This is a genomic window from Cupriavidus sp. GW822-FHT03E04, from assembly GCF_058801495.1.
Map to the genome: position 1 here is coordinate 1 of NZ_JBXANI010000047.1, position 47,260 is coordinate 47,260.

Here is a 47,260-nt window from a genome sequence, read left to right on the forward strand (position 1 = left end):
TCCACGTCCTGGAACACCAGCTCGCCCGTGTGCGAGCCGCGCATGCCGAGCTTGTCCAGCTTCTGCGCCACCGAGAAACCCTTCATGCCCTTCTCGACGATAAAGGCGGTCATGCCGCGCGCGCCAAGGTCCGGCTCGGTCTTGGCGTAGACCACCAGCACATCGCAATCCGGGCCGTTGGTGATCCACATCTTGGTGCCGTTGAGCACGTAGTGGTCGCCCTTGAAGTCCGCGCGCAGCTTCATGCTCACCACGTCGGAGCCGGCGTTGGGCTCGCTCATGGCCAGCGCGCCGATCCAGTCGCCGCAGACCAGCTTGGGCAGGTACTTGGCCTTTTGCGCGGCGGTGCCGTTGCGGTGGATCTGGTTGACGCACAGGTTGGAGTGCGCGCCGTACGACAAGCCGACCGATGCCGAGGCGCGGCTGATTTCTTCCATGGCGATCATGTGGGCCAGGTAGCCCATGTTGGCGCCGCCGTATTCCTCCGCCACCGTGATGCCGAGCACGCCGAGGTCGCCCATCTTCTTCCAGGCGTCCATCGGGAACTGGTCGGTACGGTCGATCTCGGCCGCGCGCGGCGCCAGTTCGGCCTGCGCCCAGTTGCGCACGGTTTCGCGCAACATGTCGATATCTTCGCCAAGGTGGAAATTGAGGCCGGGGAGTTCGTTCATGGTTGAGTGCTCGTTATCTAGTGGAATACGGCCGCGGCAGACGGCGGCCCGATGTCAGATGGGATTCGGTTGGGTCGTCACGTGGTCTTGTCGCCAAGCCCGAGCTCCAGCGTCATGCGCTCGCGCATCACGAACTTCTGCACCTTGCCGGTAATGGTCATGGGCATTTCGTCGACAAAGCGGATGTAGCGCGGAATCTTGTAGTGCGCGATCTGGTCGCGGCAGAAGGCACGGATATCGTCCTCGGTGGCCGTATCGCCCGGCTTGAGCACGATCCACGCGCAGACTTCCTCGCCGTACTTGGGGTCGGGCACGCCAAACACCTGCACTGCCTGCACCTTCGGGTGGCGGAACAGGAATTCCTCGATTTCGCGGGGGTAGACGTTCTCGCCGCCGCGGATCAGCATGTCCTTCACGCGGCCGACGATGTTGCAGTAACCCTCGGCGTCGATGGTGGCGAGGTCGCCCGTGTGCATCCAGCCATCGCGGATCGCTTCGCGGGTGCGAGGCTCGTCGTCCCAATAGCCTTGCATCACCGAGTAGCCGCGCGTGCACAGCTCGCCCTTTTCGCCAACGGGCACGATCTCGCCGGTGCCGTCCACCAGCTTGACCTCAAGATGCGGCTGGATCAGCCCCACGGTGGTCACGCGCTTGTCGAGCGGATCGGTGGTGGAACTCTGGAAGGAAACCGGGCTGGTCTCGGTCATGCCATAGGCGATCGTCACTTCCGCCATGTGCATCTGCGAGATCACACGTTTCATCGTCTCGATGGGGCAGGGCGAGCCCGCCATGATCCCGGTGCGCAGCGTGGAGAAGTCGTACTTGGCAAAATCCGGATGATCCAGCTGGGCGATAAACATGGTCGGCACGCCGTGCAAGGCCGTGCAGCGCTCCTCGCTGACCGCCGCCATGGTTGCCGCCGGCTCGAACGCCTCGCCGGGGAACACCATGCAGGCGCCGGTGGATACGCAGGCCAGCACGGCCAGCACCATGCCGAAGCAGTGATAGAACGGCACCGGGATGCACAGCTTGTCCTGCTCGGAGAAGCGCATCGCCATGGCGATGAAGCGCGCGTTATTGACGATGTTCCGGTGCGTCAGCGTGGCGCCCTTGGGCGCACCGGTGGTGCCGCTGGTGAACTGGATATTGATTGGGTCGTAGCGATCGAGCTGAGCGGAAATCGCGTCCAACTCCCCGGTCAGGGCATGCGTGCCATGCGCGAGCAGCGCGTCGTAGTTCAGCATGCCCGGCGTGCGCTCGCCGCCCATGCGGATCACCCAGCGCAGCGCGGGAAGGCGCGCTGCCTGCAGCGCGCCCGGCTCGCAGCTTTGCAACTCCGGCGCCAGCGTCTGCAGCATTTCCAGGTAGCGCGACGTCTTGAACGACTCCGCCGCCACGATCGCCTTGCAGCCCACCTTGTTCAGCGCATATTCCAGCTCCGCCAGGCGGTAAGCCGGATTGATGTTCACCAGCACCAGCCCAAGGCGTGCGGTGGCGAACTGCGTCACCAGCCACTCCACCCGGTTCGGCGACCAGATGCCGATGCGGTCCCCGCGCTCCAGGCCCAGCAGGCGCAAGCCCCCGGCCATGGCGTCCACCACCTGTGCAAATTCCCGCCAGCTCCAGCGGATGCCCTGCTCGCGAAACACCACCGCCTCGCGATCCGGGAAACGCGCTACGGTTTCGGCTAGCAGCGCCGGCACCGTCAGCTCGGACAAGGGAATGTCGGTACTGCCCCTGACGTGGGAGAGCCCGCCAATGGGCAAGATCGTTGGGCTAGCCGCACCCTGCATCGTCATAACTCGTCTCCAAAGCGCTGTCGCAATATTGTCCGTATCCCGGTTTCTTGAGGGTTATTCAACTTTGTTGAGTGTGGCTCAAGTCGGGGAGTGCGCATATATTCTGGCCCTTGTCCCATCCTACGTAGCATCGGGGCAGTGGCGTTGACTGGAAAAGTACACGCAGACCCGAAAAATTGCAACCATGAGTTGAGTAAAGATCAATTACAATCCCGTGACGGGGGCGAGTTGCGCCCCAAGGCGTGCCCGGGCATCTGTTTTATGTTGCGCCGCACTATAATCGCCGGCTTCCGGCAAGCGAGGTAACACGTCGATGGACGACATCATGGTGCGGCGCCGCGTCCCCGCGAGCGCCAAGGCGGAGCAACGCATCCGCGACATCCTGCGCGTGGCCCGCGAAGTCTTTGCCGAGATGGGCTACGAGCGCACCACCACCACCGAGATCGCCCAGCGTCTGGGCATCTCCGAAGCCACGGTGTTCACCTATTTCCACGGCAAGCGCGAGCTTTGCGTGCGGGTGATCGAGGACTGGTACGACGAGATCATCGCTGCGGTGGAAGAAGGCATGCCGCGCGGCCAGAGCACCAAGGCGCAGCTCGAGTTCTTCGTGCGCACGCATCTTCGGCTGTTCCTGATCCAGGGCACCGGGCTATGCGCGCTGGTGCTCTCCGAAGGCCGCGCCAGGGGGCCGGGGCTGGGCGAGGTGTTCGTGCCGCTGCAACGGCGCTACACCGCGCCGCTGATGGATATGCTGGCGCGCGCGCGGGAGAGTGGGGAGATCCGGGCCGACCTGCCGTTGAGCTTGCTGCGCTCGGCGATCTTCGGGCCGATGGAGCACATTCTCTGGGACGCAATCGCCAGGCAGCGGCCGGTGGATATCGAGCGGACCGCCAAGGATATCGTGGCGCTGCTCTGGCCAGCACTACTGCCGCCGGACCTGGAGGTGGCGGCGCTGCGGGAGTTTTATGGGGAAGTGGGGGCGGCGTTGCGGCGAGTGGACGGGCGCGCGGAATAGGGCGCGCGAAGTGGGGAACGCGAAGTAGAGCGCTCCGGTAATAGTTCGGGCAGCGCCAACCCCGGTGTGTGGCACAGCCCAACAGCGCTAGCGGCGCGGCTTCCTTCCGAAGCACAATCGGGCGCTTTTCTGCCGTGCTGGCACGGGCATGGGAAATGCGTAATGGTGAACAACGGGTGCATCAGCGCCGCCTTTGCGACTGGCTCCCCGGTTTTCCCCATGCGTCGGCTCATCGTGTCGGCGTCCGCTGCTTCTCTGAGGGAAGGGTTTGCCATGCAAAAGCTGTCCATTCTGGCAATTTGCCTGCTTGTTCTCCTGGCCTGCATGACCGCGTTCATCTGCCTGTCCGGTGCATTCACGCTGCGCGACACCGAGTACGGGAGCGGCACGGCGGCGTTCTGCTATATCGAGGGGTACGTTTGTTGAGGCCAACTTTGCCACTGTCCCACTGTCGGCCGGGTTAGTGGAAACCAGTGGAATAATCCCGCTGCCCGAAGCGTTTACCGTAAGGGCCGGGTGCGCGGCGTGCGCGCACGCTTGCACTATGCTGGAAGGGTTCCTGGCCCGAGAACACCACCCGCGCCAACGATGGAGAATGGTCATGCAATATCGCTTCGCCAGATGGATGGGGGCTACCGCCGCTGCGCTCGCGCTGTGTGCCTGCGCGTTCCTGCAGCCGGTCGAGACCGCGCAAAAAATGATCGGTGGCCCGGAGAGCGCCGTGCGCGACACCTTCGGCAAGCCCACGGAGACCTACCAGCTCGCCGGCGGCACCAGCCGCTGGATCTACTCGAAGCAGCCGCTCGGGTTCGAAGTCTACGCGGCGGATTTCGACGCCAGCGGAAACCTCACCAGTTTCCGCCAGATGCTGACCGAGAAGGAGATCTATGAGGCGCGCCCGGGTACCTGGACCAAGCAGGACGTGGCCCAACGCTTCGGCCTGCCGCGCGAGCCGGTCCAGTACTACCCGCTGATGAAGCGTGAGGCATGGTCGTACCGGCTCTACATCGGCGCTTACCAGCCGGCCCACTTCAGCGCTTACTTTGACGATCGCGGGGTGCTGGACCGCACCATGATCATTGTCGATCCGCTTGGGGGCGACGACCATTCCAGCAGCAAGTGATTGCGGCCTTAAAAAACGCTGTGCGGTGCGTGGCTCAGGCGCGAGTCGCGTCCATGGCCCGTCGCGCGGTGGGGGCAAAGGCGCGCAATGGCCTAGGGGTTCGCCCCGCAGATGCGGAAGGCTTCCTTCGCCATTAACGTTCCAGCCGCGCCTCGATCCCTCCAATCAACCGCTCAACCCAGATCCGCAGCAAGCCATTGGACGGTGCCATCAACGCCGAATATCCCACAATCCGATACACCTCGCTCCGCCGTATCTTGGGCACCTTCGCCGGATCCAGCCAATCGTCATTGCTGGCAAGCAGCAGCAGCGTCTCCAGCCCGATAAGCACTGGCCACAAACACGCCAGGCGCAATCGAACAGAGAACGCCGGAATAGCAAACGTGTAATCCACCGCCTCACGGAAATGACCCAGCGTCGTGCGGATCAGCGCGAGCAGAAGTGGTTTCGCACGCGCCGAATTGCCTGGCAACAGCAAATCTTGCGGCGTCAGTCCATACTGGTCCAGCATCGCCCCCGGCAGGTAGCAACGCCCGATCCGCAGGTCCTTGGCGCAGTCCCGCAGCACATTGGTCATCTGAAGCGCCTTGCCAAAGCGCACGCCTCGCAGCAGCATCGCCTCGGATTCTCCCTTGAGCGTCCCGGGCATATGGGCGTAGGTCATCTTGGTCCAGAATTCCCCCACGCATCCCGCGACCAGGTAGGTGTACCGGTCCAGCTCTTCCCATTCGCGCAGCACGCCGATCTGCCCGGACCTTTCGTCGGGGAAGGTCCGCAGATCAAACTCCATGCCGGAAGCCAGGGTCGACACGATCTCGCGAACCGCCGTCCGATCGGCCGCGCTCAGCTGGGACAGCGCCGTCAGCGCCGGGCCGAGCGATTCGAGCAGAACCTTCTCGTCCGATAGCGCTTGTTGCCCGGCGACCTCTGCCGCCAGCCGCCGCATGAGCGTGCCATCGTCCGTGGCGCCGTTGACCTGATCACGCAGCGACAGCAGCAGTTCCAGCCGTTGCTGCGGTGGAATCAGCGAGGTGTCCGCGATGGTGTCGGCGGCGCGCGCCAGCAGATAAGCCAGGCCGATCGGATCGCGCATCCCTGCAGGCAGCACCCGCAGGGTGAGATAGAAAGAGCGTGAAACGCCTTTGAGCAGCGGGCCAAGAAGGAAGGCCCGGGTAGGGTTAGGCATGGATGGGGTCGGGTCGTGATGGACAAGTCGGCGCTGCCGGATTGTATCCTCATCCGGCACCATGATCGCCTGCCCGGGCGCTGCCTTGCGAGACTGAACCAACCAGCGCTGGCCGAGGCGCTTGCAAAGACCATGACAAGCTGGTTGGGCAGCAGAGGCCGCAACGCAAGTGATGGCCGCCATGCAGCCGTGCCAGCCTCAAGGCACCCGGCGCAGCCGAATCGCGCCATTCTCATACAGGACGACGCCTGCGACGCGCCCGGTCGCATCGCGCTCGAACTGGAGCTGGCTGCTGCCGTTTTCGTAGGCGAACCGATCCGGTTTGTCGGCGACGGGGAACACAGGGCGGCGAAACCAGTTTCCGGCGCGCACGCCAAGTTGCCCGTTCTCCGCGCGAACATCAAGGTCCAGATCTGTGCGAATGATGCGGCGGGCGCGGTAGCGGCCGGCGTAGTCCAGTTGCCTGTCGAGCGGCACGACGGCAACCGGCGGCGCGGCTTTGTTCGTGCGTAGCCCCGCAAAGCCGCTAAAGCCGCCAAAGCCGCCATCACCCAGGTAGTAGTCGACCCGAACGATCTCGCCGGCCTCGCGCCTGAACACGTACCGCGTGCCGGCATCGGCGTCGACAAAGGTGTCTGGCCCGCCGGGCGAGAGCGCGCGAAACCCTGTGCCCGTCGAGCGGCGATAGAGCTTGCCATCCTGCGGCACGAAGGTGAAGCGGGTGTCCTTGTCTGCCTGGTAGATGCCGCCATATTCGGCCAAATCCGCAGCTGCCGGAGCCATTTGGGTAGCCGGGGCGATCGGGTAGCGGCTAGCCGCAATGCCTGTCAGAACCTTAACCGGGTTGGCGTGCGAGTTACTGGCCAGTATCGCCACGGCTTCCTGGGTATCCGGCGCAAACGCCAGCAGTGTCCGGTAGCCCGCGGTAAGCCCGTCGTGGTGATACGTTCGATGCCCGGCCGGCCCGCGGATCAAGATGGCGTAGCCGATCTCTTCTCCACGGAAGTGGCCCAGGGGGGTGAGCGCCCGTTCTGCCGCCGGGCCAAGCGGGCCGGCCCGGCCAGCCATGAGGGCGCGCGCCAGCAGGAGCAGGTCGGGGGCCGTCGAGCGCAGTGCGCCGGCGCCTGACAGCGCCTCGAAATCCCATGGTGCCTGGAACGCCTCGTGCTGATAGCCGGTGGCCAGGCGGCTGGCCTGCCGGCCGAGGTATTGCATCGTGTCGCGCATGCCCAGCGGCCCGGTGATGTTCTCGCGCACCAGCACATCCCATGGCTTTGCGTAGCGGTCGGAGAGCAGTTGGCCGAGGAGGCCCATGCCCAGGTTGCTGTACGCCGCGCCGCAGGGTGGCGCATGTTCCAGCGTCATGCCGGAAAGACCGGCGTAGATTTTCCAGCGGTCGTGCCGGGAGAAGGGATTTGGTGTGCCGTAGCCGGGAAAGTCCTGCGGCTCGCGGGGCAGGCAGGCGCTGTGCGTCACCAACTGGCGCAGGGTGATGGCGGCGGTTTCGGGCTTCAAGGTGGCCTTTGCCTCGAGCAGCTTGCCTAGCGTGTCGTCCAGCGACAGGTCGCCGCGCTCCACGGCCTGCGCGAGCAGCAAGCCGGTGAATACCTTGCTGATGGAGCCGATCTCGAAGAACGGCTGCGCGTCCGCGCTGCCGCCCTCCACAACCTCGCCGACGCTACCCACTGGATTGCGTTGCAGCGCGAAGCGGCCTTGCTGGTTCCGCCAGATGCCCACGGCCACGGTGCCGGGTTCATCGTCGAGCACGGCTTTGGCGATTTCGGCGGGAGGCGATGCGAAGGTGAGGGGCGCGGCGGCAGCGGGCGGGAGATAAGAAACGCCGGCTAGCGCCGCGCAGGCAGCGCAGGCAGTGGATAGGGCATTGCGCCATGCCGCAAGGAAAGCTGTCGCATGTCGCGCCGCCAACGCGGTAGCCAGTTCACCGAACCGCTTTGTCTTTCCCGCCATGAGAATCCTTGAATGGTCTCAGGCGTCGATTCTATTTTGTTTTCTGCGCTTCGGTGTCGTGGTTTGGTGTGGTAGAGCGCCCAGATCGCACTATGGCGACCACGGTGTCGATGCGGAGGATGTCTTGCGCCAGCTTAGAGCGCGCCCGTCAGCCTGCGCCGCACAAAGACGATATGCTCGCGCAGCACATAGAACTGGTCGGCATAGGCAAGCGGCATCTTCATCTTGTTGACCGCGTCTTCGATGTGGTCGAGGCGCTGGGCCAGGGCGGCTTTTTCTTCCTCGGAGGGGTTCACCAGTGCCACGCGCTCGATGTCGATCAGGGTGCCGTACCAGCGATAGATACGGGACTTGACCCGCCACCTGTAGAGCGAAGGCACCAGCCGGAAGGCCGGAATCAGGATCACGATCACCGGCACAAGCACCAGTGCACGGGAGAGCAGGCTCGCCAGCCAGAAGGGCAGGTGGCGGTACAGGAAGCCCTTGCCCGACGCGTAATAGCGTGTGGCGTCGTCGCTCAGCGGGAACTCATGCGCGGTGGCCGAGGGAAACTGCCCGGCGCTTTGCAGCAGGCCGGCCTTGCCGTGGACCTCGCGCGCGGCCTCGATCAGCAGGTCGGACAGCGCGGGATGCAGCGAATCGCGCGCCACCAGTTCCACCGTCGGGCCGATCAGGCGGATGGGATGCGCCGGGAGATTCTTGCCCAGGTCGAATACGCCGGCGGGCAACACCAGCTCCTGCAGATAGAGAAAGCGCCGCGTATAAGCATTGGCCTGCGCGAAATCCAGCAGGCGGATGCCCGGCATGCGAAACAGCTTGCGCATGATCGGGCCAGTGGCGGAATCGCCGGTCAGCATGGCCACGTCGATCTTGCCGTCGACCAGCGCCTGGGCGGCGTCGTCGCCATCGAACGCGATGAGCTCGGCACTGCCGCCCGGCTCGATGCCGTTCGCCTTGAGCAGCGTCAGCGCCAGCGCGCGGGCACCGCTGCCTTCGCGTCCGATGGCGATGCGCGACTTGTGGAAGTCGGACAATTTGTGCTGTTCCTTGCCGCGGTACAGCACCGTGATGGGCGCGTAGAACACGCTGCCCAGTGAGACCAGCCCTTCGGTATCCACATCGCTGGAGACGCCACCCTGGACCAGCGCCAGGTCAACGTCCTGCTTGCGATCGGCCAGCCTCTGCACGTTCTGGCGGGAGCCTTCGGAGGCCAGCACATTCAACGTGATGCCATTGCGTGCGAGGACCTTTGCGTACTTCTCGGCGGCGTTGTAGAAGGAACTGCCCTTGGGGCCCGCGCTGATGGAGATGGTGCTCGGCGGCGCCGGCTGCACCAGCCAAACGGCGAGCCAGATGGCGGCCAGGGCAAGGGCCAGCACGGGGCCGAAGGATACGGCCAGGTCGCGCCAGGAAATGGCGACAAAGCGGGCGCGCAGGCGGTGGATATCAGGGAGCGCGTTGGCGGTAGTGGGCTTGTCTGGTGCGGGGTCCGGCGGCATCGGCGCGATTGGGGGAGGCTAGAGCCGTTGGATGATAGCACCCGCGCTGTGCCGCATTTTTGCGCGCGTGCTATCCGGCAACGTCATTGCGTCCAGCCGCCTCTTGGCGAATAGTCGTGCTCCCGGTTGTCGCCGTTGCGCTCCGTGCCGTACGGCTGTCCGCGATCGCCGGAGCGATGATCGTTGTTCCACTCGTTGCCTGGATGGCCGTCATGCCGGTCCGCACCGCGATAGCCGCCATCGCCACCGGTGCGGCCTTCGCCGCCGGGTACCCACAAGCACCCCGTTTGGGTGAGCGCGAGCGCAGCAGCGCAAATAATAAGACGAGTTCGCATGACATGCTCCTATCGATACCACGCCGCAGGCGTGATGCGCTGCAGCGGTCATCCGCAATGCGTCACGCCCACCGGAAACCTGGCATGACGTCACTGTGCTCCTCGACGCTCACGCCGCCCAGTTCATGGATCATGCGTTTGACGGAATCCTTCGCGTCCCCGGCGCAACTCGCGACCAGCAGCATTTCGCCTTGCGCGAGCTGCGCGCGTTCCCGGGCAACCTTGCCGCGCAGGATGCGCGCGCCAAGCTGGCCCGCGAGCCAGGCGCCGCACAAGCCGCCGAGCGCCCCGCTCGCCACGCAGGCCAGGATGCTGGCAAAGGTGCCGGCCGAGGTGCCAAGATGCAGCGTCGCGGCAATGGCCAATATGGCGCCGGCCACAGTGCCCGCTATCGCCCATTCCTGGCGATACGTTGTTTGCTTGGACGCGGCTCGGGGCAACCCTTCCAAGGGCTGGTCGTCGCGCTGGATGAACCAGGGCCCGCCGATATGGACAGGGGCAACAGGTAACGCCTGCAACGACGATTGCATGCTTCTCGCGGCGGCGATGCCGCTAAGCCGGAAATAAAGGACGCTGCGCATGATGTCACCTCGAGATCCATCGCATCGCGCTCGCTACATGGCGAAGGCCCGCAATGCGGCGCCGCGACAGGCTGAGACTGACATGGATCGGCTGCGAAGTCGGTACGATGGCGGACACGGAATCCGATGCGGCGCGCCATGCAAAAAAAAGCCCTCGGCCCGAAGGCCGAGGGCATAAAAGGAATAGCGTTCAGCGTTGGCTTGCGTTTGCCGCCATCGCCGGTCGGCTGCACGACCCCTGCCCGGTTGCAGCCGCGTCTACTGCCTGGCAGTTCCCTGCTCTTCTGTGACTTGTGATACCCGTTCCCCATTGCCCAGGATCATCAGGGCGCTGTCATCCATTTCTGGCGACGGTTCTACCAACTCAAGCACTGGAATCTCCGGGAACAACACCACGACCAGCTCCCTGACGAGCTTGTGCGACTCGAATGGCCCGAAGCGGTAGACAGCTTTCCTGTCGATTTCCGCGAAGTACCATCCACCGACCATGTCGGGATAGACGATCACACTGTGACCATTAGCTTGGGCTTGCATGCGCCCTCCAAAACGTTTCCCCTGCCAAGTGGATCGAGCGCCACTAGTTACCGTATGCCCCAAGGGGAGGGAGAGGCATGCCTTGGCTGTGATGCGGCCTGCAGCCCTATGGCATCTGGCCGATCGACATCTGGGGCATCTTAGGCGGGGGCCTATGGCAAGTCGGTACGCTAGCGTGCAAGTCGGGTTCTCTTTTTATGGCGCCAGTGTCTGGCGGCTTCGGCAAGCGCGCCATGCGGCTGGTTTACACTGGGGCTCAGATGGCGGTCCTGACCCCGATTTGCCATGGCAGATGCCGGCAAGAGGCAGGTCCTGAACCTACGGGGCATACCCATGCAGACACAGGAATACGCCAGAGCCAATCATCTGTTGGCGGTGTTGCCGGAAGAAGAATGGGCGCGCCTGGCGCCGCAGCTGGTGCTGGTGGATTTGCCGCTGGGGCAGGTGATCTATGAGCCTGGGGACCGGCTCAATCATGTGTATTTTCCAACCACGTCGATCATATCTTTGCTCTACGTGATGGAAAACGGCGCATCGGCGGAGATCGCCATCGTTGGCAACGAGGGCATGGTCGGGATTGCGCTGTTCATGGGGGGCGAGACCACGCCAAGCCGTGCCATCGTCCAGAGCGCCGGCACGGCCTATCGGCTTGACAGCGCCACGGTGAAGGCGGAATTCAATCGCGCCGGCCCCATGCAGCGGCTGCTGCTGCGCTATACGCAAGCGCTGATCACGCAAATGGCGCAGACGGCCGTGTGCAACCGGCATCACTCCATCGAACAGCAGCTGTGCCGCTGGCTGCTGCTCAGCATGGACCGCTTGCCAACCAACAAATTGAAGATGACGCAGGAGCTGATCGCCAACATGCTTGGCGTGCGGCGTTCCGGCGTGACGGAGGCAGCGCTGAAACTGCAGAATGCCGGCCTGATTCGCTATCACCACGGGCATATCGAAGTGCTCGATCGGCCAGGGCTGGAGCAGCGCGTGTGCGAGTGCTATGCCGTGGTCAAGCGCGAGTGCGATCGCCTGCTGCCCGACCTGCGGGCGATCTGAGCGAGGATCAGGCCGCCTTGCCTGCCTCGTCCGCCAGGATCGAAATCAGCTCCGGCACCGTCGGCTGCGGCCGGGCGGTGTGGCTGGCGCGCTCGTAGGTATCCCGCACCGCCTCCGCCGTGGCACGCGCGGCGCCAAGCTCCTGCGCCATCGTGGTGTAGTAGCCCATGTCCTTGAGCGCGTTGGCAATCGAGAAGCGGAAGCCGGACTTGTCCTGCGACTCGATGTAGGGGCGCATGCGGTTGAGGATCACGCCGTCTGCGCCGCCCTTGGCCAGCACTTCCACCAGCACGCCCGGGTCTACGTCTGAGCGCTCAGCGCAGGCAGCGGCCTCGGCCAGCACGGCGGAGAAGCCCAGCGAGACAAAGTTGTGCAGCAGCTTGAGCCGGTGGCCCGAGCCGGCGGGCCCGGCGTGCACGATGTTCTCCGCGAAGCACGACAGCAGTGGCCGGCATTGCTCGAACAAGGCGCGGTCGCCGCCGACGATCAGGTTGAGGCGGCCTTCCTCGGCTTCCTTGGGCGTGCGCGTCATGGGCGCGTCAAGAAAGCGTGCGCCGGCCTTGGCCACCGCTGCGGCAATGCGCTCCGTGGACGAGGGAATGGCGGTGGAGCAGTCGATCACCACGGCGCCCTGGCGCAGGCCGGCAAGCACACCGTCCGGGCGGAACAGCACGTCCTCCACCTCCGGGGTGCCCGTGACGCACAGGATCACGATATCGACCGCGCGCGCTAGCTCGGCCGGGGTGGCGGCCGTGGTGGCGCCGGCCGCCAGCAGGTCGTCCACCGGCTGGTTGCCGGGATGGTCGAGCAGCACCAGCGGGTGGCCGTGCCTGGCGATGTTGGTGGCGATGCCATGGCCCATCATGCCGATGCCGATCATGCCGATTGTTTTCATGTTGTCTCCGTTCTTGTGTTTTCTGCCAGGTGCGAATATCCGAGTCCGGCAGCGCCTGGCCGCGCTTGCCGCCAGGCGCTGCCGGCTCCGATTTAATTGATTCCAGGTAATCCTCGATCCCGTATTTTGGGCTCTCGGAGCCAACGCCGGGCGTCTTCTCGCGGCGCAAACGGCGCAAACGGCGCCACTGCGGTGGAGATGATGCCTGCATTCAGGCGATGATGGCGCAATCCAGCGCATCGGTCACGCGCCAGGAGCGGGCGTGGCTGCCGGTATGGAAGTGCGCGGGCAGGCCGAATGGCGTGTTGTTTGCCATGGCGACGGCATGGGGGATACGCGGTCCGGCGGCCGCGCGGATGGCGCGTCAGGCTTTTGGCGGCGGTGCGAAGGCTGCGGCCTGCCCCGGCTTGCGCAGCATCTTGTCGACCTCGCCGGCATGCAGCTCCTCGATCTGGATCATCTGGCGCGCGAATTCCTCCAGCGCCACGGAGCGATCCTCCACCAGCGTCAGCAGCTCGCGATACAGCTTGAGGGCAGCGTTTTCCGCTTCCAGCGATTCACGCAGCATGGCGGCGGTATCGAAGGTGTGGCTGTCGAGCAGCTTGCCGATGGCCAGCGACGGATACGCGCCCAGCGTGGTAATCCATTCCCCCGCCTGCTGGGCATGCAGCAGCGATTCGTTGGCCTGCTCGCGCAGCCAGGAAACGATCGGGATGCGGCCGAAGCCGAACACAAGCAGCGAGTAATGGGTATAGCGCACCACCCCCGCAAGCTCGGCTTCGAGGATCCGGTTCAGCACGCTGACCACTTGTTCCTTTTCCATCTCAGCCATGGCACGTCCTCTCCGATGGGTTGGCGCTGCTACGTCATTGGCGGGTCGCAATCATCATGGAGTCAGGCCCGGTGAGCGGTTCCACCCGCGCTTGCGCAAAGCCCACTTGCCTGGCCCAGGCGCAGCACTGCGCCCCGGTGTAATCGAAGCCGCCCGGAGTTTCGATCAGCATGTTCAGGCTCATCAGCAAGCCAAACACGTTCTGTTTGCGCGCGTCGTCGATCATGGCGTCATAGACGATCAGGCGGCCGCCGGCGGGCAGCGCGGCGTGGCATTTTTCCAGCAGGTATAGCTTCTGCTCGAGATCCCAGTCGTGCAGGATATGCCCCATGACAAGCACGTCTGCTTGCGGGCAGGGGTCGTTGAAGAAGTCGCCGGGATAAAAACGCAGCCGATCCTGCAAGCCATGCAAGGCGACATATTCCTCGAAGACCGGGCCAACCGCGGGCAGGTCGAAGCCGCCGCCGCGCAGGTGCGGGTGAGCCAGCGCGATCTGTACCGGCAGGGCGCCCTGCGCCGTGCCGATATCGATAAAGGTCTGGCACTGCGCCCAGGGGAATTTGCGCGCCATCGCCTGGGCGGCGGCCAGGCTGACGCCGGTCATGGCTTGCAGGAATCCGCGCAAGCCTTGTTCGTCCCGATAGATTGCGGCGAAGAGGTCGCCATGCTCGTCGGCCTGGGTCTGCGGCAGGCCGGAGCGCAGTGAATCGGTCAGCGACGCCCAACTGGGGTACAGCCGCGCATTGGCCATCTCCAGCAGGCCGCCTACATAGCTGGGCTTGGCCTTGTCCAGGAAGAGGTCCGTGTCGGGCGTGTTGCTGTACCGGCTGGGCGCCTCGGCGTCTTCGCGCTCGAGCAGGTGCAGGGCCACCAGCGCGTCGAGGAAATCCACCGCGCCGCGTGGATGCAGGCCAAGGGCGGCGGCCAGGGGGCCGGCCGGCTGCGGCGCCTTCGCCAGTTGCGTGAACACGCCAAGCTCCACCGCGCTGAGCAAGGTCTTGGAGGCCCAGAAGCCCATCCCGAGCTGCAACACCCGCTCCGGTGTCAGGTCCGGCACCTGCCATGGGCTGGCGGGCGTGGGGCCGCGGGCGACGTCTTTTCCGTTCTGCATAGGTCACCTCGTCGCCGCCGCCGGCACGTACCCGGATACCCGGGCGCCGGGGCGTAGGGAAGGATGCTGGTAACTCTAGATGCCGGAAGAGGCGAAATCCAGCCGATTCTGGCGCGGCAGCCTTGGCACCCCCCAATCCTGCCGGGGGATGCCACCGAATGCCCCTTCGGCCTGCGGGACTTGCGGGGTCTACAGGGCCGCGGCCAGCCGCCGCCCGCGACAAAGATGGGTGACAAGCAGCGCAAGGCCGAGCAGGCATCCCAGGCACCAGGCAAAGGCGCTGCCGTAGCCATGCGCCGTGCCGGCGCTTTCCAGCCGCGCATAGAACAGGTTCCCGAGCAGCGCCACGCCAACTGAGTTGCCCACCTGCTGCACCGTGGCCAGCACACCGGCGGCCACGCCGGCATGGTGTTGCGCCGTTCCCGCCAGCACGGCGCAGGCCAGCGGCGCCATCACCATGCCAATGCCCGCGCCCTCTACCACCAGCAGGATCAGCATCACGGTCATCAAGCCGGTGCCTTGCGCCTGCCATGGCAGCAGCGTGTTCGCCAGTTGCAGCCAGTGGCCCGCCGCCAGCAGCATGGCGCCATAGGCGATGGACGAGCGCCCCAGGCGGGCGGCGATGCGCGGCGCGGCCAGTGAGGTGGCGAAGAAGCCCAGCGCCAGCATCGTGAACGCGCCGCCGCCTTGCAGCGGGCTCAGGCCAAGGCCGTCTTGCAGGTAGAGCGCCAGCACGAAGTAGAACGAGGCATTGCCGGCGTAGAAGGCGACCGTCACGGCCAGGCCGCGCGCAAAGCCTGGCGCGGCGAATAGCGCCGGGCTCACCAGCGGCTGCCCGCCGCGCGCATGCAGCCAGCGCTGATGCCAGGCGAACACGGCGAGCAACACGGGCGCCATGGCCAGCGTAAGCAGGGCGGCGGGCGGCCAGCCTTGCTGCCTGCCTTCTACCAGAGGCCACACCAGCGCACCCAGCGCCGCCGCCAACAGCGCCATGCCAGGCAAGTCCGGCTTGCTGCCGCTGGTGGGCGGCGATGCGCGCAGCACGCGTGGCGCCAGCAGCAGCGCAATGATTGCCACGGGCACGTTGATCAGGAAGCAAGTGCGCCAGCCCAGCCCGCCCAGGTCGGCCCGGATCAACGCGCCGCCCACCAGTTGGCCGAGCAGCGCCGCCAGGCCTAGCGTGAGACCGTACGCGGCGAATGCCCGCGCCCGCGCGGGGCCGGTGTAGGTGAGCGAGAGCATGGCCAGCACCTGCGGCTGGAGCAGCGCGCCCGCCAGGCCCTGCGCCACGCGTGCCGCGACCAGAACGGGAGCGGACGGGGCAAGCCCGCAAGCGGCGGAGGCGAGCGCGAACAGCAACAGGCCCAGCATGAACATGCGGCGCCGCCCGAGCATGTCGCCCAGCCGCCCGCCGGTGATCAGCCCGGTGGCATTGGCCAGGCCATAGCCCGCCACCACGAACTGCAGCGCGCCGGCGCTGGCGTGCAATTCGTGCTGGATGGCCGGCAGCGCCACATTCACGATAAAGAAATCCATCACCACCATGAAGGTGCCGCTTAGCATCACCAACAGGGCCAGGTGGTCCATGGGGGTCGGGGACGATGCGGCGGCGTGGTGCGGGACGGGCGCGCTCTCGGCGCGGTTCAGGCTCGAGGAGGTCATGGCTGGAGTCCTTGGCAAGGGGCCTTAGCCGAGTTCGCGCACGAACGCCAGGATGTCCGCGCCCAGCCGCTGCGCATGCGTGAACGGCAGGCCGTGCGGCGCGCCAGCGTAGACGGCGAGGCGGGCGTCGGGCAGCAGGGCCGCTGTGCGCTCGGCGGTCAGCGCAAGCGGGCAGGAGGCATCGTTGTCGCCGTGGACCAGCAGGGCGGGCACCTTGATGGCCGGCAGTTCCGCGCGGAAATCCGCATGGGTGCTGGCGTGGTTGCAGCCCAGCAGCGCCTGCAGCGAAGTCTGCAGGGGCATGGCGCGCACCCACGCAAGCCGCGGCGCCGAGCACAGGCCGCCGCCGAACGCAGCGAGATTGTCCTCCACCCAGAGCGGAAAGTCGTCCGCCAGCTCGGCCGCCGCTTGCGCCAGCAGCGCGGGATCGATGCCGTCCGGGTTGTCCTCGCTGCGCGGCACGCACGGCGTGGTGCAGCCCACCAGCACGATGCCGGCGACGCGGCCCGCGCCGTGGCGCGACAGGTAGCGCACGATTTCTCCCGCAGCCATCGAATGGCCGACCAGCGTCACGCGCCGCAGGCCGTGCGCGTCGATGACGTCCGCGAGATCGTCGGCCAGCGTATCGAAGTCATAGCCATGCCCGGGATCGCTGGAGCGGCCATGCCCCCGGCGGTCGTAGGCGATGCAGCGCACGCCTGCAGCATGCAGCGCCTGCATCTGCCCGCCCCAGACGTCCGATGGCAGCGCCCAACTGGCCGCGAACAGCACCACGTCCGCCGCCGGATTGCCGTCGTGCCAGTCGCGCACGAACAGCGACACGCCGTCACGGGTCAGCACATGGCCGGGCTGTGTGGAATGGAGCCGAGCGGGGATTGATGCGCCGGGATGGCGCAGGGACGGGGCGGAATGTGAAATGGCGGCGGCAGGCATGAGACAGCTCCGGTGGCGGTTACCTGGCGAGTCCAGGCAAGCTCAGTGTGGGAGCTGGGGGGCTGCGCGCCAATTACGCGGCAGGTAATCAAGGTGCCGATGACGACCGCGGCAGGGGCCAGGAGGATCACGGTGCCGGCTATGACCGGTGCGCCAGTCGCGCCGGTCCTGGACGCCGGCGAGCGGGAGAATGGGCGAAAGGGAGAACGGGCGGAAGGGAGAACGGGCGGAAGGGAGAAAGTTACCGCCTGCGATGGCTGCGCAGCGCCCGCGGCGTCCCGCTCCGAATCGCCTCCTCGAGCAAATCCGCGAGGGCTCGCGTCCGGCGTTCCGCGATCTGCTGCACCGTGGCCAGAGCGCCAGGGATCCCCATATCCGTGAGCGCACCGGCGCCCAACTCCTTCACGGTTTCGCCGCGGCGGGCCGTATCGATCTGTGGTTTCGCGTCGTTTAGCATGGGATTCGAGGCCTGCGGTTGCTGTTTCAGGCCGGATTGTGCACCCATCTTGCGTGGGGACGATCCCCCCTTGTTGGGGTAATCGTGAAGGACTATTGACGGCGGAAAAGCGCCCGTGCCGACGCCCGGCGATCCACCATCGGGATGATGCGGATGAGCGCCATAGGCCATTGCAGCGAGGACGTTTCGCGCAGGGCCCGGTGTTTCGGGTGTACACGCGCGAATCACGCAACTCAGCCTGCAAGAAGCGCCGCGAAACGGTCAATGTCCACGTTCCCGCCGCTAACGATGATGCCCACGCGCTTGCCCATCAGTTCGGCCTTCATGCCGCGTGCGGCGGCGAGGCCCAGGCAGCCGGTTGGCTCCACGACCAGCTTCATGCGTGACGCAAAGAAGCGCATGCCATCGACCAGCTCCTCGTCACTGGCGGTAAGGATATCGTCGACATCACGGCGAATGATCTCGAACGTGTGACGGCCTAGGTGCTGCGCCTGCGCGCCGTCGGCGATGGTCTTCGGCGTATCGATATGCACGATCGCGCCGGAGCGCAACGATTGCTGGCCATCGTTGCCGGTGGCGGGCTCTACGCCGTAGATCTTGCACCGCGGCGCCAGTGCGCGCGCGGACAGTGCGGAGCCGGAGAGCAGGCCGCCGCCGCCCAGGCAGACGAACAGGGCATCGAGCTCGCCCGTTTCCTCGAACAATTCCTTGGCGGCGGTTCCCTGGCCGGCAATCACGTCCGGCTGGTCATAGGACCCAATCAGCGTCAGGCCCTGTTCCTCCGCCAGCTTGTGGCAGATTGCCTCGCGGTCGTCGGTGTACCGATCATAGAGCACCACCTTGCCCCCGTAGCCCTTGGTCGCCGCCACCTTGGCAGCCGGCGCATCGTGCGGCATGAGGATCGTCGACGGTATCCCCAGTAATGCCGCCGACAGTGCGATGCCCTGCGCGTGGTTGCCACCGGAGAAGGCGAGAGCGCCCCGGCGGCGTTGCGCGGCATCGAAGCGCGCCAGCGCATTGAATGCACCACGAAACTTGAAGGCGCCAGTGCGCTGCAGGTTCTCGCACTTGAAGAATAAAGCGGCGCCCAGTTCCTTGTCGGCGGTCTGGGAGCGCATCACGGGAGTCCGGTGGGCAAAGCCTTCAATCCGGCGCGCGGCCGCTAACACGTCATCGAAGGTTGGAAGATTCAGGATCATCGTTAAGTCTTGTTAGATTGATGGCGCTGTCAGGGCCGATGGATTCTGGGGCCCCTGAGTATCGATAGCACGCCGCTGGGCAGGCGTGCCATCGTCATGGCCTGCGGCGCCATGTCGGTCAGATTGCAACTGGTGCGAAAGTCTCAATCAAACCGTGGTCCGCTTTCCCTTCCCTGTTCCTGCTCGAGCAGCTCTTGCTGCTTGCGGGTACTCAGAGGTGCGATCAATCTGTACATATTATCTATATCTGGACAATTTGTAAATTCATGGCCGTAAATTCATGGCCAAAGGACATGGAACATCCCCCGGTCCTGTATCCATAGGAGTCGGGTGAATCGAGCCTGCCGGCCTAAGCAGGCGGTTCAACATTGAGCGAACAAGGTTCACGGCTCAATGAATCGCGGCAGCAAGGCCAAAAAAAATGCCCGCCAGGTAAATGGAGGGCATGAAGAAGTGACATTGGGCGAGACGCTTTTCCCGCCCGCACGCAGTGTCTCACCGTGGGCGCTGGGCATCTGCCCCAATAGCGTGGGGATTGTGCTCCATCACTCACTTGACTTGGATCAACATTAAAAGCTATGAGATGTGATCTCCGCTCCCTGCGGGGCAGTGGCCCGCGATGGCCGCAGCGGCCTGCTTACTGCTCGCGTGGCACAAACCGCCAGCCGCCGGCTTCGAGCGCAAAGGCAAAGCCGGTGACGCGCTGGTCGGGCTTGCCGCCGGTGGAGATCATGGCGGAGCAGCGCACGTTGCCGCTCTCGTGGCTCAGACTGCACTCGTCGAGCTGCTTGACCGTCAGCGATGTGGCCATTGCGGTCAGTTCCGCGACTGCCTGCGCATCCGTCTGGGTCTGCAATTGCCCACGGGCAAATTCGCGCATCGATGCGGTGGCTTGCGCGGCGTCCGGGCCACTGATGGCGGGTTCTTCACGGCGCACCAGTACCCACGGCTCCGGATTGCCGCCGAAGGCCAGTGCGCGGTAGCCGTCGCGGCGGCCGGCCTTGACCCCGACGATGCAGACGATCTCGCCGCCGCTGGCGGGCAGGCAGCCCTTGACCGTATGCGCCTTGATGGAAGCCATGATCCCTGCCACAAACGGCGAGCGCGCACGCTCGGCCGCGGCCGGGTCAGTCTGCTCTAGTTGCTTCAGGCGCTCGGCCTCCGCTTGCTGGATGGCGGCGGTGACCTGGTCAGGCGTGGGCGCGGGCGGGGCCTCGGCGGCGATGACGCCGGCGCTGGCGGACGCCAGGCAGACAGAGAGGAGTGCAGCTCGGGTAGCGAGGCGGGAAATGCGCATGGATAGGGAGCAACGGCCGGATAAGAAGGGCGGCCAGTTTAGCACCCGGGCAGGCAATCATGAGCAGCAAGGGCCTCTTTGTCGGGGCGCTCGTTTTCCATTTTCCGTTCCGGGGCCACGTCCGGCGCCCGGTGCCAGTCACCGGCATGAAACAGCCCGCCGATCGGCGGGCTGGGCGGCCTGGTCAGGCCTTGCGGGGTCCAAGCGCCTTAGCTGGCTTTCTCTTTCTTCTGGTGATGGACGATCCGGTCCCACCAGTAATGGAACGGATGGGCGTGTTCCGGATAGAGCACCGACTTGTGGAAAAAGCCTGCGCGAATGACGAAGGCGTAGAGCAGGACGACTGCCCCGAGGAAGAGCATATAGGCGATCATGGCGGTTCCCTTTTATGGTGGCCATGATTCATTGTAGGCTTCGTGCGCCTGGCGTGCTGGGCGCTGGCGGCTAGGTGTTCCTGGCCTCCAGCGCGGCTAGCTGGCTAGCTACTTCAGCGACCTGGTCGTGCAGATCCATGACGGAAACATCGTGAACGGCTGAGCTGATGCCGGAAGCGCCTCTCAGGCGCGGGTCGCAGCGCCAGCTTGCCATTCGCCGCACCGGGACGGAACCCGCCATGCCACTCATTCAGAGCGATATCCCCGCCCGCCTGGACCGCCTGCCGTGGTCGCGCTGGCACTGGAGGGTGGTAGTCGCGCTGGGGGTGGCGTGGGTGCTCGACGGGCTCGAGGTGACGCTGGTGGGATCGCTGGGCGGCGTGCTCGAGCGCCCGGATGGCCTGGGCCTCAATGCGGCGCAGGTAGGGTGGCTAGGGTCGCTGTACATAGCTGGCGCGGTATTGGGCGCGCTGGTGTTCGGCCGCCTTGCGGACCGCCTTGGCCGCAAGGCCTTGTTCCTGGTGACGCTGGCGGTGTACATGGCGGCGACATTGGCCACCGCTTTTTCCACGGGTTTCGTCTTCTTCGCGGTGTGCCGCTTCCTGACGGGCCTTGGCATCGGGGGCGAGTACGCGGCGATCAACTCGGCCATCGACGAACTGATCCCGGCGCGCGTGCGCGGGCGCGTCAGCCTGGCCATCAACGGCAGCTTCTGGTTCGGCGCCGCGCTTGGCGCGGGCCTGAGCCTGGTGCTGCTGGATCCGCGCGTGCTGGGCCCGGCCGTGGGCTGGCGTGCGGCGTTCCTGCTCGGCGCAGTGCTGGCGCTAGCCATCTTGCTGGTGCGCCGGGACGTGCCGGAGAGCCCGCGCTGGCTGCTGACGCACGGGCGTGGCGAGCAAGCCGGGCGCATCGTCGCCGCCATCGAGGCGCAGGTGGTGGCCCAGTACGGCGCGTTGCCGCCGGCCACGGGCACGATCCTGCTTTCCAGGCGCGCGGCGCCTACGCTTGGCGAGGTCGCGCATGTGCTGTTCAAGCGCTACCGGCTGCGCAGCGCGGTCGCCCTGGCGCTAATGGTCTCGCAAGCGTTCTTCTATAACGCGATCTTCTTTACCTATGCGCTGGTGCTCACGCGCTTTCACGGCGTGCCCGATAACCGCGTGGGGCTGTATATCTTCCCCTTTGCGCTGGGCAATGTGCTGGGGCCACTGCTGCTGGGGCCGCTGTTCGACCATATCGGGCGGCGCCGCATGATCGGGCTTACCTATGTGCTCTGCGGCGTGGGACTGGCCATGACCGGGTGGGCCTTCGAGCAGGGCTGGCTTGACGCGCGCAGCCAGGCGCTGTGCTGGTCGGCGGTGTTTTTCCTGGCCTCCGCGGCGGCCAGTTCCGCTTACCTGACGGTGAGCGAGGTCTTTCCCATCGAGACGCGCGCCCTCGCCATTTCGGTGTTCTACGCCGTGGGGACGGGCACCGGAGGCTTTATCGGGCCGTTGCTGTTCGGCGCGCTGATCGAGAGCGGCAGCCGCGCCGCGGTGGCTGTTGGCTATGGCATTGGCGCGGCGCTGGTGATCGTCGCGGGCTTGTTTGCCCTGCGTTATGCGGTCAATGCGGAAAAGCGCCCGCTGGAAGAGATTGCGCCGCCGCTGTCGTCGCGCGATTAGCCCACCTTGCATGGCGCGCCGGCAACACGGGCGCGGTCTAGTCTGCTCAGACCGGATCCTTCCTGCGGAATGCGGCCTGCGCGGTGGCGATCAGACGGCCTTGGCTGTCGGTGACCTCGGCGTTGGAGAAAAATACCCGGCGGCCACCGCCCACGCGCCGGCCAACCACCAGCAGCGGCTCCACTTGCGCGGACGAGACATAGTTGACGTTCAGCGAGATGGTGGTGGCGGCGCGGCGCACGCCATTCTCGGGAAACAGGCCGGCGTAGCCGCCCGCCGCGTCCAGCAGCGTGGCCAGGATGCCGCCTTGCACAACGCCCGTGTTGTTGAGGTGCGCAGCCTGCGGCATCAGCGACATGCGCACCAGGTCCGGCTGCCACTCGACGATGGTGAGATTCAGCGATTCGAGAAAGGGATTCTCCAGCGCGTATGGCTGGCTTGCGGGGGTGTTGTCAGGCATGGCGAGCGAAGGACTGTGCCGGTGTGTTGGAATGGCCGTCATGATAGCCGCTAGCGGCCCGCGGCAATCTGGACGGCTTCGCTGTCACGCTCTCCGACGGGACGGGCGAGATGTGTCTGCCGTGCGCCTGATCCTGTTCGCAGGCCCCAGTGATGGCTAGGCGGGCATTGCGCCCATCATTAGCAGCCCGCATCCGCCCAGCATCCCCGCCCAGCGGGCGGCGCGTACCGCGATGGCCGGCGCGTAGCTGAGCAGCAGCACCAGCACGAGCGCGCCGAGCGTCAGCGTGCCGATCCATGAGATGCTGCCCATCGGCCAGCCTAGCTGCCGCACGCAAGCCGCCAGGGCAAGGGCCAGCGCGGCCCAGCCTAGTCCCTGCAGGCGCAAGCGCTCGGCGGGCGAAGGCGCGGCGCCGCGGCCGTGGCGATCGGCATAGTGGCGGTCCAGCGTCTGGCTGAGCGCGGTGAAACCGCTATAGGTGAAGGCCAGCGCGGTGAAGAAACCCAGGCTTGCGCTCATGCGGCTCCCTTCGCATCGCTCGATGGCATACCGATGTCTTTGGCTGGCACCGGGCGCCGCACGGGTACGCGCGCCTTGGCGCGCCGCCCCAGGATATGCGCTGCCGCGCCCAGCGCAATGCCCAGCGCCAGCACCGTCAGGTCGAACCCGGCCACGGCAGCAGGCCCCTGGCCTTGCAACAGCGTCACGCCCAGGTGGGTCTGCGTGGTGAAGGCGTTGAGCACGGGAATGGCAGCGAGCATCAGCGCGCCGGCCCACAGCTGCACGCGCCACATGGTGCGCGTCGGCCGCACCTGCGCCAGCACGGCTGCCGCCCCCCAGGCGATGAAGAAGGCATGGATCTCCGCGTCGGGGCGGTGCGGCATGCCCGCGGGCAGCAAGCGGTTGGCCCAGAAGTACGTAGCAAACGCGATCGGCAGGCCGGCAATAGCGCCGAGGTTGAGCGCGTCCACCAGCCGCAAGCCAAAGCTCGGGCGGGCGCCGGCCGCCAGTGCCTTGGCCTGGCCCTGGCGCGTCTTTACGCCCCACAGCAGCGCGCCGGTGGCCACCATGGCGCAACCTGCCAGCCCGCTCACGAAGAACAGCGCGCGCAGCAAGGGCCCGGCGAAATGCGCCTCGTGCAGGCCCACCATCACGCCGCGCGTCTGGTTGGCCGCGCCGGGCGCGTCGCCCGTGGCCAATACCAGCGCGCCGGTGACGCCGTTAAAGCGCATCGACGGCGCATTGGCGGACAACGAGCCTTCGGTGCCGCGCGACACCGTGATGGTGGCGTTGGCATCGCCCGCCAGCATGATGGCGACGCGGCTGGGCTGCGCGCCATGCCAATGGCGCATGGCTTGTTCCACCAGCGGGGCGACCGGCGTCAGAGGCGCCGCCTGCCCGCTTGGCTTGCCCTGCGGCGCGCGGCCGAAGGCTTCGTTGTTGAAAGCCTGCTGGTTGCCCTGGTACGCAGTCTGGATGCCCCACGGCATGTACATGAACATCAGTGTGACCAGCCCGGTGTAGGTGATCATCAGGTGGAAGGGCAGGGCCAGCACGGCGGTGGCATTGTGCGCATCGAGCCAGGAGCGCTGGCCCTTGCGCGGCCGGAAGGTGAAGAAGTCCTGGAAGATGCGCCGGTGCGTGATGATGCCGCTGAGAATGGCCACCAGCATGAACATCGCGCAGAAGCCGACGATCCAGCGCGCCCAGATCGCCTGCATGAAGTACAGGTCGAAGTGCAGGCGGTAGAGGAACTCGCCGCCGCGCGTGTCGCGCACGGTCTGCAGGAAGGCGCCGGTGGCGGGATCCAGCGTGCGGCTCTCGAAGCGGCCGCGGCCGCCCCCGATGCCTGAAGCCGGCGCGCCGGGTGGGCGCATCCACAGCACGTTTACCGCGGGGTTGCGCGCATCCGGCAGGTCGATAAACCAGCGGGGAGAGTCCGAGGCGTTGCGCTGCAGGTACGCTACCGCACGGCTGGCGGCCTCGGCGCTGGAGACTTGCGTGGCGGCCGAGCGGTGCAGCTCGGGCTTCATCCACAGCGTGATCTCGTCCTTGAAGTAGCTGGCGGTGCCGGCGCAGAACACCAGCAGCAGCACCCAGCACACCAGCAGCCCGGACCAGCTATGCAGCCAGGCCATCGATTGACGCAGCCCGGCCCTCATGGCGCGCTCCGCAAGGCAGCCAGCAAGAGGCCGAGCACCGCGGCAGGCACCACCACGCCGGCCCAGGCGCGCCACGCGCTGACGGCGGCGAACACCCACAGCACCGCGCACGCGTAAAGCGAGAATGACAGCAGCGTGGCGGTCATCACCGCCTCGTCCGGCGGCATGGGCACCACCACGGCCAGCAGCCCGGTGGCCACGGCCGCGAGCACATAGCCGCCCCCGATGGCGGCCACCACGCGCGAGGCAACGCCAAGGCGATAGCGGCCGGTCTGGCTCAACCCCATGACAAGCGCTCCCTTACTTGTTGGGCGCGGCTGCCGGCACTGCGGGTACCGCGGCCAGGCCATCGCCCTGCGTCAGCGACAGGGTGGTGACGTAGCTGGCGATGTCGTACGGCTTGCCATTGCGCTCGCCGGCGGTCTTGTCGATGTGGTGCACCTCCAGCACGTAGGTGCCTTGCCACGGCTGCGCCAGGCGCACGATGCCTTGCTCGTCGGTGCGCAGCTCGCGGCCCCAGCCGGACTGCACGGCCACGCCCACCTTGGCCTTGGGCAGTGGGCGGCCGGCATAGACCACCTGGTACTCGCCGGCGCGGCCGGTGGGCACGATGTCCAGCGTGAGCTTGGGCGTTACAGCGGTGGTGGAGCCAGCGCCCAGCAAGCGAGCCGCCGGCGTCCAGGCGGTGCGGATCACCTTGTCGCCGTCCTTGCGCTCCAGCAGCGCATAGCCCGTGTCCTGCGCGACGATGGTCTCGCCCGCGCCTGCGCGCCCCGAGAGCACGAAGCCGTTGGTGGTCTTGTCGGCCTTGAGGGGTTGCTCGCCCCTGGCCGTTACCAGCACGGCGGTGGGCTGCACGAACCGGTCCAGCAGTCCCGGCGAAACTTCGCGCAGGTTCTCGTTGAATTCGCCAAAATACAGTTGGGCGGCCGCCGGCGTTTGCTCAAGCCAGACCTGGTGAGCCTGAGCGGTGCCGCTCAGTGCGGCGCCGCAAAGCAGGGCCGAGGTGATGAGGCGATTCATGGGCTATGCATCCTTTCAAGATGGGAGGCTGGCGGTGCCGTGTTGCGCACAGGCCGTTGGCTGGGACGGCTAGGAAATCGTGACCGTGAAGTCGCATATGATAATCGTTCTCATTTAATTTGTGTGGGTTTTGCATGATGGCGCAGCGTTGGGGGCAGGGCATGGACGCAGGCTGGCCGATGCCCCCCGGAGGCGGATTTGCGGTCATTGAAGGGGTGCAGGAGAGGGGCCTTTGGCCCGGCTTTTGCGTCCGGATTCGAGGCTCGGCGGGGGCTGGTCCCGCGCTCGGCTATCATGTGCGATCCTCAGGATCTTCAGTGTGCGGCCAGCGCCGCATCCGCGACCGTTTCCCCGCCCCTTCTACCTGCATTTATTGTGTCTTTTGCCATGCCTTCTTCTGATCCCGCCGACGTCAAGAAAGTCGCCGCCATTGTCTGGATCCGCGTCCAGATGGAGCGGCTCGGCATCTCCATGGATGAATTGGAGGCGGCAGGTTGTTTTGACTGGGAGGCGGCGCCCGCCAGGGCGCCGATCGAGGAACCCATCGTGAAGGAAAATGAAATGGATGTAGATGTCGCCCAGGCGCTGTTGCCCGCAGGGCCGATCACGGCACCGCCCGCGCTGTTGCCTGCCGGGCCAATCACCGCACCGCCGGTAGTCGCACCTGCGCCATTGCGCAAGGCCGTAGCGCGCAAACGCGTTCCTGCCCCTGTCAGGCAATCAGCGCCACCTGCTGTGCCGGTCGCAAGGCCAATCGCAACACCGGTCGCCGCGCCTGTCGTAGATGCGGTGGCAGCGGCTGACGCTGTGCCCGCGGAAAAGCCGGCGGCAGCGTTGGTTGCCGAGCCGGTGGCAGCCCTGGCCGCCGCTCCTGCGCCTGCACGGGTGACCATGTCCGTGCCCGCGCAGAAAGCGGGAGCCGTGAAACCAGCGGCACCTCCAGCGGTGCCGGCACAGGTAGCCGAGGCCGCCGCCGCGCCGGCAGCGGCCGCACCTGCGCCAGCACTGGCGCAGGCGAGCGCGCCCGCACGCCGCTACCGCAATGCGGAGGGACAGGTCTGGGATGGCGTGGGCCCCATGCCCGCATGGCTGCTGCGCGCAGTCAACGCGGGCCAGTCGGTGGAGCATTTCCGGGTGAATTGAAGACAGCGGCCGATGGCCGCTGTCCTGGTCGCTGCCGGCGAGGCAGCGATGGCGCCGCGCTGCCGTTCAGGCCAGCGGGTTAATGATGGTGCGGCAGCGGATAAACGTCGTTTCCGCATCCAGCGCGGCGGCCAGCGTCGGCGAGGGCACCTTGTCGAGGTCGGTCACCACATAGCCCATCTGGCCATGCGTCTGCAGGTGCTGGGCCACGATGTTGACCCCGTCGCGCGCCAGCAGCGTATTGAGCGCGGCGAGCGCGCCCGGCGCGTTGCCGTGCACGTTGAGCAGCCGCGCCGGCGACGTTAGCGGGCCGGGGCTCACCTCGGGGAAATTCACCGCGCCAATCGTGTCGCCCGTCCTGAGGAAGGCAATCAGCTTGGTGGCGACTTCCGTGCCGATATTTTCCTGCGCCTCCTCCGTGCTGCCGCCGATATGCGGCGTCAGGATCGCGTTGGGCACGCCCTGCAGCGGGCTGGTGAAGCGGTCAGCGTTGGTCTTGGGCTCTTCGGGGAAGACGTCGATCGCCAGGCCGGCGATATGGTTGTCATCGCACGCCGCGCGCAGCGCTTCGATATCCACCACGGTGCCGCGCGACGCATTGATCAGGATCGCGCCACGCCGGAACTGCCGGAGCACGTCGGCATCGATCATCTTCTTGGTCTGCGCGGTGGCCGGCACGTGCAACGTCACGATGTCTGCCTGCGACACCGCATCCGCCAGCGAGCGCGCCGCGCGCGCCGAGCCCAGCGACAGCTTGGCCTGCACATCGTAGTACACCACGCGCATGCCCATGGCTTCTGCCAGCACGCCAACCTGCGAGCCGATATTGCCGTAGCCGATGATGGCGATGGTCTTGCCGCGCGCCTCGAACGACCCGCTTGCGCCCTTGGCCCATTTGCCGGCATGCGCCAGCGCGTTTTTCTCCGGAACGCGGCGCAGCAGCAGGATCGCCTCCGCGATAACCAGCTCGGCCACGGAACGCGTATTGGAGAACGGCGCGTTGAACACCGGCATGCCGGCGCGGGCTGCGGCGTCGAGGTCTACCTGCGAGGTGCCGATGCAAAAGCAGCCAATGGCCACGAGGTGCTTGGCGGCTTCGATTTCAGCGGCGCCAAGGTGCGTGGCGGAGCGAATGCCGAGAATCTGGTGGGCCGCGGGAGCGCGATGCAGTTCGTCGCCAGCGAGCGCGCCGGTGCGGCGCTCGACGGTGACATGCGCTTCCTTGAAGCGCTCGACGGCGGTGTCATGGATGTTTTCAAGCAGCAGTGCTGAGGTCATGGCGATTGGGTGATGGCGGCGAAGGCGCGAGGTGGGTGCGGCAGCGCGAGGGCATGCGCAAGGTGAGACGTACGCTGCCATGGTAACGCAGGCAGCGCTGCCCGGCCGAACACCCACATTGCCGCCAATGGCAAATCCGCCGCGCCCGGGACGAGGCTCGCTAGGGAAAGCCCCCGGATTGACCGGCGAATCAACGGCTCCTACAATTAATCGGAATGTTATTCCGTCTAATAGAACAAGTAGGCGCACCAACTTCGGAAGAGCGACCCGCCGCCCCGAGAGCTGGCGTGAGCCACGCATAGCGAACACCGGACACCGGACACCAGTCAGACATCAATGGAGACAGCCATGTACCACCGCCTTTGCGCCAGCCTTGCCCTGGCAACCCTTAGCGTGGCCACTACCTATGCCCACGGCGGCACCTGGCCCGACAAGCCGGTGCGCATCGTTGTGCCATACACCGCCGGTGGCACCACCGATTTCGTGGCCCGTCAGGTGGCGCAGAAGCTGACCGAAAGCACTGGCAAGTCGTTCTTCGTGGAGAACAAGCCCGGCGCCAGCGGCACCATCGGCACGCTGCAGGTGGCACGTTCCGCGCCCGATGGCTACACGCTGCTGGCCAACGACACCACGTACACCATGCTGCCGTCGCTGTTCAAGGCGCTGCCCTGGGACTACAACAACGACCTGGTGCCGGTGACCACGATTGCGCAGACGCCGGTGATCCTGATCGTGCCCGCGAGCTCGAAGTTCAAGACGCTGCAGGAACTGATCGACTTCGCCAGGCAAAACCCGGGCAAGCTGAACTTCGGCTCGGGCGGCGCCGGCAGCTCCACCCACTTGTCCGCCGAGGTCTTCAAGAAGGACGCCAGGATATCGATCACGCATATCCCGTACAAGGGCGCGGGCGATGCGCTGATGGGGCTGATCGGCAACAACGTGGATATCCTGATCACCGCCACGCCAACCGCGGTGCCGCAGATCAAGGGCGGCAAGGCCCGCGCGCTGGCGGTCACGGGCGCCGCGCGCGTGCCCGCGCTGCCGGACGTGCCGACCTTTGCCGAAGCTGGCCTCAAGGACTACAAGGTCATCAACTGGTTTGGCCTGGCGGCGCCCAAAGGCACGCCCCCTGCGCTGGTCGCCAAGCTGCAGGCGGAGGTGCACAAGAGCGTGAACAGCCCGGAGGTGAAGGAGCGCCTGGCCAGCATGGGCGCCCAGCCGGGCGGCATTGCGCCTACGGAATTCGCCAGGCGCATCAAGGACGACACCGCGCTGTGGAGCCAGGTGGCAAAATCCGCCGATGTGAAGGCCGAGTAAATGGGCAAGCGCCGCCATTGCGCGGCGCCAGGACAACAAGGAACGATCATGTACTTCAGAACGATGCCCCGGGAGATATCCCTCCAGGTCTTCACGGCAATGCCCGCGCATTTGCGCAAGACTGGCGTGCGCTCCGAGTGGGCTGATGCCAACAAGGGCGGGGCCTGCATCGACAGCTTCCTGGAGGGGCCGGTATTCGACCCCGCGGGCAACCTGTACGTGACGGACATCCCGTTCGGGCGCATCCTGCGCATCTCGCCGGCCGGGGAATGGTCGCTGGTCGCCGAGTACAAGGGCGAGCCCAATGGCATGAAGTTCCTGAACGCGCGCGAACTGGTGGTGGCGGACTATCGCAACGGCCTGTTGCGCGTCAACGTGGACACGGGCGAGGTGACCACCTTGCTGGGACGGCGCAACGCGGAGCAGTTCAAGGGCGTGAACGACCTCGTGATCTCCCGTAATGGCGACTTGTATTTCACCGACCAGGGCCAGACCGGCCTGCACGATCCCACGGGCCGCGTCTACCGCCTGCGTGCCGGCGGGCAGCTGGACCTGCTGCTGGGCAATGTGCCCAGCCCCAACGGCCTGGCGCTGTCCTGCGACGAGAAGGTGCTGTTCGTTGCGGCCACGCGCGGCAATTGCGTGTGGCGCGTGCCGTTGCAGGCCGACGGCAGCGTGTCGAAGGTAGGGCAGTTCTTTAGCTTCTACGGCACCAGCGGCCCCGACGGCATGGCCATCGACAGCCGTGACCGGCTGTTTGTGGCGCATGCCAGCCTGGGCTGCGTGTGGGTGCTGAGCAAGCGCGGCGAGCCCGAGGCGATCCTCGCCAGCCCGGCGGGCGCAACCACCACCAACCTGGCGTTTCAGCCCGCCGTTGAGCCGGGGCAGCCGCGCAAGGTGTTTGTGACCGAATCGGAAACGGGGACGATCCTGTTCGCGGATCTGGACGAGGCCGGGCTGGGCGCTTGATCCCGTTGCGGCCCGCGCTTGTCACTTCGGTGGCAGCAGGTCTTGCAGGTCCCGCAGGGTTGCCGCGGTAGCGGGGGCCGCAGGTGCGGAGACAGGAGGCGCGGAGACGGGTGGCGCCGGGCGGGCCTGGCTGATCGTATTCGTGCTGCCACCGGCGGCATGCGGCACGGCAGCCGGGTCGAGCCGGCCATTCTGGCCCAGCGCGATCTGCGCGCAGCCGGTGAGGAAGCCATCTTTCTTCAGGCTGTTGGTGATGTCGATCGCCAGGACTGCAGCGCGCTCCTCGATCGGGATGAGGGTGCCGCCGCGGCTGAACGTGTATTTGCCTTTCCACACCGCGCGGTTCTGCCTGACATCCGTCAGCGTCGTGCCATAGTTGATTGACAGGCGGCCGCCGGACGCGTTGACCACGCCCCCGCCGTTGGCGATGGTCAGCACCGTATCGGCGGCGAACGTACGCATCCTGCCGGTCAGCGCGGTCGAGTCCAGCTCCAGCCCCGAGATCTCGTCGTACGCCGATTCCACGCCGCACTGCCGGGTGACCTCGCGGAACTTGGCCGCGAACGCCGCGGAGAAGTCGCTGTTCCAACCCATGCCGGTAGTGCCCAGCACATACATGCGGGTGGGCTTGCCGGTGTAGTCGCTGGCGCGGCTGGTTACGCCGACGGTGGTCGGCGCGCAGCCGCCCAGCAGCATAGACGCCACGGCCAGCGCGGCGGGGGCGCTATTTCGATATCGGTTTCCCATGTCTTGTGCCCTGAGAGAAATGGCGAGGCGAGCGGCTGCGGCCGGCGCCCGCTTGCTACTTCGTGTATGAAAAGTAATAGGGACTGGTGGCGGATCGCATGACATAGCGTCCGTCGGCCTCGGTCAGCCGATAGCACGTTTGCATCGCGCTGAAACTCGGGTTGGCCATCTCCAGGCAGACTTGGTTGGCTTCCGGCTCGATGCGGTAGCGCCCGGACGAATAGCCGCGGCTGACGGAATTGGTCACATCCAGGCTGCCGCTTTCCCTGACCTGCATCCAGAGCGTAATGCCGGAAGGCGCGATGGCATTGATCCTGCCAAGATGCGTGAAATGGCTGGCCAGCTCGGCCCCGGTCAGTTGCCTGCCCTGCGGGCCGGCTGCGGGCCGGGCCGGGGCGTAGGCCGTGGCGCCCTGGCCCGGCAGCCCGGGCTGGCCAGGCGGGAGCGCCATGGCAGGCGGGGCGGTGGATGCCGTCTCGCTACGGAATTTCTGCAGCGCCAGCGCGGACCGTGCCGGCACCTCGCTGATCCATTGCGCGGGAATGGCAAAATTGATGTTCTGCGCGTCGGTCCGCATCAGGTAGGTAATGCCGACGAGTTGCCCGTCCGTGTTGAACAGGCCGCCACCGCTGGAGCCTGGGGAGATCGGGGCGGTGGTCTGCAGGCGGACGATGCGGTCGCGCTCGTCCTTGTTCAGTGAGGAGAGCAGGCCGTCGCTCAGCGTCAGCTCGTAGCCGCGCGGCGCGCCGATGGCGTAGACCTTCTGTCCCACCTTGAGCGCGGACAGCGGCGCGATCTTCACGGCCGGGGCGGTGAGGCCTTTGGCACGCAGGATGCACAGGTCGCGCTCGACATCGGCATGCACCAGGCTGGCGCCGTAGGTGACTTTCTCGCGCCGGATGCTGATGGACTTGCCGCTCTTGAGCACGTGGCAGTTGGTGACCAGCTCCTCCGGCCCGATCACCACCGAGCTGCCCAGGCCGAACCGCGTGCCTTGCGCGTCAAAGACGGATACCACCCAGATGCTGGGCGATTCCCGCTCATAGAGTTCGGCCGAATCCAGCGCCAGGCAATCCGTCGAAATGCCAAAAGCCAAACACGAAATAGCGAAGCTTCCCGCAATGTTCTGCGCCCGACCCATGATGTTCATTCTGGTGACTGGTTTCGCCGGATTCAGCCGCCATCCTGACGGTGCTGGCTGTCTGGTCTTTCCCGGCCAAAGCGGCCGGGCTGCTTATGATAAACGTTCCGGATGCCAAGCGGGCGGCCCGCTATTGCGGCCGCCGCGCTAAAGATTCCCGGTTGATGGCCGACAACATGGATGCTGGGAGGTGCGCCTTCCCGCTGGCTTCAATGCCAATCGTAGCTTCAACCGTAGCTTCGAACGTAGCTTCAATCTCAACCTCAACCTCAATCTCAACCTGGAAAACCGTTCAATGGATATTTCCCTCGTCAGTGCGGCTAGCAACTCGGGCGGCGATCCCGTGCCCACCATGATGCTGCGCAAGTCGCTGGACCTGCAGGCGCAGAGCGTGGCAACCCTGCTGGGCTCGATGCCGCAAGTCAGCGTCCCGGCCAGCAATCCCCCTCACCTTGGCCAGAGCATCGACATCAAGGTCTGATTCCGGCAATCCGATAACGGAGCTACCCGCGCCCGGGTTGACATCAAACGGGTGCGGGGGGCTAAACGGCGGAGCCGGGTGGCTGCGGCGCCAGTGCGAACGTCAGCCGCACGGTCGTCCCTTGCGCCGAAGAGCGCAGGTCCAGCGCCGCCCCGATGGCCTCGGCACGCCGGCGCATATTGCCCAATCCCCGTCCGTGCGCGGCAGCCTCGGGCGTAAAGCCGCGGCCGTTGTCGTGGATCTCGATGACCAGGGCTTGCTGGGCGGCATCATGGTGCGCCGAGACCCGGATAGCGCTGCCGCCGGCATGCTGCATGGCATTGGAAAACACCTCCAGCAACAGGTAGTGCAGCTCACGCACCCGCTGCGGCGTCAGGTCGTGCAGCGCCGGCAGGCGCGCCACCTGCCAGTCCACCCGCAATCCCGCCGCCTCCAGCCGCGGGCCAAGCCGGTAGCGCAGGTTGCCGAGTACGGTGGCCAGGTCGCCGCCGGTGTCCTGCAACGCATCGACGGATAGTTTCAGGGCATCCAGCGCATGCTGCAGCTGTTGCTGCAACGTGTGCGTGGAAGGGCTGCCGGAGCGCAGCATGGAGAGCATGCCCACCAGCTGGCTGCCGAGCCCGTCATGGATATCGCGCATGATCCTGCCGCGCTCCTGCAGGGTGGCCTGCTCGCGCTCCATCTCGCGGGAGTGGCGGTACATCGCATGCAGTTCCTGCTCCTTGCGGGAGATCGCGCTGTCCAGCTTCTGGTTCAGGGCAGCCAGCATGCGTGTGGCGCGCGTGTAGCGGTCGACCAGCAGCCATCCCATGGTCAGGCTGAAAATCAGCGACACGTAGCGGGTGACGGAGGAGTCCCAGTAGGCATCCCCGATCCACCAGACATGGATCAAATCCAGCACCGAGATGAGCAGGGTGAGGCCAAGGGCGGCGGCAATCGCCGTGCGCTCACGCTCCGGACGCGTCACGGCGGCGCGGACCAGCACGGCCACGATCGACAGCGCCATCGCAACATTGACGACCACATTGGCCAGCACCATGGCGCGGGTGCTGTGTGCCGTCACCATCAGCGCGATCAGCGGAAGCTTGATGCTCAGGTAGAGCAGCAGCCCGCGGCGCAGCCAGCGCGCCTCCAGGCCGGTCACAACGATGGCGAACCTGGCGGTCGCGTACATGAAGACCGCCCGCCCGGCCAGCACCAGCGCGAGCCATGCATCGGGCGCGCCGGCATCGTCGGAAACGAAGTACTCGGCCAGCCCGAAAGACCAGCCAAGCTCCGCGATGGCATATAACCCGAACAGGGGATCCCGCTGCCGCCACCACACCAGCGCCGCCAGGCACGCCAGCAGCACGCTGGCCGCTGCGATGACTATCGGGCCGATGACCTTGAACCAGAGCGCCCGCTGGTAGTGCGCCTCCACCAGTGCCGGCGCACCAAACTCCACGGGTGACAGGCCGCCGCGCGAGCTGGCGCTGGCAGCGATCGTGACAAGCAGCTCGTTCTCCGGGCGCAGCAGGTCAGCCGGCACCGGGATCAGCAACGGCTGCTGGCCGGCATAGGGTGCCGGGGCCGACAGGCTGCCAGCGTGGGCAAGGCGGCTGCCGTTGAGCCGCACCTCATAGCTATTGGCGGCCCGCTCGATGTACAGCGCGGCCATGCCCTGGCGGCCTGGCAAATCCGGGAAGCGCAGGAGAAATCGCGCGCCGCCGGTCTGGCCGGGACGGGACCGGTCCCAGTAGTAAGGCAGGCTGACGGTGGCCGGCGTGCCGTCGCCGGTGATCATGGCGGCCTCGCCAAGGATTTGCAGCTGCCCGGCGGCAAGCGGTAATGAACCGGGCAAGGTGAGCAGCAGCCAGAGCACAAGCGCTAGCAGTGGCTTTGCGGTGAGCAGGGATTGGGGCAACAGGATGCGCGCCATCCGCAAGGGGGCGGTAGGCGGCGTGGCGGTGGCGCTGGCCGCCGCGTGAGGTATCACCATGAGCTGGTCTGGGGCTTGGCGCAAGGGTGCGGGATGATGGTTCCGCCGCGCCCATCGTAGCTTTGCGCCGGAGTTCGGTCAATCGCGCCGGCTGAGCGGCCCATCGCCGCGCCTTCAGGCGGGATGGGCCGGGCCTCACCCCACCTCGGCCGGCGCGGTCGCGGCGGCCCGGGAACTGGTGCCGCCCGCGGGCGAAGACACCCGTTTCAGGCGTGGGGCGTGTGCCGCCTCGGCATGGTTGCCCATAACCTCCAGGCGCAGCAGGATGATGGGCACGGACACCAGGGCGCGTTCCAGCGTGACCAGCAACTGCCCGGCCCGCATTTGCGGCATCCGGATCTCGAAGCTCAGCATGCACTTGATTGGCGGCAGACCGAGCGGCATCTGCCGCTCGTTGGACGGGTACTGGCCGCAGTCGCTGGCGGCGCAGCGCATGGCCACGCGTACGGCGGGCGCATCGTCAAGCCGCGCGATCACGCTCAGGCGATACAGGCGCCACCGCTGGACGGGCGGCGCGAGGTTGACGGCTTTCATGGCAGGTCTCCTTTGTCTTTCGACACGAGGCAATCGAAGCTGGTGCGCCCGGCCGTGGCCGGGGCGCGCCGGGCCGTTAAAGCGCGGGCCGCAAGCCGGTGGAAAGTTGCAGCTCCACCGTGGCGCCCGCCAGGTCCGCCTGGGCCTGGAGGTAGTCGAGGTAGGTCTCGTCCGCGGTGCGTTGCGCATCGAGCAGTTCCAGCAGGGAGGCAGAGCCCTGGCGGTACGACTGGCGCATGCCGTCCAGCACCCGGTCGGCGTCGGCGATCACCGAGTCGCGGTAACGTTGCAGGTTGTCCTGCGCAGCCTGGAACGCGATGAGCGCGTTGCGCACGTCGACCTCGGTTTTCAGCTCGGCCTCGCGCAGGGCCAGCATGGCCTGCGTGACCTCCGACTCCGCCTGGATCAGCTCGCCGCGCTGCAGCCGCGACAAGGGCAGGGGAATCGATACCGACACGCCCAGCATGCGCGAGCGCGCCGTGGCGTCGCCGTTGGGCTGGCCCTCGTCGTCCGTGGTGCCGCGCACGCCGGGGGTCATGGTCATCGCGAAGCTCACGCTGGGATCCACCCAGCGGTTGGCGCGCGCCAGTCCCGACTTGTCGCGGGCATTCTCCAGCGTGGCGCGGGCGATCCGGACCTCGTCGCGCGCTTCCATCGCCTGGGCGATCAGCGCGCCGCTGTCGGTGCCAGGATCATAGGGCTGGAACTCGCAAGCCAGCGGCGCGTTGCCGAAGGCCTCGGCCACGCGCACGCCAAGCTGGATGGACAGCTTTTGCATGGCGGCCTGCGCGGCGGCGCGCGCCGATTTCACCTCGGCGGTGAAGCGGTCACGCTCGACCCGCGACTGCGACAGCTCCAGGCCACCGATGTCGCCCGCCTTGCGGCGGATCTCGTTGGCGCGTACCACATTGGACAGAGCGGACAGCGTTGATTCCTGCCGGACCAGGGCCTCGCGGCTGCGGCAGGCTTCGACAAAGGCTGTGGCGGATTCCTGGTACAGCGTGTGCTTGAAGCCCTGCAGGTTCGCCTCGGTCAGGCGCAGGTTGCTCTCGGCGGCGCGGATGCGCGCGCTGCGCTTGCCGCCCAGCTCGATGGGGATCTCGATTTCGAACTCATGGGTGCGCGGCGGCTTGGGCGACACCGCACGGCTGGTCTCGATGCTGCCACGACCGTACTTGAGCACCGGGTCCGGGCGCACGCCGGCGATCGAGATCTCGGCTTGGGCGCCGCGGATGGTTTCCTGCTGCGCGGACAGGCCGATGTTCTGCCGCTCCACCGTGTCGAGATAGGAGGAGAAGCGGACCGGTGCGCGGGCCGTGGCGGTGGCGGTGGCGGTGGCGGTGGCGGGCGCGTCCTGCGCCCAGGATGCGGATGCCGCCAGCATCGACGTTGCCAGGAAGAGGTGGCGCAGGGCGGGTGCCGCTAGCAAGTTCTTGTCTTTGATTTGCATGGGATTCTCCTCAGGCCTGGCCGGCGGCGCTGGTTGCCGCCGCGTCGCCTTCGGCATCGGTTTCCGACCCCCTGGCCGCTTGCGCCGCACGCTCCGCGCGGGCTTCAACCAGGTAGTAAAGGGCGGGCAGCAACAGCAGGGTCAGCAAGGTGGCGGTAAAGAGCCCGCCAACCACCACGGTGGCCAACGGCCGCTGCACATCACTGCCGAGACCTCGCGCCAGCATCGCCGGTGTGAGCCCGATGGCGGCCACGGTGGCGGTCATCAGCACCGGACGCATGCGGCTTGCCGCGCCTTCGATCACGGCTTCGCGCAGGCTCAAGCCGTTCTGCGCGCGCAGCCGGTTGATCTGCGAGATCATCAGCACGCCGTTGAGCACGGCTACGCCGAACAGGGCGATAAAGCCCACCGCGCTGGATACGTTCAGCGTCATGCCGCGCAGATGCAGCGCAGCCAGGCCGCCGATGGTGGCCAGGGGCACCGCCAGCAGCACAAGCGCCGGCTGGCGCAGGTTGCGGAATTCGGCAAAGAGCAGCACGAACATCAGCGCCAGCGTCATCGGCAGGATGATGGCGAGCCGTGCCTGCGCACGTTCCAGGTTCTCGAACTGGCCGCCCCATTCGATCTGGATGCGCTTGTGGTCGTAGGACACGGCGCGCTCGATGGCGGGCTGGGCCTCCTTGAGGAAGCCGGACAGGTCGCGGTCACGCACGTTCAGGCGCACGATGATGTGGCGGCGTGCCATCTCGCGCACGATCACGCTTTCGCCGGACACGGTGCTGATGCGTGCGACCTGCGCCAGCGGCACCTTGGCGCCATTGGCCGCGGTCAGCATCAGGTCGCCCACGCCAGATGCGCTGGCACGCATGGCCGGCGGGAAGCGCACCGTCATGTCGTAGCTCTTCTCACCCACATAGAGCTGGCCAACCGGCGATCCACCGATGCCGGTGGAGATCAGCTCGGCCACGTCGGCCGCGTTGATGCCGTAGCGTGCGGCGGCGGCGCGGTCCAGGTCGATCTTCAGGTTGGGCAGCGGAGGCTCCACGTCGATTGCCACATCCGCGGCGCCAGGCACGCCGCGCAGCGCGGTGGCCACTTCGCCGGCAATGCGGCGCACGTCGCCCAGGTTCTCGCCGAACACCTTGACCACCAGGTCGCTATGGGCGCCGGAAAGCTTGTCCTGCACCCCGTCGATCATCGGCTGCATGAAGCCCACCGAGTAGCCTGGCATCTGCGCGTAGCGCGCCGCCAGCTTGTCGATCAGCTGCTGCTTGGTCATGCCCGAGGCCCACGTCTTGTACGGATGCAGGCCAACGCTGGCCTCGATATGCGAGGGCGTCCAGTAGTCGGTGCCGTCATCGTTGCGGCCGGTCTGCGTCACCACGTAGGAGACTTCCGGGAACTCGCGGGTTACCCGGCGCAGCTCGCTGGCCATGCCGGAGGCGCGCTCCAGGGTGATGCCGGGCGGCATCTGCACCTGCAGCCACAGCGAGCCTTCATCCAGGTACGGCAGGAAGTCGCGGCCGATGGTGGCGCCAAGCGCCAGCACGCAGGCGAGCGCCAGCGCGCAGCTGGCGGCCACCCAGCGGATGCGGCCAATGCCGCGCTCCAGCGCAGCGCGGTAACGCACGCCCAGCCAGTCCAGCACAGGGTTGTGGAACACGTGGCGCGGCTTGCGCATGGCAATCCAGGCCAGCCCCGGCACCAGCGCCAGCGCAACGATCAAGGCGCCGATCAACGCCGCGCCAACCGCGAACGCCATCGGCGAGAACAGCTTGTACTCGATGCGCTCGAATGAGAACAAGGGCAGGTAGGCCGCAACGATCACCAGCATGCCGAAGAACATCGGCCGTGCCACCTGCAAGGTGGCCTCGATGGCGTCGCGCGGGGTGAGCGCGCGGTCCTTGTCCTGCTCGCGCCGGCGCAGGATGTTCTCCACCAGCACCACCGCGCCATCCACCAGGATGCCGAAGTCGATCGCGCCCAGGCTCAGCAGGTTGGCCGGGATGCGCAGGTGATACATGAAGACAAAGGCGATCAGCAGCGAGAGCGGAATCGTCAGCGCCACGATCAGCGCCGCGCGCGGGCTGCCCAGGAACAGCAGCAGCACGATGCCCACCAGCAGCATGCCTTCGGTCAGCGTGAAGCCCACCGTGCGCATGGTGGCGTCAATCAGCGAGGTGCGGTCGAGGTAGGCGACCACCTTCACGTCCTTGGGCAGCAGGTTGTCGTTCAGGTCCCGCACCGCCTCGTGCACGCCCGCAAGCGCTTCCGATGCGTTGAAATCCTTGAGCAGCAGCGTGATGCCGGAGATCGTGTCGGGGTTGTCGTCCTTGCCCAGGATGCCACGTCGCTCCACGTTGCCGTAGCGCAGCGTGCCAAGGTCCTTGACCAGCACGGGGGTGCCGTCCTTGCTCGTGACCACCACGTTGCCCATGTCGTCGAGCGAGCGCAGCAGGCCCACGCCACGCACCACGTACGATTGTTCGCCGCGGTCGATGACGCTGCCGCCCGCATTGACGTTGTTGGCGTTGAGCGCCTCGGTGACCTGCGTCAGCGTCAGGTTGTACTGCGTCAGCCGCGCCGGGTCGAGTTCCAGCATGAACTGCGTGGTGAGCCCGCCGAAATTGGTCACGTCGACCACGCCGCGCACCTTCTTCAGGCGCGGGATCACGGTCCATGTTTGCAGCTCGGATAGCTCGCGCAGGTCGCGCGTGCCGGACTCCAGCGTGTAGCGGTAGAACTCCCCGGTGGGCGAGGTGTACGGGTCCAGCCCCGGCTTGGCATCGTAGGGCAGGTCGACCTCGTTCAGCCGTTCCTGCAGGCGCTGGCGCGCCCAGTAGCCGTCGGTGCCATCCTCGAACACCACGGTGATGAGCGACAGCGCAAACAGGCTGCGGGTGCGCAGCACATGCATGCCGGGGGTGGCCAGCAGCGCGCGCTCAAGCGGAATGGTGATCTGCTGCTCGATTTCCTCCGCGCCGAGGCCTGGCACCTGGGTCACGATTTGCGACGTAACGTCGGCAATGTCCGGATAGGCCTCCACGGGCAGCTGCTTCCAGCTGTAGGCGCCGTACAGCGCCACCAGCGCAAAGACCAGCCAGACGATGGCGCGCCGGTTGAAGCATAGGGTGACGAGGCGGTCAATCATGTAGCAGCACTCCGTTTTTCACGACGATGCGTTCGCCGGCCTTGAGCCCGGCCAGGATCTCGACTTGCCCGTCGGCATGCGCGCCCGTGGTGACCACGCGCGGCTCGAAACGCAGCGGGGCTTTCTCCACCAGTACGCGCGTGTAGAGCCCGCTTTGCAGCAGCGCGGTGGGCGGCACCAGCAGTGCCGCATGCTTTTCGCCCGCGAAGGTCACCTTGGCAAAGAGGCCGGGGCGATAGCGTCCGTCCGCGTTGTCGATGGCCACGCGGACCTTGACGGTGCGGGTGTCGGGGTCGAGGATCTCGCCGATGTAGCGGACCTTGCCGGTCACGGGCTTGCCGGGGTAGGCGTTGAGCAGGATCTCGGCGGGCTGGCCGACGAAGATCGAGGCGATGTCTTTCTCCGACACGCTGGCCGCGAGGTAGACCGTGGACAGGTCGGCCACCGTCATGACCGGTGCGCCGTTGTCGTTCCAGAAGCCGCCCTGCGCGCCTTCGAGCTCGATCACCCGGCCGGACAGCGGCGCGTGCATGGTGTACTGGCGGTGCGATTGCGGCGCGGTGCCGGCGCCAAGCTGCGCGAGCTGGGCGGCCGTGGTCACGGCGTCGCTGTTGGCTTGCGCGTAGGCCAGCTGGGCTTGTTCATAGTCCTTGCGTGCCGCGATTTCCGCTTCGAACAGGGTGCGTTGGCGCTCCAGGTTCAGCTTGGCTTCAAGGAGCGCCGCGCGCGCCTTGCTGGCCTCACCCTGAGCCGCGCTCAGCTCGGCGGAATCCAGCGTGAAGAGCGGGTCTCCCTTGCGCACTGTGTCGCCCAGGGCAGCGTGCAGGCGAACGATGCGCCCGGGCATTGGCGGCACGATCTTGACCAGCTTGGCGGCATCGGGCTCGATCGAGCCCGGTACCTCGATGGGACGCTCCAGCGCTTGCTCGACGAGGGTCTGCACCTGCAACTGCGTGCGCAATGGCGAGGCCTCGGGCACCGTGATGAAGTTGCCCTCGCGGACCGGTTCGGTACTGTGCTTGGGCGTGTTGGCGATGGCGCCAGACAGGCTGGCGCCATCGCAGCCGGCCAGTGCGAGACATGCCGCGCAGACGGCGGCGAGCGCAAGGCCTGGCTGCCGGCGCAGCGGCAAGCTTTGGCGGGTGGTGGGCGTTTGCATGGATTTTTCTCCTCGGTCGGTGCACTTGCCGTGGCGGCAGCCAGGACAGGGGCACCGCTTGTTGCCGGTGCGTCGTCGGTGGAATCGCAGGTTCAGGATCCACCGACGACAGGATTCGACAGGCGTGACGCATCCCCGGCGCTGCGGGGTGGCAAATCCACGCAGGTAACCGGTGATGGGCGAAAGCGCCCGCTTTGCTAACGGGGGAAGGCGGCGCGGAAGGCGGGGCGGGTCCGGCGCGCACGCGGCCGGGACGGCGCGAAACGCAATGGGAGCCTGGCGGGTCCAGGTAGCCGGTGCCGCGGCACCGGCAGGATGCCGGGCGCGGAATCAGGCCAGCTGGAACACGCCGTGCCTTCGGCGCTGCCTACTAGAAGGGTCTGGGTCCATGTTTTTCCTCAGGCAATCAGGGTGGATCTTGGCGGGCGGGCCTTGCGCTCAGGCCGCGGCTAACGCGCGCTCGGGCTGCGGCACGGTTTCCCAGCGCACGGCGCGAACCAGCGGCTCCAGGCCAAGGCGCTGCACCAGCTTGACCATGCCGGGCCTGCCGCCCGGCTGGCAATGCACCAGCACACGCATCTCGACCAGCTCGCGGCGCTCGCACTGCCGGGTGCGCAGGCGCTGCAGCGAGAGGTCGCGCGCGGCCAGCTCCTGGCGGATCTGCCGCTCCAGCCGGGCGCCATAGTCATCCTTGCAGAGCAGCACCACCTGGAACAGCTGGGCGGCTGTGCCGCGGCTCGCCTGGGCGGCGCGGCGGTTGGGGGCCTGGGGGAGCATCCAGTTGAACAAACGCATATCCAGCTCCTTTCCTTCTCCTTGGGGTTATTCGAGCGCGCCGGCCGGAATGGCCCAGCGCACGAGGGAAACGCTCTTTTCCATGCTGATGCGGCTGACGATCTGCTCCAGCTTGCCTTCATGGCCGGGCGCGGCCAGCACATCGGCGCGGACTTCGATGTGTCCGCCAGCGGCGGTGTCCTCGCTGTGCAGCGACTGCAGCAGCAGGGCGGGCATTTCGGTCAGTGCATGCAGCAGCAAGCCGCGCACACGGATTTCTTCCTGGGCGGTGCATACCGTGGTGATGCGATAAACCATCTCCACTTCCGGCGCGGTGGCCGTGCCGTTGCGATTGATGCGCTGGCCCAGCATGCGCAGGCCAAAGTTGGCGCACAGGATGCAGGCGGTGCCGATGGCGGCTTCCAGCGCATGGCCAAGGCCGGCAAGCACGCCGACGGCGGCGGAGCACCACAGCGTGGCAGCGGTATTCAGGCCGCGCACGTTCAGGCCGTCGCGCATGATGACGCCGGCGCCGAGAAAGCCAATGCCCGAGACGACCTGCGCGGCAATGCGCGCATGCCCCTGCGGGTCAAACGTAAAGGCGGAAACCGAAACAAACAAGGCCGCGCCGGCGGCGACCAGCGCGTTTGTGCGCAGCCCTGCCATGCGCTGGCGCAGCTGCCGTTCGGTACCGATGCAAGCGCCCAGCGCCAGCGCTTCGAGCAAGCGCAGGGCAAATTCGTGCCACACCATGAGAACTCCCGTATTGAGCAGGAAGCACCGGTGAGTCTTGTGCAAATCGCGGGCAAGCGCAGGCAGCGGCGTGCTGCAACGCAGGCGCGATCAGAAGAATGAAGCCGTATTCAAGAAGAGAGGCGGGACAGGACGTCTGGCCTCGAAAGCACCGTGCCGCAAGCGGGGCACGGTCGCTAGGGATACCGTGGCCCGTCAGGCGGAGGTGCCGATCCTGGATCGACTACTGTCGTCGGAACAAGTGCTCACTGGGTAGCCCTGGAATTAAGAACCCGCGTACTGTAGCGGCGCAAGTTGAATGGGTCAAGCACAAAACGGCGGATGCCTGCGATTAATCGATCTTGAAGGTTGAATGCATGTAGATTGCCTGAAAATCAATCGGACAAGTCTGAAAATAGATCAAGAAATTCCCGAATCAATTCATCGCATCGGAATATCTCGCGGCCTCATCTGGCGTGCCGCGAGATTGGCGCGTTGCGATAGTCAGTGCGTCGGCGTCGGCGTCGGCGCCGGCACGGCAGCGCGCCGCGACCGCGCCGCCAGCACCTGGCTCAGGCCCAGCCCGCCCAGCGCCGCCACGGCCGAGAACAGGAACACCGAGCCATAGCCTGCATGGCTGGCGATCACGCCGGCCGCCGGGCCGGTCAGCCCCAGCGCCAGGTCCAGGAACAGCGCATAGGCGCCAAGCGCCGAGCCGCGGTTGCTCTGGGGCACCAGCTTGACCGCCTCCATGCCCAGCGACGGGAACACCAAGGCAAAGCCAAAGCCGGTGACGGCGGCGCCGATCAGCGCCTGCGCGGGTGTCGGCGCAAGCCAGATCAGGGCCAGGCCGGCGGCTTCCACGGCAAACGAGCACAGCGCCACCCGATAGCCGCCAAAGCGGCCGATGCTATCGGCCAGCAGCAGGCGCGCCACCACAAAGCTCACGCCCAGGCTGGTCAGCGCCAGCGCGGCATGGTCCCAGCCGTGGCTGGCGTAGTACAGCGTGACAAAGGCCGTGATGGCGCCAAAGCCCACCGAGCCCAGCGCCAGGCACAGGCCAAACGGCGTCATGTGGCGGAACACGGTGCGAAACGGCATGCGCGCGCCCTTTACCGTGGGCACCGCTGCCTTGCGCCGGGCCAGCGTGAACGCGGCCAGGGCCATGACGGTGGTGACGATGCCCAGCGAGGCAAAGCCCCAGCGCGCATCCAACAGCACGCCAACCGGCGCGCCCAGCGCCAGCGCGCCGTAGGTGGTCATGCCATTCCACGAGATCACCTTGCCGGTATGGCGGGCGCCCACGTCGCCGATGCCCCAGGCAATGGTGCCGGTGGTCACCAGGCTCTCGCCCGCGCCCAGCATCAGCCGGCCGGCGAACAGCCACGCCAGGCTAAGCCAGCCGATCGACACGAACAGGCTGGACACCACGGCCAACAACCCGCTGGCGGCAACCAGCGTGAGCCCGAGCGTGACGGATTTCTTGGGACCCTGCAGGTCGCACAGGTTGCCGGCGTAGGCGCGGCTCAGCAGCGTGGCCAGGTACTGGATGCTGACCGCCAGCCCGGCCACGACCGTGCCATAGCCAAGATCGCCGTGGACGAAGCCGGGCACCACCGCCAGCGGCAGGCCGACCGTCAGGTAGGCAATGAAGTTGAAGAAGACGATGGCGACGATGCGCCGGTTGATGCTGCCTTGCTGATGTTCCCCGGATTCCGGGGCGGCGAGGGTCGTGCTGTTTGCGGACATGGCGATGCGAAGGCGAGTGTCTTGGCGCTGAAAGCGCAGAGCCCGGACAACGAACCGTGGCGCGCCATGCTTTGGGCGCGCGGGAGAGTGCGGTCTTGGGGCGAATGCGAAGCGGGTAGCGAAGGTGTGATGCGGGCGCTACTCGAGGCGGCGGGTCGATACGGCGGGGCGCAGGCGGTGGGCTGTCAGCATGAGCAGGGACATGGCTAGGGGGCGGTTAGCCGGCCTGTGTCCCCAGAAGCTGGCCGGTGAAATCGGAGCCGCCCGGTCGTATGCAAGTCCGCCGCTGCTGGCTGGGCAATTTTAAGCGGCTGTTTAGTTGGTGTAAATCCGGGTTGCGGAATTTAGCCCCCCGAGTGCGCCCGAACGCGGGGCAGGCCTGGCTGAAGTGCGCTAAGTGGCACGTTCACGAGGGCAGCGAGGCCTGTGCAAGTGCGCTCGGAGAGGTAGACAATGCCTCGTGGCAGCAGGGTTCGCCACCAGTTTCATCACCAATGACTCAGTGAGAGGACCGGATATGCAACTCGGAATCATAGGGCTCGGGCGCATGGGCGCGAACATCGCAAGGCGGCTGCTGCGCGCGCAGCATGAGGTGGTGGTGTACAACCGTAGCGCCGACAAGGTGCAGGCCCTGGCGGCGGACGGTGCCGTCGGCGTCACCAGCATCGAGGCGCTGGTTGGCAAGCTGGCCGCCCCGCGCGCGATCTGGGTCATGTTGCCGGCAGGCGACACCACCGAGCAGATGATCGCGGCGCTGGCGGACCTGCTCGAGCCCGGCGACGTCATCATCGACGGCGGCAACACCTTCTACAAGGACGATATCCGGCGCGCTGGCGAGCTGGCGGCGCGCCAGTTGCATTATGTGGACGTAGGCACCTCGGGCGGGGTCTGGGGCCTGGAGCGCGGCTATTGCCTGATGATCGGCGGCAAGCAGGAGGTCGTCGGCCGGCTCGATCCGCTGTTCGATACGCTGGCGCCAGGCTATGGCGACATACCGCGCACGCCGGGGCGCAACCCCGCGAACGACCGCGCCGAGCGCGGCTATATCCACGCCGGGCCGGCGGGCGCGGGCCACTTTGTGAAGATGGTCCACAACGGCATCGAGTACGGCCTGATGCAGGCCTATGCCGAGGGTTTCGACATCCTCAAGACCAAGGCCGCCGAAAGCTTGCCCGAGGCTGAGCGCTTCCAGCTCGACCTGGCGGATATCGCCGAAGTGTGGCGGCGCGGCAGCGTGGTGTCCTCGTGGCTGCTCGATCTCACCGCGCAGGCGCTTGCCAGCGACGTCAAGCTCTCGCGTTTCTCTGGCGAAGTCGCTGACAGCGGGGAGGGGCGCTGGACGATCGACGCGGCTGTCGAGCAGGCCGTGCCGGTGCCGGTGCTAGCCAGCGCGTTGTTTGCGCGGTTCCGCTCGCGGCAGGATCACACCTATGGCGAGCGGCTGCTCTCGGCCATGCGCTTTGGGTTTGGCGGGCATGTGGAAGAGCATGGCGGCGGGGAGTCCGGTATCGCGCACGCCAGCCGCCCCGCCGGCCTGCCTGATTCCGCACTTTAATGGGGTGGGGCGCGAATTCGTCAGTCCTTTGCCGCGTTGCCGCTAAATTTCCCCAAAGATTGGCCGTTAGCCGGAGCAGTGGCCCGTCATTGCAGCGCGCCGCTCCAGCGCCAAGCACCGCTGGAGCCACGCGGCGATGCCGGGCCCGGGGAAACGATCAACACCGCGCAGCGAGCCCGCGCATTGCGGGGACAAAGGAAGCGTATGAGCAGCTCGATGAGAGACATCGACGAACGGACCAACCTGACCAACAACAACCAGTTCGAGTTGCTGTTGTTCCGCCTGGGCGAGTCGGACCAGTCCGCGCAGAGCGAACTGTTCGGCATCAACGTCTTCAAGGTCCGCGAAATCCTGGTAATGCCCCAGGTCACCACCGTGGTCGGCGGCGGCCCGGCCATGCTCGGCATGGCCGATATCCGCGGCCAGGTGATTCCTGTGATCGATCTGCCCAAGATGGTGGGATGCACGCCGCGCAGCGGCCTGAACATCCTGCTGGTGACCGAATACGCGCGCTCCACGCAAGGCTTTGCCGTGGAAGCCGTGGAAGAAATCGTGCGCCTGGAGTGGAACCAGGTGGTCTCGGCCGAGACCAGTGTCCGGGGCGATATGGTGACCAGCATCGCCAAGCTCCATAACGAGGCCGATCCCGCGAACCCGCGTCTGGTCCAGGTGCTGGACGTGGAGCAGATCCTGCGCGACGTGCTGCCGACCCGCCAGCCGGAAGTGGACCCCAAGACGGTCGGGCCGCAACTGACGCTGCGCCCCGGCACCAAGATCCTGGCCGCCGACGATTCCGCTTTTGCCCGCAGCCTGATCGAGCAAGGCCTCAAGGCCATGGGCGTGCCGGTGCTGATGACCAAGACCGGCCAGGAAGCCTGGCAGCAACTGGGCGAGATCGCCGATCATGCCGCCGCCAACGGCCGCACCGTGCAGGACGAGATCGCGCTGGTGCTGACAGACCTGGAAATGCCCGAGATGGACGGTTTCACGCTGACCCGCAAGATCAAGGCGGACGCGCGCTTCAAGTCGATCCCGGTGGTGATCCACTCCTCGCTGTCCGGGACGGCCAGCGAAGACCACGTGCGCAAGGTGGGGGCCGATGCTTACGTGTCGAAGTTCCTGGCGAAGGACCTGGCGGATACGATCCGGGGCGTGCTGGCACGTTGATGCTTGTGGGAGGGGCAGGGGGGAGAGGGCGGGCGGGATAACACCGTTGGCTTCGCTTCAAGTGGCTCCTAGCCAAACCGGCCCCCACCCCCCCCCCCCACCCCA

At 66.5% G+C, this 47,260-nt stretch carries 44 protein-coding genes; 11 read left to right on the forward strand and 33 right to left on the reverse strand.

What is annotated here, in order from left to right; genetic code table 11:
- The coding region (locus AC1RQC_RS38715) for an acyl-CoA dehydrogenase family protein (protein ID WP_492886648.1) at positions 1-671 on the reverse strand (671 nt) is incomplete at its 3' end.
- Positions 672-748: 77 nt separating this feature from the next.
- Positions 749-2,470, reverse strand: a complete 1,722-nt coding sequence (locus AC1RQC_RS38720; protein WP_492375667.1) for an AMP-binding protein — start codon at positions 2,468-2,470, stop codon at positions 749-751.
- 313 nt (positions 2,471-2,783) lie between these two features.
- Here AC1RQC_RS38720 and AC1RQC_RS38725 point away from each other — a divergent pair, with 313 nt between their 5' ends.
- The 3 genes from AC1RQC_RS38725 to AC1RQC_RS38735 all read left to right on the forward strand — a co-directional run bounded on the left by AC1RQC_RS38725 (position 2,784) and on the right by AC1RQC_RS38735 (position 4,608).
- Entirely contained in the window at positions 2,784-3,485 is a 702-nt protein-coding gene (locus tag AC1RQC_RS38725; protein WP_492886650.1) for a TetR/AcrR family transcriptional regulator, read from the forward strand.
- 162 nt (positions 3,486-3,647) lie between these two features.
- Positions 3,648-3,911: a hypothetical protein gene (locus tag AC1RQC_RS38730; RefSeq protein ID WP_492831127.1), complete on the forward strand. Its 264-nt coding sequence runs from the start codon at positions 3,648-3,650 to the stop codon at positions 3,909-3,911.
- 175 nt (positions 3,912-4,086) lie between these two features.
- Positions 4,087-4,608 carry a hypothetical protein gene (locus AC1RQC_RS38735; RefSeq protein ID WP_492375670.1) on the forward strand — a complete coding sequence of 174 codons (522 nt, stop codon included), beginning with the start codon at positions 4,087-4,089 and terminating at the stop codon, positions 4,606-4,608.
- Between the two features lie 133 nt (positions 4,609-4,741).
- Here AC1RQC_RS38735 and AC1RQC_RS38740 read toward each other — a convergent pair whose 3' ends face one another.
- From AC1RQC_RS38740 to AC1RQC_RS38765, 6 genes are all read right to left on the reverse strand, one after another.
- Positions 4,742-5,794, reverse strand: coding sequence for a phytoene/squalene synthase family protein (locus AC1RQC_RS38740; protein WP_492375692.1), 1,053 nt, complete (start codon positions 5,792-5,794; stop codon positions 4,742-4,744).
- 198 nt (positions 5,795-5,992) lie between these two features.
- On the reverse strand, positions 5,993-7,762 hold the full coding sequence (locus AC1RQC_RS38745; protein ID WP_492886652.1) for a serine hydrolase: 1,770 nt from the start codon (positions 7,760-7,762) through the stop codon (positions 5,993-5,995).
- A gap of 134 nt (positions 7,763-7,896) precedes the next feature.
- Positions 7,897-9,261, reverse strand: coding sequence for a TAXI family TRAP transporter solute-binding subunit (locus tag AC1RQC_RS38750; protein ID WP_492831129.1), 1,365 nt, complete (start codon positions 9,259-9,261; stop codon positions 7,897-7,899).
- Between the two features lie 83 nt (positions 9,262-9,344).
- Entirely contained in the window at positions 9,345-9,596 is a 252-nt protein-coding gene (locus AC1RQC_RS38755) for a hypothetical protein (protein WP_492886654.1), read from the reverse strand.
- A gap of 62 nt (positions 9,597-9,658) precedes the next feature.
- Positions 9,659-10,177 (reverse strand): hypothetical protein, encoded by a 519-nt coding sequence (locus tag AC1RQC_RS38760; protein ID WP_492886656.1) that lies wholly within the window; start codon positions 10,175-10,177, stop codon positions 9,659-9,661.
- A gap of 258 nt (positions 10,178-10,435) precedes the next feature.
- Positions 10,436-10,711: a hypothetical protein gene (locus AC1RQC_RS38765; RefSeq protein WP_253931532.1), complete on the reverse strand. Its 276-nt coding sequence runs from the start codon at positions 10,709-10,711 to the stop codon at positions 10,436-10,438.
- Positions 10,712-11,044: 333 nt separating this feature from the next.
- Here AC1RQC_RS38765 and AC1RQC_RS38770 point away from each other — a divergent pair, with 333 nt between their 5' ends.
- The gene (locus AC1RQC_RS38770) at positions 11,045-11,764 is read left to right on the forward strand and encodes a Crp/Fnr family transcriptional regulator (RefSeq protein ID WP_492886658.1); all 720 of its coding nucleotides are present in this window, start codon (positions 11,045-11,047) and stop codon (positions 11,762-11,764) included.
- A gap of 7 nt (positions 11,765-11,771) precedes the next feature.
- Here AC1RQC_RS38770 and AC1RQC_RS38775 read toward each other — a convergent pair whose 3' ends face one another.
- The 9 genes from AC1RQC_RS38775 to AC1RQC_RS38815 all read right to left on the reverse strand — a co-directional run bounded on the left by AC1RQC_RS38775 (position 11,772) and on the right by AC1RQC_RS38815 (position 20,524).
- The gene (locus AC1RQC_RS38775; RefSeq protein ID WP_492886660.1) at positions 11,772-12,899 is read right to left on the reverse strand and encodes an NAD(P)-dependent oxidoreductase; all 1,128 of its coding nucleotides are present in this window, start codon (positions 12,897-12,899) and stop codon (positions 11,772-11,774) included.
- A 124-nt stretch (positions 12,900-13,023) separates the two neighbouring features.
- Positions 13,024-13,491: a ferritin-like domain-containing protein gene (locus tag AC1RQC_RS38780; protein ID WP_492886662.1), complete on the reverse strand. Its 468-nt coding sequence runs from the start codon at positions 13,489-13,491 to the stop codon at positions 13,024-13,026.
- A gap of 34 nt (positions 13,492-13,525) precedes the next feature.
- On the reverse strand, positions 13,526-14,602 hold the full coding sequence (locus tag AC1RQC_RS38785; protein WP_492831133.1) for a methyltransferase: 1,077 nt from the start codon (positions 14,600-14,602) through the stop codon (positions 13,526-13,528).
- Positions 14,603-14,791: 189 nt separating this feature from the next.
- Positions 14,792-16,264, reverse strand: a complete 1,473-nt coding sequence (locus AC1RQC_RS38790; RefSeq protein ID WP_492886664.1) for an MFS transporter — start codon at positions 16,262-16,264, stop codon at positions 14,792-14,794.
- A 24-nt stretch (positions 16,265-16,288) separates the two neighbouring features.
- Complete coding sequence (locus AC1RQC_RS38795) at positions 16,289-17,197, reverse strand: alpha/beta fold hydrolase (protein ID WP_492886666.1); 909 nt, start codon at positions 17,195-17,197, stop codon at positions 16,289-16,291.
- A 241-nt stretch (positions 17,198-17,438) separates the two neighbouring features.
- On the reverse strand, positions 17,439-17,702 hold the full coding sequence (locus AC1RQC_RS38800) for a hypothetical protein (protein ID WP_492375680.1): 264 nt from the start codon (positions 17,700-17,702) through the stop codon (positions 17,439-17,441).
- A 185-nt stretch (positions 17,703-17,887) separates the two neighbouring features.
- On the reverse strand, positions 17,888-18,853 hold the full coding sequence (locus AC1RQC_RS38805; protein WP_492375681.1) for a threo-3-hydroxy-L-aspartate ammonia-lyase: 966 nt from the start codon (positions 18,851-18,853) through the stop codon (positions 17,888-17,890).
- A gap of 637 nt (positions 18,854-19,490) precedes the next feature.
- A complete protein-coding gene (locus tag AC1RQC_RS38810; protein ID WP_492375682.1) occupies positions 19,491-20,150 on the reverse strand; it encodes a hypothetical protein in 660 nt (219 codons plus the stop codon).
- Positions 20,151-20,359: 209 nt separating this feature from the next.
- On the reverse strand, positions 20,360-20,524 hold the full coding sequence (locus AC1RQC_RS38815) for a hypothetical protein (protein WP_253931542.1): 165 nt from the start codon (positions 20,522-20,524) through the stop codon (positions 20,360-20,362).
- A gap of 239 nt (positions 20,525-20,763) precedes the next feature.
- Between AC1RQC_RS38815 and AC1RQC_RS38820 the strand changes: the two genes are divergently transcribed.
- Positions 20,764-22,185, forward strand: coding sequence for an MFS transporter (locus tag AC1RQC_RS38820; protein ID WP_492375683.1), 1,422 nt, complete (start codon positions 20,764-20,766; stop codon positions 22,183-22,185).
- A 46-nt stretch (positions 22,186-22,231) separates the two neighbouring features.
- Here the strand turns inward: AC1RQC_RS38820 and AC1RQC_RS38825 are convergent, their stop codons facing one another.
- From AC1RQC_RS38825 to AC1RQC_RS38845, 5 genes are all read right to left on the reverse strand, one after another.
- Entirely contained in the window at positions 22,232-22,645 is a 414-nt protein-coding gene (locus AC1RQC_RS38825) for a PaaI family thioesterase (RefSeq protein WP_174424783.1), read from the reverse strand.
- Positions 22,646-22,801: 156 nt separating this feature from the next.
- On the reverse strand, positions 22,802-23,164 hold the full coding sequence (locus AC1RQC_RS38830) for a DUF3325 domain-containing protein (protein ID WP_492814040.1): 363 nt from the start codon (positions 23,162-23,164) through the stop codon (positions 22,802-22,804).
- Entirely contained in the window at positions 23,161-24,807 is a 1,647-nt protein-coding gene (locus AC1RQC_RS38835) for a PepSY-associated TM helix domain-containing protein (RefSeq protein ID WP_492814042.1), read from the reverse strand. The genes AC1RQC_RS38830 and AC1RQC_RS38835 overlap by 4 nt, the downstream gene beginning before the upstream one ends.
- Entirely contained in the window at positions 24,804-25,094 is a 291-nt protein-coding gene (locus AC1RQC_RS38840) for a DUF3649 domain-containing protein (RefSeq protein WP_492831138.1), read from the reverse strand. Before AC1RQC_RS38840 ends, AC1RQC_RS38835 begins: the two co-directional genes overlap by 4 nt.
- Positions 25,095-25,107: 13 nt before the next feature.
- The gene (locus tag AC1RQC_RS38845; RefSeq protein ID WP_492375687.1) at positions 25,108-25,830 is read right to left on the reverse strand and encodes a cobalt ABC transporter substrate-binding protein; all 723 of its coding nucleotides are present in this window, start codon (positions 25,828-25,830) and stop codon (positions 25,108-25,110) included.
- Between the two features lie 387 nt (positions 25,831-26,217).
- On the opposite strand from AC1RQC_RS38845, the gene AC1RQC_RS38850 reads away from it, so the two are divergent.
- Positions 26,218-26,973 carry an H-NS family nucleoid-associated regulatory protein gene (locus AC1RQC_RS38850; protein ID WP_492375688.1) on the forward strand — a complete coding sequence of 252 codons (756 nt, stop codon included), beginning with the start codon at positions 26,218-26,220 and terminating at the stop codon, positions 26,971-26,973.
- A 66-nt stretch (positions 26,974-27,039) separates the two neighbouring features.
- Here the strand turns inward: AC1RQC_RS38850 and serA are convergent, their stop codons facing one another.
- Positions 27,040-28,251 carry a phosphoglycerate dehydrogenase gene (serA, locus tag AC1RQC_RS38855; RefSeq protein ID WP_174424696.1) on the reverse strand — a complete coding sequence of 404 codons (1,212 nt, stop codon included), beginning with the start codon at positions 28,249-28,251 and terminating at the stop codon, positions 27,040-27,042.
- 348 nt (positions 28,252-28,599) lie between these two features.
- Between serA and AC1RQC_RS38860 the strand changes: the two genes are divergently transcribed.
- Together AC1RQC_RS38860 and AC1RQC_RS38865 are read left to right on the forward strand one after the other, a co-directional pair.
- Positions 28,600-29,568, forward strand: a complete 969-nt coding sequence (locus AC1RQC_RS38860) for a Bug family tripartite tricarboxylate transporter substrate binding protein (RefSeq protein ID WP_492375690.1) — start codon at positions 28,600-28,602, stop codon at positions 29,566-29,568.
- A gap of 48 nt (positions 29,569-29,616) precedes the next feature.
- Positions 29,617-30,537 (forward strand): SMP-30/gluconolactonase/LRE family protein, encoded by a 921-nt coding sequence (locus tag AC1RQC_RS38865; protein WP_492814050.1) that lies wholly within the window; start codon positions 29,617-29,619, stop codon positions 30,535-30,537.
- 21 nt (positions 30,538-30,558) lie between these two features.
- On the opposite strand, the gene AC1RQC_RS38870 is transcribed toward AC1RQC_RS38865, so the two are convergent.
- Both AC1RQC_RS38870 and AC1RQC_RS38875 read right to left on the reverse strand, forming a co-directional pair.
- Positions 30,559-31,284: a hypothetical protein gene (locus AC1RQC_RS38870; RefSeq protein ID WP_492814052.1), complete on the reverse strand. Its 726-nt coding sequence runs from the start codon at positions 31,282-31,284 to the stop codon at positions 30,559-30,561.
- Between the two features lie 55 nt (positions 31,285-31,339).
- On the reverse strand, positions 31,340-32,380 hold the full coding sequence (locus AC1RQC_RS38875; RefSeq protein ID WP_492886669.1) for a S1C family serine protease: 1,041 nt from the start codon (positions 32,378-32,380) through the stop codon (positions 31,340-31,342).
- 340 nt (positions 32,381-32,720) lie between these two features.
- On the opposite strand from AC1RQC_RS38875, the gene AC1RQC_RS38880 reads away from it, so the two are divergent.
- Entirely contained in the window at positions 32,721-32,906 is a 186-nt protein-coding gene (locus AC1RQC_RS38880) for a YjfB family protein (RefSeq protein ID WP_492387276.1), read from the forward strand.
- Between the two features lie 61 nt (positions 32,907-32,967).
- Here AC1RQC_RS38880 and AC1RQC_RS38885 read toward each other — a convergent pair whose 3' ends face one another.
- The 8 genes from AC1RQC_RS38885 to AC1RQC_RS38920 form a co-directional block, all read right to left on the reverse strand.
- The gene (locus AC1RQC_RS38885) at positions 32,968-34,884 is read right to left on the reverse strand and encodes a sensor histidine kinase (protein ID WP_492886671.1); all 1,917 of its coding nucleotides are present in this window, start codon (positions 34,882-34,884) and stop codon (positions 32,968-32,970) included.
- A 135-nt stretch (positions 34,885-35,019) separates the two neighbouring features.
- Complete coding sequence (locus AC1RQC_RS38890) at positions 35,020-35,418, reverse strand: hypothetical protein (RefSeq protein ID WP_492376770.1); 399 nt, start codon at positions 35,416-35,418, stop codon at positions 35,020-35,022.
- Between the two features lie 76 nt (positions 35,419-35,494).
- A complete protein-coding gene (locus AC1RQC_RS38895) occupies positions 35,495-36,868 on the reverse strand; it encodes a TolC family protein (protein ID WP_492886674.1) in 1,374 nt (457 codons plus the stop codon).
- Positions 36,869-36,878: 10 nt separating this feature from the next.
- Positions 36,879-40,019: an efflux RND transporter permease subunit gene (locus AC1RQC_RS38900; protein WP_492886677.1), complete on the reverse strand. Its 3,141-nt coding sequence runs from the start codon at positions 40,017-40,019 to the stop codon at positions 36,879-36,881.
- Positions 40,012-41,178, reverse strand: a complete 1,167-nt coding sequence (locus AC1RQC_RS38905) for an efflux RND transporter periplasmic adaptor subunit (RefSeq protein ID WP_492886679.1) — start codon at positions 41,176-41,178, stop codon at positions 40,012-40,014. Before AC1RQC_RS38905 ends, AC1RQC_RS38900 begins: the two co-directional genes overlap by 8 nt.
- A 438-nt stretch (positions 41,179-41,616) precedes the next feature.
- Positions 41,617-41,973, reverse strand: coding sequence for a hypothetical protein (locus AC1RQC_RS38910; RefSeq protein ID WP_492376661.1), 357 nt, complete (start codon positions 41,971-41,973; stop codon positions 41,617-41,619).
- Between the two features lie 27 nt (positions 41,974-42,000).
- Positions 42,001-42,702 (reverse strand): MgtC/SapB family protein, encoded by a 702-nt coding sequence (locus tag AC1RQC_RS38915; protein ID WP_463322600.1) that lies wholly within the window; start codon positions 42,700-42,702, stop codon positions 42,001-42,003.
- Positions 42,703-43,188: 486 nt separating this feature from the next.
- Entirely contained in the window at positions 43,189-44,433 is a 1,245-nt protein-coding gene (locus AC1RQC_RS38920; RefSeq protein WP_492886681.1) for an MFS transporter, read from the reverse strand.
- Between the two features lie 517 nt (positions 44,434-44,950).
- On the opposite strand from AC1RQC_RS38920, the gene gnd reads away from it, so the two are divergent.
- The gene (gene gnd, locus AC1RQC_RS38925; RefSeq protein ID WP_492376663.1) at positions 44,951-45,988 is read left to right on the forward strand and encodes a phosphogluconate dehydrogenase (NAD(+)-dependent, decarboxylating); all 1,038 of its coding nucleotides are present in this window, start codon (positions 44,951-44,953) and stop codon (positions 45,986-45,988) included.
- Positions 45,989-46,192: 204 nt separating this feature from the next.
- Entirely contained in the window at positions 46,193-47,155 is a 963-nt protein-coding gene (locus AC1RQC_RS38930; protein WP_416052184.1) for a chemotaxis protein, read from the forward strand.
- Positions 47,156-47,260: the final 105 nt, after the last annotated feature.

What these genes read in the sequence shown, in the direction of transcription:
- AC1RQC_RS38720 (WP_492375667.1), bottom strand. Translation starts at nt 2,470, where the DNA reads ATGACGATGCAGGGTGCGGCTAGCCCAACGATCTTGCCCATTGGCGGG.
- AC1RQC_RS38725 (WP_492886650.1), top strand. Translation starts at nt 2,784, where the DNA reads ATGGACGACATCATGGTGCGGCGCCGCGTCCCCGCGAGCGCCAAGGCG.
- AC1RQC_RS38730 (WP_492831127.1), top strand. Translation starts at nt 3,648, where the DNA reads ATGGTGAACAACGGGTGCATCAGCGCCGCCTTTGCGACTGGCTCCCCG.
- AC1RQC_RS38735 (WP_492375670.1), top strand. Translation starts at nt 4,087, where the DNA reads ATGCAATATCGCTTCGCCAGATGGATGGGGGCTACCGCCGCTGCGCTC.
- AC1RQC_RS38740 (WP_492375692.1), bottom strand. Translation starts at nt 5,794, where the DNA reads ATGCCTAACCCTACCCGGGCCTTCCTTCTTGGCCCGCTGCTCAAAGGC.
- AC1RQC_RS38745 (WP_492886652.1), bottom strand. Translation starts at nt 7,762, where the DNA reads ATGGCGGGAAAGACAAAGCGGTTCGGTGAACTGGCTACCGCGTTGGCG.
- AC1RQC_RS38750 (WP_492831129.1), bottom strand. Translation starts at nt 9,261, where the DNA reads ATGCCGCCGGACCCCGCACCAGACAAGCCCACTACCGCCAACGCGCTC.
- AC1RQC_RS38755 (WP_492886654.1), bottom strand. Translation starts at nt 9,596, where the DNA reads ATGCGAACTCGTCTTATTATTTGCGCTGCTGCGCTCGCGCTCACCCAA.
- AC1RQC_RS38760 (WP_492886656.1), bottom strand. Translation starts at nt 10,177, where the DNA reads ATGCGCAGCGTCCTTTATTTCCGGCTTAGCGGCATCGCCGCCGCGAGA.
- AC1RQC_RS38765 (WP_253931532.1), bottom strand. Translation starts at nt 10,711, where the DNA reads ATGCAAGCCCAAGCTAATGGTCACAGTGTGATCGTCTATCCCGACATG.
- AC1RQC_RS38770 (WP_492886658.1), top strand. Translation starts at nt 11,045, where the DNA reads ATGCAGACACAGGAATACGCCAGAGCCAATCATCTGTTGGCGGTGTTG.
- AC1RQC_RS38775 (WP_492886660.1), bottom strand. Translation starts at nt 12,899, where the DNA reads ATGCGCTGGATTGCGCCATCATCGCCTGAATGCAGGCATCATCTCCAC.
- AC1RQC_RS38780 (WP_492886662.1), bottom strand. Translation starts at nt 13,491, where the DNA reads ATGGCTGAGATGGAAAAGGAACAAGTGGTCAGCGTGCTGAACCGGATC.
- AC1RQC_RS38785 (WP_492831133.1), bottom strand. Translation starts at nt 14,602, where the DNA reads ATGCAGAACGGAAAAGACGTCGCCCGCGGCCCCACGCCCGCCAGCCCA.
- AC1RQC_RS38790 (WP_492886664.1), bottom strand. Translation starts at nt 16,264, where the DNA reads ATGACCTCCTCGAGCCTGAACCGCGCCGAGAGCGCGCCCGTCCCGCAC.
- AC1RQC_RS38795 (WP_492886666.1), bottom strand. Translation starts at nt 17,197, where the DNA reads ATGCCTGCCGCCGCCATTTCACATTCCGCCCCGTCCCTGCGCCATCCC.
- AC1RQC_RS38800 (WP_492375680.1), bottom strand. Translation starts at nt 17,702, where the DNA reads ATGGGTGCACAATCCGGCCTGAAACAGCAACCGCAGGCCTCGAATCCC.
- AC1RQC_RS38805 (WP_492375681.1), bottom strand. Translation starts at nt 18,853, where the DNA reads ATGATCCTGAATCTTCCAACCTTCGATGACGTGTTAGCGGCCGCGCGC.
- AC1RQC_RS38810 (WP_492375682.1), bottom strand. Translation starts at nt 20,150, where the DNA reads ATGCGCATTTCCCGCCTCGCTACCCGAGCTGCACTCCTCTCTGTCTGC.
- AC1RQC_RS38815 (WP_253931542.1), bottom strand. Translation starts at nt 20,524, where the DNA reads ATGATCGCCTATATGCTCTTCCTCGGGGCAGTCGTCCTGCTCTACGCC.
- AC1RQC_RS38820 (WP_492375683.1), top strand. Translation starts at nt 20,764, where the DNA reads ATGCCACTCATTCAGAGCGATATCCCCGCCCGCCTGGACCGCCTGCCG.
- AC1RQC_RS38825 (WP_174424783.1), bottom strand. Translation starts at nt 22,645, where the DNA reads ATGCCTGACAACACCCCCGCAAGCCAGCCATACGCGCTGGAGAATCCC.
- AC1RQC_RS38830 (WP_492814040.1), bottom strand. Translation starts at nt 23,164, where the DNA reads ATGAGCGCAAGCCTGGGTTTCTTCACCGCGCTGGCCTTCACCTATAGC.
- AC1RQC_RS38835 (WP_492814042.1), bottom strand. Translation starts at nt 24,807, where the DNA reads ATGAGGGCCGGGCTGCGTCAATCGATGGCCTGGCTGCATAGCTGGTCC.
- AC1RQC_RS38840 (WP_492831138.1), bottom strand. Translation starts at nt 25,094, where the DNA reads ATGGGGTTGAGCCAGACCGGCCGCTATCGCCTTGGCGTTGCCTCGCGC.
- AC1RQC_RS38845 (WP_492375687.1), bottom strand. Translation starts at nt 25,830, where the DNA reads ATGAATCGCCTCATCACCTCGGCCCTGCTTTGCGGCGCCGCACTGAGC.
- AC1RQC_RS38850 (WP_492375688.1), top strand. Translation starts at nt 26,218, where the DNA reads ATGCCTTCTTCTGATCCCGCCGACGTCAAGAAAGTCGCCGCCATTGTC.
- serA (WP_174424696.1), bottom strand. Translation starts at nt 28,251, where the DNA reads ATGACCTCAGCACTGCTGCTTGAAAACATCCATGACACCGCCGTCGAG.
- AC1RQC_RS38860 (WP_492375690.1), top strand. Translation starts at nt 28,600, where the DNA reads ATGTACCACCGCCTTTGCGCCAGCCTTGCCCTGGCAACCCTTAGCGTG.
- AC1RQC_RS38865 (WP_492814050.1), top strand. Translation starts at nt 29,617, where the DNA reads ATGTACTTCAGAACGATGCCCCGGGAGATATCCCTCCAGGTCTTCACG.
- AC1RQC_RS38870 (WP_492814052.1), bottom strand. Translation starts at nt 31,284, where the DNA reads ATGGGAAACCGATATCGAAATAGCGCCCCCGCCGCGCTGGCCGTGGCG.
- AC1RQC_RS38880 (WP_492387276.1), top strand. Translation starts at nt 32,721, where the DNA reads ATGGATATTTCCCTCGTCAGTGCGGCTAGCAACTCGGGCGGCGATCCC.
- AC1RQC_RS38885 (WP_492886671.1), bottom strand. Translation starts at nt 34,884, where the DNA reads ATGGTGATACCTCACGCGGCGGCCAGCGCCACCGCCACGCCGCCTACC.
- AC1RQC_RS38890 (WP_492376770.1), bottom strand. Translation starts at nt 35,418, where the DNA reads ATGAAAGCCGTCAACCTCGCGCCGCCCGTCCAGCGGTGGCGCCTGTAT.
- AC1RQC_RS38895 (WP_492886674.1), bottom strand. Translation starts at nt 36,868, where the DNA reads ATGCAAATCAAAGACAAGAACTTGCTAGCGGCACCCGCCCTGCGCCAC.
- AC1RQC_RS38900 (WP_492886677.1), bottom strand. Translation starts at nt 40,019, where the DNA reads ATGATTGACCGCCTCGTCACCCTATGCTTCAACCGGCGCGCCATCGTC.
- AC1RQC_RS38905 (WP_492886679.1), bottom strand. Translation starts at nt 41,178, where the DNA reads ATGCAAACGCCCACCACCCGCCAAAGCTTGCCGCTGCGCCGGCAGCCA.
- AC1RQC_RS38910 (WP_492376661.1), bottom strand. Translation starts at nt 41,973, where the DNA reads ATGCGTTTGTTCAACTGGATGCTCCCCCAGGCCCCCAACCGCCGCGCC.
- AC1RQC_RS38920 (WP_492886681.1), bottom strand. Translation starts at nt 44,433, where the DNA reads ATGTCCGCAAACAGCACGACCCTCGCCGCCCCGGAATCCGGGGAACAT.
- gnd (WP_492376663.1), top strand. Translation starts at nt 44,951, where the DNA reads ATGCAACTCGGAATCATAGGGCTCGGGCGCATGGGCGCGAACATCGCA.
- AC1RQC_RS38930 (WP_416052184.1), top strand. Translation starts at nt 46,193, where the DNA reads ATGAGCAGCTCGATGAGAGACATCGACGAACGGACCAACCTGACCAAC.